The sequence below is a fragment of the Streptomyces sp. SID1328 genome (genome assembly GCF_009865595.1).
Taxonomy (GTDB): domain Bacteria; phylum Actinomycetota; class Actinomycetes; order Streptomycetales; family Streptomycetaceae; genus Streptomyces; species Streptomyces griseoluteus.
On the sequence record NZ_WWKH01000851.1, the window covers coordinates 1 to 49,454 of the forward strand.

Sequence of the window (49,454 nt, forward strand, 5' to 3'; positions counted from 1 at the left end):
GGCCCGCGACGGCGCCGCGCAGCGCCTCCGGGTCGGACAGGCCGGCCCGGACCACCTGCAGCCGCTCCCCGGTGACGGTGAGCCGGGCCGGGTCCCGGACGACGGCCGTCACCTCGTGCCCCGCGTCCAGGGCCTGCCGGACGATCTCGCCGCCCACACCGCCGGTGGCGCCGAACACGGTCAGCCTCATGCGCTCACCGGCTCGGTCAGCCACTTGTCCACGCCCGCCAGCAGACGCTCCTTCGTCTCAGGGGGCGCCGCCGACCCGCGTACCGACTGCCGGGCCAGTTCGGCGAGTTCGGCGTCGGTGAAGGCGTGGTGATGGCGGGCGATCTCGTACTGGGCGGCCAGCCGGGAGCCGAAGAGGAGGGGGTCGTCGGCGCCGAGGGCCAGCGGGACGCCGCTCTCGAACAGAGTGCGCAGGGGGACGTCCTCGGGCTTCTCGTAGACGCCGAGAGCCACGTTGGAGGCCGGGCAGACCTCGCAGGTGATGCCCCGGTCCGCGAGCCGCTTCAGCAGGCGCGGGTCCTCTGCGGCGCGCACCCCGTGCCCGATCCGGGTGGCGTGCAGGTCGTCCAGGCAGTCGCGCACCGAGGCCGGGCCGGTCAGCTCACCGCCGTGCGGCGCCGACAGCAGACCGCCCTCGCGGGCGATGTGGAAGGCCCGGTCGAAGTCGCGCGCCATGCCGCGCCGCTCGTCGTTGGAGAGGCCGAAGCCGACGACGCCCCGGTCCGCGTACCGCACCGCGAGACGGGCCAGCGTGCGGGCGTCCAGCGGGTGCTTCATCCGGTTCGCGGCCACCAGCACCCGCATCCCGAGCCCGGTGTCGCGGGAGGCGCTGTCCACCGCGTCCAGGATGATCTCCAGCGCCGGGATCAGTCCGCCCAGCCGGGGGGCGTACGAGGTCGGGTCCACCTGGATCTCCAGCCAGCCCGAGCCGTCCCGGACATCCTCCTCGGCGGCCTCCCGGACCAGCCGCTGGATGTCCTCGGGCTCACGCACGCACGAGCGCGCCGCGTCGTACAGCCGCTGGAAGCGGAACCAGCCGCGCTCGTCGGTGGCCCGCAGTTTCGGCGGCTCGCCGCTGGTCAGGGCATCGATCAGGGTCTCGGGCAGCCGGACGCCGTATTTGTCGGCCAGCTCCAGGACGGTGCCGGGGCGCATCGAGCCGGTGAAGTGCAGATGCAGATGGGCCTTGGGAAGCTCCGAGAGATCACGTACACGCTCCATCCAGAGATCCTGCCGCACCGGGAGGCCACACCGGTAGCCGGTTCCCCTTTAGTGGTCTTGCTCGCACACAGAAGCGGGGCGCGGCCTGCTCACCGTGAACAGGCCGCGCCCCGCCGAAAAGGACCTCAGTCCCGCGCCTCCGCCAGCAGCTTCTGCATCCGGCTGACACCCTCGATCAGGTCCTCGTCACCCAGCGCGTACGACAGCCGCAGGTACCCCGGCGTGCCGAACGCCTCACCGGGGACGACCGCGACCTCGGCCTCCTCCAGGATCAGCGCGGCCAGCTCGACCGTGGTCGCGGGGCGCTTGCCCCGGATCTCCTTGCCCAGGAGGTCCTTCACCGACGGGTAGACGTAGAAGGCACCCTCCGGCTCCGGGCACAGCACGCCGTCGATCTCGTTCAGCATCCGCACGATGGTCCGGCGGCGCCGGTCGAACGCCTCGCGCATCTCCGCCACGGCCTTCAGGTCGCCGGAGACGGCGGCCAGCGCGGCGGCCTGCGCGACGTTGGAGACGTTGGAGGTGGCGTGCGACTGGAGGTTGGTCGCGGCCTTGACCACGTCCTTCGGACCGATGACCCAGCCCACCCGCCAGCCGGTCATGGCGTACGTCTTGGCGACACCGTTGACCACGATGCACTTGTCCCGCAGCTCGGGCAGGATCGCGGGCAGCGAGGTGAAGGTGGCGTCGCCGTAGACCAGGTGCTCGTAGATCTCGTCGGTCAGCACCCACAGGCCGTGCTCGACGGCCCAGCGGCCGATGGCCTCCGCCTCGGCCTCGCTGTAGACCGCGCCGGTCGGGTTGGACGGCGAGACGAAGAGGACGACCTTCGTCTTCTCCGTGCGGGCGGCCTCCAGCTGTTCGACGGTGACGCGGTAGCCGGTCGTCTCGTCCGCCACGACCTCCACCGGGACACCGCCCGCGAGCCGGATCGACTCCGGGTAGGTGGTCCAGTACGGCGCCGGGACGATGACCTCGTCGCCCGGGTCGAGGATCGCGGCGAACGCCTCGTAGATGGCCTGCTTGCCGCCGTTGGTCACCAGGATCTGCGAGGCGTCGACCTCGTAGCCGGAGTCCCGCAGGGTCTTCGCGGCGATGGCCGCCTTCAGCTCGGGCAGGCCGCCGGCCGGGGTGTAGCGGTGGAACTTCGGGTTCCGGCAGGCCTCTACGGCCGCCTCGACGATGTAGTCCGGGGTCGGGAAGTCGGGTTCACCGGCGCCGAAGCCGATCACCGGACGCCCGGCGGCCTTGAGGGCCTTGGCCTTGGCGTCCACGGCGAGGGTGGCGGACTCGGAGATCGCGCCGACTCGGGCGGAGACCCGGCGCTCGGTGGGAGGGGTTGCAGCGCTCATACGCCCATCGTTCCAGACCGGAAACACGGCGGGCACACGGGTTTCACAGACTGAACAGCACCGGGCGGCCGGCGGAACAAGGGTCCGAATCCGGGCCGCCGCCTGGACGATCTTCCACTCCGGGCGCCCGGCCGGGCACTTTCTGTTCGACGCGGGGGCGTGGAGCACGTACACTCTCACCTCGTTGGCCTCCAGCAGCCACCGCGTGACCGCTCCACACTGGGCGGTCGGGCGGATGCGGTAGGTTGGGGGACACCAAAGGGTCGTAGCTCAATTGGTAGAGCACCGGTCTCCAAAACCGGCGGTTGGGGGTTCAAGTCCCTCCGGCCCTGCTACACACACCGCCAGGATGTGTGCGCATGTACGTACAGCAATGCACCGCCGTGCGGCTCTGAATTCACCGGGCGCGGCACGGCCACGATTCCGGGATCAGGTGAGGACGCATGACGGACGCCGTGGGCTCCATCGACACGCCTGATGCCCAGGACGAGCTGTCGGATGCCAAGAAGCCCCGCAAGGGCGGCAAGCGTGCCAAGAAGGGCCCGCTGAAGCGTCTTGCCACCTTCTACCGCCAGATCATCGCGGAACTCCGCAAGGTCGTCTGGCCGACCCGCAATCAGCTGACGTCGTACACGACCGTCGTGATCGTCTTCGTCGTCATCATGATTGGCTTGGTCACCGTGATTGACTATGGCCTCAACCACGCGGCCAAGTACGTCTTCGGCTGAGCCAAGAGCGAAGGGCGCCGTGGTACCGGCGCCTTTTTTCGCATGTTCCACCCCTATGTATCCAGGAAGAAGCAGCCATCGTGTCTGACCCGAACCTGAACGACGCCACCGAGCCTCGCCGAGAAACCGCCGAGGCGGTGGACGCCGAGCTCGACACCGTCGAGGGCGCGGACGAGCAGGACGAGTTCGAGGCTGCCGAGGCCGCTGCGGGCGAGCCCGCCGAAGCGGTCACCGAGGTCGAAGAGGACGTCGTCGAGACCGACGAGGCGGGCGAGGCCGGCGAAGCCGTCGAGGCCCAGGACGCCGCCGAGGTCGTCGAGGAGGAGCCGGCCGCGCCGGTCGACCCCGTCGCCGCGCTCCGCGAGGAGCTGCGCACGCTGCCCGGCGAGTGGTACGTCATCCACACCTACGCGGGTTACGAGAACCGTGTGAAGACGAACCTGGAGCAGCGCGCCGTCTCGCTGAACGTCGAGGACTACATCTTCCAGGCCGAGGTGCCGCAGGAAGAGGTCGTCCAGATCAAGAACGGCGACCGCAAGACGATCAAGCAGAACAAGCTGCCGGGTTACGTCCTGGTCCGCATGGACCTGACGAACGAGTCCTGGGGCGTCGTCCGCAACACCCCCGGCGTCACCGGCTTCGTCGGCAACGCCTACGACCCCTACCCGCTGACCCTGGACGAGATCGTCAAGATGCTCGCCCCGGAGGCCGAGGAGAAGGCCGCCCGCGAGGCCGCCGAGGCCGAGGGCAAGCCCGCCCCGCAGCGCAAGGTCGAGGTCCAGGTGCTGGACTTCGAGGTCGGCGACTCGGTCACCGTCACCGACGGCCCCTTCGCCACCCTCCAGGCCACGATCAACGAGATCAACGCCGACTCGAAGAAGGTCAAGGGCCTCGTCGAGATCTTCGGCCGCGAGACCCCGGTCGAGCTGAGCTTCGACCAGATCCAGAAGAACTAGTTTTTCTGGTCACACGCTTCCGTGCAGGTCAGACGGGCTCTCGCAGCCGGTCTGACCTGCACGGTTTTTAGCCGCACATCTATACCCGCTATCGTTGTGCGGTATGCCTGCGTCCGGGTTGGTCCCCTTACGCGGGCAGGACCCGAATCGAAAGGACCCGGAGAGCTATGCCTCCCAAGAAGAAGAAGGTCACGGGGCTCATCAAGCTCCAGATCAACGCCGGTGCGGCGAACCCGGCCCCGCCGGTCGGCCCCGCGCTCGGTCAGCACGGCGTCAACATCATGGAGTTCTGCAAGGCCTACAACGCCGCGACCGAGTCGCAGCGTGGCTGGGTCATCCCGGTGGAGATCACGGTCTACGAGGACCGTTCCTTCACCTTCGTGACCAAGACTCCGCCGGCCGCGAAGATGATCCTCAAGGCCGCTGGTGTCGAGAAGGGCTCCGGCGAGCCGCACAAGACCAAGGTCGCGAAGATCACCGACGCGCAGGTCCGCGAGATCGCCACCACGAAGATGCCCGACCTCAACGCCAATGACCTGGACGCCGCCGCGAAGATCATCGCCGGTACCGCGCGCTCCATGGGCATCACGGTCGAGGGCTGAGCCCCACCTTCGTAGTTCCCCGCGGCTGCCGAACGGGCGGTCGCACGTGGCAGGGCCTGCTCGGCCCGTACACCACGACTCCTTTTTCAGAACACACAGGAGCAAGTTGTGAGCAAGCGCAGCAAGGCTCTCCGCGCTGCGGACGCCAAGGTCGACCGGGAGAAGCTGTACGCCCCGCTCGAGGCCGTCCGTCTCGCCAAGGAGACCTCCACGACCAAGTTCGACGGCACCGTCGAGGTCGCCTTCCGCCTGGGTGTCGACCCGCGCAAGGCCGACCAGATGGTCCGTGGCACCGTGAACCTCCCGCACGGCACTGGTAAGACCGCTCGGGTCCTGGTCTTCGCGACCGGTGACCGTGCCGAGGCCGCGCGTGCCGCCGGCGCCGACATCGTCGGTGCCGACGAGCTGATCGACGAGGTGGCGAAGGGCCGTCTGGACTTCGACGCCGTCGTCGCCACCCCGGACCTCATGGGCAAGGTCGGCCGCCTCGGCCGCGTCCTCGGCCCGCGTGGTCTGATGCCGAACCCGAAGACCGGCACCGTGACCCCGGACGTGGCCAAGGCCGTGACCGAGATCAAGGGCGGCAAGATCGAGTTCCGCGTCGACAAGCACTCGAACCTGCACTTCATCATCGGCAAGACGTCGTTCGACGACGACAAGCTGGTGGAGAACTACGGCGCCGCGCTGGAGGAGATCCTCCGTCTGAAGCCGTCCGCCGCCAAGGGTCGCTACATCAAGAAGGCCGCCATCAGCACCACGATGGGCCCCGGCATCCTGGTGGACCAGAACCGCACCCGCAACCTCCTCGTCGAGGAGGACCCGGCCGCCGTCTGAGCCTTCGCTCACCGGTAGCCGCGTCTGCGACGCGTGAGGCAGGCCGAGGACCCCGCACCCCCTCCGGGTGCGGGGTCCTCCCCTTTTCCGCCTCCCCTCCCGGCCGGGAGCACCCTGGGTTACGGTGCCGACAGGCGCGTACAGAGGTGGGGGACCGGATGAGGAGCACGAACGTCCGCCGGGCGGGGTTCGCGGCGATGGCGCTGGCCCTGTCCACCCCGGCCGCGTGCGGCGACGCCCACGACGCCGGCCAGGCCCGCTCGATGGCCGCCCTGCGCTCCGCCGAGCACTCCACCGACCGCGCCGAGTCGGTCCGGGTGCGCTCCACGCTCAGCTACGGCAAGACCCTCTCCCTGTCCTCGGACGGCGCCCTGCGCTGGCACGACGGGGTCACCGGCCACCTCACCATCCGTTACACCGGCGGTGCCCTGGCTGCCGCGATGCGCAGGGCCGGCACCCCGTCCCTCAGGGCCCGCTACCTCCCGGACGCCTACTACGCGCGCATGAGCGACGCCTTCGCCAAGCGGGCCGGCGGCAGGCACTGGATCAAGTACGGGTACGCCGATCTGGCGCGCGGCGGCGACGGCTTCGGGATGTATCTGAAGGACCAGATGCGCAACACCACCCCCAACCAGTCGGTGAAGATGCTGCTGGCCTCCGGGGACGTGCGCCGGGTCGGCACCGAGCGGGTCCGGGGCGCCCTGGCGACGCACTACCGGGGCCGGGTCCGGGTGGCCGACCTGGCGGGCCGGGACAGCGGGCTCAGCGCGCGCGAGCTGGCCGGGCTGAAGCGGCAGCTCGACCAGGCCGGGGTCCGCACGGAAACCGTCGACCTGTGGATCGACCACCGGAACCTGCTGGTCAAGAAGGTGGAGCGGGCCGACACCGCCCAGGGCAGCCTGGTCAGCACCGCCTACTACCGGGACTACGGCGTCCGTATCGCCGCCGAGGCGCCTCCCGCCTCCGACACCCGTGACTTCACGGAGCTGGCCCGCTCCAAGGGGGCCGCCGAAAGCCGCTGAGCACCGGATTTGCCCGTCGGTGCCCGAGTCACGTACTCTCCTCGAGAAGCCAAAGACCGCTGGTCGTTACCGCACGCTCACCTGAGGGTGTGGTGGCCGAAGGACCTACTGCAAAGTGGGCGACCCGCGCAGGTGTCAGTGGAAGAACTCCCGGAGCAGACGCGCTCACGCGTAGGCGCCCGGTCGAGTCCGCCCCGAGCGCCTGCGCCGGGGCGTTTCGTTTTCCCAGTCTCCTCCTTCGGGTCCGCGCGGTCAGAATCACCCGGAAGGAGGCCGAGGCTCTATGGCGAGGCCCGACAAGGCTGCCGCAGTGTCCGAGTTGACGGAAGCGTTCCGCAACTCCACCGCTGCCGTGCTTACCGAGTACCGCGGTCTCACCGTGGCGCAGGTCAAGACCCTGCGCCGGTCGCTCGGTGAGAACGCCAAGTACGCCGTGGTGAAGAACACGCTGACCAAGATTGCGGCCAACGAGGCCGGGATCACCACGCTGGACGACCTGTTCAACGGTCCGACGGCTGTCGCCTTCGTCACCGGTGACCCGGTGGAGTCGGCGAAGGGTCTCCGTGACTTCGCCAAGGACAACCCGAATCTCGTCATCAAGGGCGGTGTCCTTGACGGCAAGGCGCTGTCCGCCGACGAGATCAAGAAGCTTGCGGACCTCGAGTCCCGCGAGGTTCTGCTCAGCAAGCTGGCCGGTGCCTTCAAGGGCAAGCAGTCCCAGGCTGCTCAGCTCTTCCAGGCGCTGCCCTCGAAGCTCGTCCGCACCGTGGACGCGCTCCGTGCCAAGCAGGCCGAGCAGGGCGGTGCCGAGTAATTCGGCTCGCTTTCTGACCCTTGCCGCATGAGGCGGCCGGGGTCGCAGCGGGCCGACGTACGCCCGCCACATCCAGTACATACGGCACCCGCCGATCGAGTGGAAGGACCGCCATCATGGCGAAGCTCACCCAGGACGAGCTGCTTGCCCAGTTCGAGGAGATGACCCTCATCGAGCTCTCCGAGTTCGTGAAGGCCTTCGAGGAGAAGTTCGACGTCACCGCCGCCGCCGCGGTCGCCGTGGCCGGCCCGGCCGCCACCGGCGCCCCGGCCGAGGCTGCCGAGGAGCAGGACGAGTTCGACGTCGTCCTCACCGGCGCCGGCGACAAGAAGATCCAGGTCATCAAGGTCGTGCGCGAGCTGACCTCCCTGGGTCTGAAGGAGGCCAAGGACCTCGTCGACGGCGCTCCGAAGCCGGTCCTCGAGAAGGTCACCAAGGAGGCCGCGGAGAAGGCTGCCGAGTCCCTCAAGGGCGCCGGCGCCTCCGTCGAGGTCAAGTAACACCTCACGGGGTTCCGCGAACCTCACCCGCGTGACCGCGGCCTGAAGAGGCTGTAACGCGAACGCACCGAAGAGCGATCATCCATCCGGGTGGTCGCTCTTCGGCGTATCCGCGGGGGGACCACGGTTGCCTTGCACTCGTCGTGGCGAGGGGTATGGTGATCTTCGTTGTGTCTCCGGAAGGCCCCATTCCGGCTGGGGGGCCTTGACGAACCGCACGCAGCGCGCAATTCTCAGGACGCGTCGTCACAACGATCCGAATCCGAGGCATGGATCGACGGCGAAGAGGGCAGGATCATCCTGCGTCGAGGGCAACGGGCCGAGGGCGTCGAACACGAGGGCGTTGAGAAAAACGAGGGTCTCCGAAACCGGGACTGGACATCAGTGTGCCAAGTGGCTACACTGACCCTTTGCGCTGCCTGTTAGCTGTCCCCTGCCCGTCACCAGGGGTCTGCCCTCACTCGAGCACCGACGCCGAACTTCCCTGACCTGGGGTTTCCCGTCGTGAGCCTGAGAGAGGGACCGGTACGCGCGTAGTGAGTCCGAGCCCTCGGAAGGACCCCCTCTTGGCCGCCTCGCGCACTGCCTCGACCGCGAATACGAACAACGGCGCCAGCACCGCCCCGCTGCGCATCTCCTTTGCAAAGATCAAGGAGCCCCTCGAGGTTCCGAACCTTCTTGCGCTCCAGACCGAGAGCTTCGACTGGCTGCTCGGCAACGACGCCTGGAAGGCTCGCGTCGAGAAGGCTCTCGAGAACGGTCAGGACGTTCCCACCAAGTCCGGTCTGGAGGAGATCTTCGAGGAGATCTCCCCGATCGAGGACTTCTCCGGGTCGATGTCGCTGACGTTCCGCGACCACCGCTTCGAGCCGCCGAAGAACTCCATCGACGAGTGCAAGGACCGCGACTTCACGTACGCCGCGCCGCTCTTCGTCACCGCCGAGTTCACCAACAACGAGACCGGCGAGATCAAGTCCCAGACCGTCTTCATGGGTGACTTCCCGCTCATGACGAACAAGGGCACCTTCGTCATCAACGGCACCGAGCGTGTCGTGGTGTCGCAGCTCGTCCGCTCGCCGGGTGTCTACTTCGACTCCTCCATCGACAAGACGTCCGACAAGGACATCTTCTCCGCCAAGATCATCCCGTCCCGGGGTGCCTGGCTGGAGATGGAGATCGACAAGCGCGACATGGTCGGTGTCCGCATCGACCGCAAGCGCAAGCAGTCGGTCACCGTTCTGCTCAAGGCGCTCGGCTGGACGACCGAGCAGATCCTCGAGGAGTTCGGCGAGTACGAGTCCATGCGCGCCACCCTGGAGAAGGACCACACCCAGGGCCAGGACGACGCGCTGCTCGACATCTACCGCAAGCTGCGTCCGGGCGAGCCCCCCACCCGTGAGGCCGCGCAGACGCTGCTCGAGAACCTCTACTTCAACCCCAAGCGCTACGACCTCGCCAAGGTCGGCCGCTACAAGGTGAACAAGAAGCTCGGTGCCGACGCCCCGCTCAGCGCGGGTGTGCTCACCACCGAGGACGTCATCTCGACGATCAAGTACCTGGTCAAGCTGCACGCCGGTGAGACCGAGACGGTCGGCGACAGCGGTCAGTCGATCGTCGTCGAGACCGACGACATCGACCACTTCGGCAACCGCCGCCTCCGCAGCGTCGGTGAGCTGATCCAGAACCAGGTCCGTACGGGTCTCGCCCGTATGGAGCGGGTCGTGCGCGAGCGCATGACCACCCAGGACGTCGAGGCGATCACGCCGCAGACCCTGATCAACATCCGGCCGGTCGTCGCCTCCATCAAGGAGTTCTTCGGCACCAGCCAGCTGTCGCAGTTCATGGACCAGAACAACCCGCTGTCGGGTCTCACCCACAAGCGCCGTCTGTCGGCGCTCGGTCCGGGTGGTCTCTCCCGTGAGCGGGCCGGCTTCGAGGTCCGTGACGTGCACCCCTCGCACTACGGCCGCATGTGCCCGATCGAGACGCCCGAAGGCCCGAACATCGGTCTGATCGGCTCGCTCGCCTCCTACGGCCGGGTCAACGCGTTCGGTTTCGTCGAGACCCCGTACCGCAAGGTCGTCGAAGGCCAGGTCACCGACGAGGTGGACTACCTGACCGCCGACGAGGAGGACCGCTTCGTCATCGCGCAGGCCAACGCCACGCTCAATGACGACATGCGGTTCGAGGAGGCCCGCGTCCTGGTCCGCCGTCGTGGCGGAGAGGTCGACTACGTCCCCGGTGACGACGTCGACTACATGGACGTGTCGCCGCGCCAGATGGTGTCCGTCGCCACCGCGATGATCCCGTTCCTCGAGCACGACGACGCCAACCGTGCCCTCATGGGCGCGAACATGATGCGCCAGGCCGTGCCGCTCATCAAGAGCGAGGCCCCGCTCGTCGGCACCGGCATGGAGTACCGCTCCGCCGTCGACGCCGGCGACGTGGTCAAGGCCGAGAAGGCGGGTGTGGTCCAGGAGGTCTCCGCGGACTACGTCACCACCGCCAACGACGACGGCACGTACATCACGTACCGCCTGCACAAGTTCTCGCGCTCCAACCAGGGCACGTCGGTCAACCAGAAGGTCATCGTCAACGAGGGTGACCGGATCATCGAGGGCCAGGTCCTGGCCGACGGTCCGGCCACCGAGAACGGCGAGATGGCCCTGGGCAAGAACCTGCTCGTGGCGTTCATGCCGTGGGAGGGTCACAACTACGAGGACGCGATCATCCTGTCGCAGCGCCTCGTGCAGGACGACGTCCTCTCCTCGATCCACATCGAGGAGCACGAGGTCGACGCCCGTGACACCAAGCTCGGCCCCGAGGAGATCACCCGGGACATCCCGAACGTCTCCGAGGAGGTCCTGGCCGACCTCGACGAGCGCGGCATCATCCGCATCGGCGCCGAGGTCACCGCGGGCGACATCCTCGTCGGCAAGGTCACGCCCAAGGGTGAGACCGAGCTGACGCCGGAGGAGCGTCTGCTCCGCGCGATCTTCGGTGAGAAGGCCCGTGAGGTCCGCGACACCTCCCTGAAGGTGCCGCACGGCGAGACCGGCAAGATCATCGGTGTCCGCGTCTTCGACCGCGAAGAGGGCGACGAGCTGCCGCCGGGCGTGAACCAGCTGGTCCGCGTCTACGTCGCGCAGAAGCGCAAGATCACCGACGGTGACAAGCTCGCCGGCCGCCACGGCAACAAGGGTGTCATCTCCAAGATCCTGCCGATCGAGGACATGCCGTTCCTGGAGGACGGCACCCCGGTCGACATCATCCTCAACCCGCTGGGTGTCCCGTCCCGAATGAACCCGGGACAGGTCCTGGAGATCCACCTCGGCTGGCTCGCCAGCCGCGGCTGGGACGTCTCCGGGCTCGGCGAGGACTGGGCGCAGCGCCTTCAGGTCATCGGCGCCGACCAGGTCGACCCCGGCACCAACGTCGCCACCCCGGTGTTCGACGGCGCGCGCGAGGACGAGCTGGCGGGTCTGCTGCAGCACACCATCCCGAACCGCGACGGCGAGCGGATGGTGCAGCCGACCGGCAAGGCGAGGCTGTTCGACGGCCGCTCCGGTGAGCCGTTCCCGGACCCGATCTCCATCGGGTACATGTACATCCTCAAGCTGCACCACCTGGTCGACGACAAGCTGCACGCCCGCTCGACCGGTCCGTACTCGATGATCACCCAGCAGCCGCTGGGTGGTAAGGCCCAGTTCGGTGGCCAGCGCTTCGGTGAGATGGAGGTGTGGGCGCTGGAGGCTTACGGCGCCGCCTACGCCCTCCAGGAGCTGCTGACCATCAAGTCCGACGACGTGACCGGCCGCGTGAAGGTCTACGAGGCCATCGTCAAGGGCGAGAACATCCCCGAGCCCGGCATCCCCGAGTCCTTCAAGGTGCTCATCAAGGAGATGCAGTCGCTCTGCCTCAACGTGGAGGTGCTGTCCAGCGACGGCATGTCCATCGAGATGCGTGACACCGACGAGGACGTCTTCCGCGCTGCGGAGGAGCTCGGCATCGACCTGTCCCGGCGCGAGCCGAGCAGCGTCGAAGAGGTCTGACGGGAGTCCGGCGGGGTCCTCTCTCCGAGGACCCCGCCGACCCCCAGGCCCCCGTTTCAGACCACAGACTTACGACACTGAGAGGGATTGACGCATAGTGCTCGACGTCAACTTCTTCGACGAGCTCCGGATCGGCCTGGCCACCGCGGACGACATCCGCCAGTGGAGCCACGGCGAGGTCAAGAAGCCCGAGACCATCAACTACCGCACCCTCAAGCCCGAGAAGGACGGACTCTTCTGCGAGAAGATCTTCGGTCCGACCCGGGACTGGGAGTGCTACTGCGGCAAGTACAAGCGTGTCCGCTTCAAGGGCATCATCTGTGAGCGCTGTGGCGTCGAGGTCACGCGCGCCAAGGTGCGGCGTGAGCGGATGGGCCACATCGAGCTCGCCGCTCCCGTCACCCACATCTGGTACTTCAAGGGCGTTCCGTCGCGGCTGGGCTACCTGCTCGACCTCGCCCCGAAGGACCTCGAGAAGGTCATCTACTTCGCCGCGTACATGATCACGTACGTCGACGAGGAGCGCCGTCAGCGCGACCTGCCGTCGCTGGAGGCCCACGTCTCCGTCGAGCGTCAGCAGATCGAGAACCGCCGCGACTCCGACCTGGAGGCCCGCGCCAAGAAGCTCGAGACCGACCTGGCCGAGCTGGAGGCCGAGGGCGCCAAGGCGGACGTGCGCCGCAAGGTGCGCGAGGGTGCCGAGCGCGAGATGAAGCAGCTCCGTGACCGCGCGCAGCGCGAGATCGACCGCCTCGACGAGGTGTGGAACCGCTTCAAGAACCTCAAGGTCCAGGACCTCGAGGGCGACGAGCTGCTCTACCGCGAGCTGCGTGACCGCTTCGGCACGTACTTCGACGGTTCGATGGGTGCCGCGGCGCTGCAGAAGCGCCTGGAGTCCTTCGACCTGGAGGAGGAGGCCGAGCGCCTCCGCGAGATCATCCGTACCGGCAAGGGCCAGAAGAAGACCCGTGCGCTCAAGCGTCTCAAGGTCGTCTCCGCGTTCCTGCAGACCTCCAACAGCCCCAAGGGCATGGTCCTGGACTGCGTCCCGGTCATCCCGCCGGACCTGCGTCCGATGGTGCAGCTGGACGGTGGCCGCTTCGCGACCTCCGACCTGAACGACCTGTACCGCCGTGTCATCAACCGCAACAACCGCCTGAAGCGGCTTCTCGACCTCGGCGCGCCCGAGATCATCGTGAACAACGAGAAGCGCATGCTCCAGGAGGCCGTGGACGCCCTCTTCGACAACGGTCGTCGTGGTCGCCCGGTCACCGGTCCCGGCAACCGCCCGCTGAAGTCCCTGAGCGACATGCTCAAGGGCAAGCAGGGTCGTTTCCGTCAGAACCTGCTCGGCAAGCGAGTCGACTACTCGGCGCGTTCCGTCATCGTCGTCGGCCCGCAGCTCAAGCTGCACCAGTGCGGTCTGCCCAAGGCGATGGCGCTGGAGCTGTTCAAGCCGTTCGTGATGAAGCGCCTGGTCGACCTGAACCACGCGCAGAACATCAAGAGCGCCAAGCGCATGGTGGAGCGCGGCCGCACGGTCGTGTACGACGTCCTCGAAGAGGTCATCGCCGAGCACCCGGTTCTGCTGAACCGTGCTCCCACCCTGCACCGCCTCGGCATCCAGGCCTTCGAGCCGCAGCTGGTCGAGGGCAAGGCCATCCAGATCCACCCGCTCGTCTGCACCGCCTTCAACGCGGACTTCGACGGTGACCAGATGGCCGTGCACCTGCCGCTCTCCGCGGAGGCGCAGGCCGAGGCCCGCATCCTGATGCTGTCCTCGAACAACATCCTCAAGCCCGCCGACGGCCGTCCGGTGACGATGCCGACCCAGGACATGGTCCTCGGTCTGTTCTTCCTCACCACCGACGGCGAACTCCGTGACACCAAGGGCGAGGGCCGCGCGTTCGGCTCCACGGCCGAGGCGACCATGGCGTTCGACGCCGGCGAGCTGGCCCTGCAGTCGCCGATCGACATCCGCTTCCCGGTGGGCACCATCCCGCCGCGTGGCTGGACGCCGCCGGCGCGCGAGGAGGGCGAGCCCGAGTGGCAGCAGGGAGACTCGTTCCGCCTGCGCACCACGCTGGGCCGCGCGCTCTTCAACGAGCTGCTGCCCGAGGACTACCCGTTCGTCGACTACTCGGTGGGCAAGAAGCAGCTCTCCGAGATCGTCAACGACCTGGCCGAGCGCTACCCCAAGGTCATCGTGGCGGCGACGCTCGACAACCTGAAGGCGGCGGGCTTCTACTGGGCGACCCGTTCCGGTGTCACCGTGGCCATCTCCGACGTCGTCGTTCCCGAGGCGAAGAAGGAGATCGTCAAGGGCTACGAGGCGCAGGACGAGAAGGTCCAGAAGCAGTACGAGCGCGGTCTGATCACCAAGGAAGAGCGCACGCAGGAGCTCATCGCGATCTGGACCAAGGCGACCAACGAGGTCGCCGAGGCGATGAACGCGAACTTCCCCAAGACGAACCCCATCTTCATGATGGTTGACTCGGGTGCCCGAGGAAACATGATGCAGATGCGGCAGATCGCCGGTATGCGTGGTCTGGTGTCGAACGCCAAGAACGAGACCATCCCGCGTCCGATCAAGGCGTCCTTCCGTGAGGGCCTGTCCGTGCTGGAGTACTTCATCTCCACGCACGGTGCCCGTAAGGGTCTGGCGGACACCGCCCTGCGTACCGCCGACTCGGGTTACCTCACCCGTCGTCTGGTGGACGTCTCGCAGGACGTCATCATCCGCGAGGAGGACTGCGGCACCGAGCGCGGCCTCAAGCTGTCGATCGCCGAGCGTGGCGCCGACGGTGTGCTGCGCAAGGCGGACAACGTCGAGACGTCCGTGTACGCGCGCTGCCTCGCCGAGGACATCGTCGTCGACGGCAAGGTGCTGGCCCCGGCCGGCACCGACCTGGGCGACGTGCTCATCGACGAGCTGGTCAAGCACGGCGTCGAGGAGGTCAAGACCCGCTCGGTCCTGACCTGCGAGTCCGCCGTCGGCACCTGCGCGATGTGCTACGGCCGTTCGCTGGCCACCGGCAAGCTGGTCGACATCGGTGAGGCGGTCGGCATCATCGCCGCCCAGTCCATCGGTGAGCCCGGTACCCAGCTGACGATGCGTACCTTCCACACCGGTGGTGTGGCCGGTGACGACATCACCCAGGGTCTGCCCCGTGTGGTCGAGCTCTTCGAGGCCCGTACCCCGAAGGGTGTCGCCCCGATCTCCGAGGCCTCCGGCCGCGTGCGGATCGAGGAGACCGAGAAGACCAAGAAGATCGTCGTCACCCCGGACGACGGCAGCGACGAGACGGCGTTCCCGATCTCCAAGCGTGCCAAGGTCCTGGTCCGCGAGGGCGAGCACGTCGAGGTGGGCCAGCAGCTCACCGTGGGTGCCACCAACCCGCACGACGTGCTGCGCATCCTGGGCCAGCGTGCCGTCCAGGTCCACCTGGTCGGCGAGGTCCAGAAGGTCTACAACTCGCAGGGTGTGTCGATCCACGACAAGCACATCGAGATCATCATCCGGCAGATGCTCCGCCGCGTGACGATCATCGAGTCCGGCGACGCCGAGCTGCTGCCCGGCGAGCTGGTCGAGCGCTCGAAGTTCGAGACCGAGAACCGTCGTGTGGTCCAGGAGAACGGACACCCGGCCTCCGGCCGTCCGCAGCTCATGGGTATCACCAAGGCGTCGCTGGCGACCGAGTCGTGGCTGTCCGCGGCCTCCTTCCAGGAGACGACCAGGGTCCTGACGGACGCGGCGATCAACGCCAAGTCCGACTCCCTGATCGGCCTCAAGGAGAACGTCATCATCGGTAAGCTCATCCCGGCCGGTACGGGTCTGTCCCGCTACCGCAACATCCGGGTCGAGCCGACCGAGGAGGCCAAGGCCGCGATGTACTCGGCCGTCGGCTACGACGACATCGACTACTCGCCGTTCGGCGCGGGCTCCGGCCAGGCCGTTCCGCTGGAGGACTACGACTACGGTCCGTACAACCAGTAGGCGAGCAGCCGTAAGGCGCTTGAACTGAAGGGCGGCATCCCCACCGGGGATGCCGCCCTTCGGCGTTTTTCCCCCGTCCGGCGGACATTTGGGCGCATGATGGAAGACCCCCGGCCGGGGGTTGGGGAGGTGCTCCGTGTCGCATCCGTCGTCGCAACCGTCGTGGCAGCCGCCGCGCCCGCAGAACTGGCCCGCGGCGCCCCGCCCCGGTGCCTTCCCCGGTCACTTCCAGCCGCAGCCGCCCGCGTACTGGCCGGCGCCGCCCCAAGCGCCGGTCGGGGGAGCGGCGTTCATGCTGGCCTCGCACGCCGACCGGGAGCGGACGGTGGACGTGCTGTGCGCCGGGTTCGCCGAAGGGCGGCTGGAGAAGGACGAGTTCGACCGCCGGGTCAGCCGGGTCCACGCGGCCCGTACGGTGGGAGAGCTGGCCCTGGTGGTGGCCGACCTGCCGCAGGGCCCGGTGCCGCATCCGGGGCCCGTGGCGGCCGTACCGCAGGTGTTCCTGGCCACACCGCGGCCGGCGCAGAACGGCAGGGCCGTCGGGTCCGCGGTGTGCGGGCTGCTGTGCCTGCTGACCGCGGGGCTCACCGGAATCCCGGCCGTGGTGCTCGGGCACACCGCGCGCGCGGAGATCCGGCGCACCGGTGAGGACGGTGACGGACTGGCTCTGACCGGCCTCGTTCTGGGCTGGCTGTCCGTCGGCGGCTGGGCGCTGTTCTGGCTGCTGCTGATCGCGGTGGAGGTGCTGGACTGACGGCGGGGCGATGACAGAGGTGTGGCGCGGTGTGTGCGCTACGTGAAATCGAAGATCGTTGACGGCGTTGGGACTTGACATGCCCTGTCCGTCACGGGGGGCCGCCTCGCATTTGTTTTGACCGAAGTCCGTGCGATAGGTACGCTCAGACCTTGTGCCTGGGGTGTGCCCTGGCTCCCGTGTGTGCCACTCACCGCACGGCGAGCCGTAAGCGGCCACCGAAATCCGCGCTCTTCCCTTTGCGGCGGGAGTCCGCGGGTTCGACACACCCGACCGCGTGGGTCGGAGTCGTTCCAGGTTAGCTTCACCATTCGGCACACAGAAACCGGAGAAGTAGTGCCTACGATCCAGCAGCTGGTCCGTAAGGGCCGGCAGGACAAGGTCGAGAAGAACAAGACGCCCGCACTCGAGGGTTCGCCCCAGCGTCGTGGCGTCTGCACGCGTGTGTTCACGACCACCCCGAAGAAGCCGAACTCGGCCCTGCGTAAGGTCGCGCGTGTGCGTCTGACCAGCGGCATCGAGGTCACGGCCTACATTCCGGGTGAGGGACACAACCTGCAGGAGCACTCCATCGTGCTCGTGCGCGGCGGCCGTGTGAAGGACCTGCCGGGTGTTCGCTACAAGATCATCCGCGGCTCGCTCGACACCCAGGGTGTCAAGAACCGCAAGCAGGCCCGCAGCCGCTACGGCGCCAAGAAGGAGAAGTAAGAATGCCTCGTAAGGGCCCCGCCCCGAAGCGCCCGGTCATCATCGACCCGGTCTACGGTTCTCCTCTGGTGACCTCCCTCATCAACAAGGTGCTGCTGAACGGCAAGCGCTCCACCGCCGAGCGCATCGTCTACGGCGCCATGGAGGGTCTGCGTGAGAAGACGGGCAACGACCCGATCATCACGCTGAAGCGCGCGCTGGAGAACATCAAGCCGACCCTCGAGGTCAAGTCCCGCCGCGTCGGTGGTGCGACGTACCAGGTGCCGATCGAGGTCAAGCCCGGTCGCGCCAACACGCTCGCGCTGCGCTGGCTCGTCGGTTACTCCCGCGCCCGTCGCGAGAAGACGATGACCGAGCGTCTGCTCAACGAGCTTCTCGACGCTTCGAACGGCCTCGGTGCGGCCGTCAAGAAGCGCGAGGACACGCACAAGATGGCCGAGTCCAACAAGGCCTTCGCGCACTACCGCTGGTAGTCGCTACCCACATCGAGACCGAGAGAAGACTGAAGCCTTATGGCTACCACTTCACTTGACCTGGCCAAGGTCCGCAACATCGGGATCATGGCCCACATCGACGCGGGCAAGACGACCACCACCGAGCGGATCCTGTTCTACACCGGTGTGTCGTACAAGATCGGTGAGGTTCACGACGGCGCCGCCACGATGGACTGGATGGAGCAGGAGCAGGAGCGTGGCATCACGATCACGTCCGCTGCGACCACCTGCCACTGGCCTCTCGAGGGCAGTGACTACACCATCAACATCATCGACACGCCGGGTCACGTCGACTTCACCGTCGAGGTGGAGCGTTCGCTCCGCGTGCTCGACGGCGCCGTGACGGTGTTCGACGGTGTCGCCGGTGTGGAGCCGCAGTCCGAGACGGTGTGGCGTCAGGCCGACCGTTACGGCGTGCCGCGCATCTGCTTCGTCAACAAGCTGGACCGTACCGGCGCCGAGTTCCACCGCTGTGTGGACATGATCTCGGACCGCCTGGGCGCCCAGCCGCTCGTCATGCAGCTCCCGATCGGTGCCGAGGCGGACTTCAAGGGCGTCATCGACCTGGTCCGCATGAAGGCGCTCGTGTGGTCCGCCGAGGCCGCCAAGGGCGAGATGTACGACACCGTCGACATCCCGGCCACGCACACCGAGGCCGCCGAGGAATGGCGCGCCAAGCTGGTCGAGGCCGTCGCGGAGAACGACGAAGAGATCATGGAGCTGTACCTGGAGGGCGAGGAGCCCACCGAGGAGCAGCTGTACGCCGCGATCCGTCGTATCACCATCGCGTCCGGCAAGTCCGAGGGCACCACGGTCACCCCGGTGTTCTGCGGTACCGCGTTCAAGAACAAGGGCGTCCAGCCCCTGCTCGACGCGGTCGTGCGCTACCTGCCGACCCCGCTCGACGTCGAGGCCATCGAGGGCCACGACGTCAAGGACCCCGAGGTCGTCGTCAAGCGCAAGCCGTCCGAGGACGAGCCGCTGTCCGCGCTCGCGTTCAAGATCATGAGCGACCCGCACCTGGGCAAGCTCACCTTCGTCCGGGTCTACTCGGGCCGCCTGGAGTCCGGCACCTCGGTGCTGAACTCCGTCAAGGGCAAGAAGGAGCGCATCGGCAAGATCTACCGCATGCACGCGAACAAGCGTGAGGAGATCGAGTCGGTGGGCGCCGGCGACATCGTCGCCGTCATGGGCCTGAAGCAGACCACCACCGGTGAGACGCTGTCCGACGACAAGAACCCGGTGATCCTGGAGTCCATGGACTTCCCGGCGCCGGTGATCCAGGTCGCCATCGAGCCCAAGTCCAAGGGTGACCAGGAGAAGCTGGGTGTCGCCATCCAGCGTCTCGCGGAGGAGGACCCCTCCTTCCAGGTCCACTCGGACGAGGAGACCGGCCAGACCATCATCGGCGGTATGGGCGAGCTGCACCTCGAGGTGCTGGTCGACCGCATGCGCCGTGAGTTCAAGGTCGAGGCCAACGTCGGCAAGCCGCAGGTCGCGTACCGCGAGACGATCCGCAAGGGCGTCGAGCGTCACGACTACACCCACAAGAAGCAGACCGGTGGTACCGGTCAGTTCGCGAAGGTGCAGATCGCGATCGAGCCCATCGAGGGCGGCGACGCGTCGTACGAGTTCGTGAACAAGGTCACCGGTGGCCGCATCCCGAAGGAGTACATCCCTTCGGTGGACGCCGGTGCGCAGGAGGCCATGCAGTTCGGCATCCTGGCCGGCTACGAGATGACGGGCGTCCGCGTCATTCTTCTCGACGGTGGCTACCACGAGGTCGACTCCTCCGAGCTCGCCTTCAAGATCGCCGGTTCGCAGGCCTTCAAGGAGGCCGCGCGCAAGGCTTCGCCCGTGCTCCTCGAGCCGATGATGGCCGTCGAGGTCACCACGCCCGAGGACTACATGGGTGAGGTCATCGGCGACATCAACTCCCGCCGTGGCCAGATCCAGGCCATGGAGGAGCGGGCCGGTGCCCGCGTCGTGAAGGGCCTCGTGCCCCTCTCGGAGATGTTCGGCTACGTCGGAGACCTCCGCAGCAAGACCTCGGGTCGCGCAAGCTACTCGATGCAGTTCGACTCCTACGCCGAGGTTCCCCGGAACGTCGCCGAGGAGATCATCGCGAAGGCCAAGGGCGAGTAACGCACCCCGTTTACACGCTTTAGGCTTGACACCGACCGCCGGGGTCGGACCACTCGGAAAGATCCCGGCGGGCGGCATCCCAGCAAAGATCACCTGGCGCCGATGAGTAAGGCGTACCAGAACCACTCCACAGGAGGACCCAGTGGCGAAGGCGAAGTTCGAGCGGACTAAGCCGCACGTCAACATCGGCACCATCGGTCACATCGACCACGGTAAGACGACCCTCACGGCCGCCATTACCAAGGTGCTGCACGACGCGTACCCGGACCTGAACGAGGCCTCGGCCTTCGACCAGATCGACAAGGCTCCTGAGGAGCGCCAGCGCGGTATCACCATCTCGATCGCGCACGTCGAGTACCAGACCGAGACGCGTCACTACGCCCACGTCGACTGCCCCGGTCACGCGGACTACATCAAGAACATGATCACCGGTGCCGCGCAGATGGACGGCGCGATCCTCGTGGTCGCCGCCACCGACGGCCCGATGCCGCAGACCAAGGAGCACGTGCTCCTGGCCCGCCAGGTCGGCGTTCCGTACATCGTCGTCGCCCTGAACAAGGCCGACATGGTGGACGACGAGGAGATCCTGGAGCTCGTCGAGCTCGAGGTCCGTGAGCTCCTCTCCGAGTACGAGTTCCCGGGCGACGACCTGCCGGTCGTCAAGGTCTCGGCGCTCAAGGCGCTCGAGGGCGACAAGGAGTGGGGCAACACCGTCCTCGAGCTCATGAAGGCCGTGGACGAGAACATCCCGCAGCCCGAGCGTGACGTCGACAAGCCGTTCCTGATGCCGATCGAGGACGTCTTCACGATCACCGGTCGTGGCACCGTCGTCACCGGTCGTATCGAGCGCGGTGTCCTCAAGGTCAACGAGACCGTCGACATCGTGGGCATCAAGCCGGAGAAGACCACCACCACGGTCACCGGCATCGAGATGTTCCGCAAGCTGCTCGACGAGGGCCAGGCCGGTGAGAACGTCGGTCTGCTGCTCCGCGGCATCAAGCGCGAGGACGTCGAGCGCGGCCAGGTCATCATCAAGCCCGGTTCGGTCACCCCGCACACCGAGTTCGAGGCCCAGGCCTACATCCTGTCCAAGGACGAGGGTGGCCGCCACACGCCGTTCTTCAACAACTACCGCCCGCAGTTCTACTTCCGTACCACGGACGTGACCGGCGTCGTGACCCTCCCCGAGGGCACCGAGATGGTCATGCCGGGCGACAACACTGAGATGACCGTTTCGCTCATCCAGCCCGTCGCCATGGAAGAGGGCCTGAAGTTCGCCATCCGTGAGGGTGGCCGCACGGTGGGCGCCGGCCAGGTCACCAAGATCGTCAAGTAAGTACCTCTTGCTTGAGGGTCGTTGACTGACCCAGAGAGGCCCGCACGACTCCGGTCGCGCGGGCCTCTCTGCTGTTCCGCGAGCGGGGCGTACAGCGACGCCCAGGCGCCCCGCAGGGCGTTGCGGCGGGGGAGTGGGCGAGGGCCCAGGGGGTGGGCCCCAACTGCCCGTGAACGGACGGCCGTGGACAGCGCCGGTGTACCCGGCCGCTGTTTCCGTTGGTTCGTCCTGGATTGTGGCCGGTTCGCCTTCGCCCGGCGGGAGTTGAGAGAGAGACCGAGGGCGCGGGGAGTTTGACCTGCGTCACTATCGGGGTAATCTACTCGGCTCGATTGGCCAGCGGGGTAGGCCATATGGCAGACTGTCGGAGTTGCTCGGCCGAGTGTTGATGCTGCGCGCCTCCCGCCGGGAGGACCGGAAGCGAGTCCCACAGTACTCGTCAACCCCCTGGGGTTGGACGTACGGGAATCTTCCGGGAAGCGTGGGCGCAACGCCGACCAGGCGCCCGGTGGGCCTTCCGCCCCCGGCCCGCGGTTCCGGCAGGGCCGTGTGCATTCCCTGGAGGGATGTCCCAGTGATGGGCATTTGCGTCAGCGGCAGTGCGACACGCCCGACCGCGTGGGTCGGAGAGAAGGCAGTGTGAAACTGCCGGGTTCCAGAGCGTGAGAGAAGACAGGACTACTGAGTAGCCATGGCGGGACAGAAGATCCGCATCCGGCTCAAGGCCTACGACCACGAGGTCATCGACTCCTCGGCGAAGAAGATCGTCGAGACGGTGACGCGCACTGGTGCGTCGGTCGCGGGCCCGGTGCCGCTGCCCACTGAGAAGAACGTGTACTGCGTCATCAAGTCGCCGCACAAGTACAAGGACTCGCGCGAGCACTTCGAGATGCGCACGCACAAGCGCCTGATCGACATCCTCGACCCGACGCCCAAGACCGTTGACTCCCTGATGCGACTCGACCTCCCGGCCGGTGTCGACATCGAGATCAAGCTCTAAGGGTCGGTGATCTGAGAATGGCTAAGCAGATCAAGGGCATCCTGGGCGAGAAGCTCGGCATGACGCAGGTGTGGGACGAGAACAACCGTGTTGTTCCGGTCACCGTCGTCAAGGCCGGCCCCAACGTCGTCACCCAGGTCCGTACGAACGACGTCGACGGCTACGAGTCGGTCCAGATCGCCTTCGGCGAGATCGACCCGCGCAAGGTGAACAAGCCCCTCAAGGGCCACTTCGCCAAGGCCGACGTCACCCCGCGCCGTCACCTGGTGGAGCTCCGCACCTCCGACGCCAGCGACTACACGCTGGGCCAGGAGATCACTGCCGAGGTCTTCGAGTCGGGCGTCAAGGTCGACGTCACCGCGAAGAGCAAGGGCAAGGGCTTCGCCGGTGTCATGAAGCGCCACAACTTCAAGGGTGGCAAGGCGTCCCACGGTGCCCACCGTGTGCACCGCATGCCCGGTTCCATCGGTGGCTGTGCCACCCCCGGTCGTGTCTTCAAGGGCATGCGCATGGCGGGTCGCATGGGCAACGAGCGGGTCACCACCCAGAACCTGACCGTTCACGCCGTTGACGCGGAGAAGGGCCTGCTCCTCATCAAGGGCGCGGTTCCTGGTCCGAACGGCGGCCTCGTCCTGGTCCGCACCGCGGCCAAGGGGGCCTGAGGACTATGAGCACCATTGACATTCTGTCGCCCTCCGGCGACAACGCCGGGACCGTAGAGCTCCCGGCCGAGATCTTCGACGTCGAGAAGATCAGCGTTCCGCTGCTTCACCAGGTCGTCGTCGCGCAGCTTGCCGCCGCCCGTCAGGGCACGCACAAGGTCAAGCGTCGTGGCGAGGTCCGCGGTGGCGGTAGGAAGCCCTACCGTCAGAAGGGCACCGGCCGCGCGCGCCAGGGTTCGACCCGTGCGCCGCAGTTCGCCGGCGGTGGCGTCGTCCACGGCCCCACGCCGCGTGACTACTCGCAGCGGACCCCGAAGAAGATGAAGGCCGCGGCCCTGCGCCACGCCCTCACCGACCGGGCCCGCAACGCTCGTATCCACGTCATCACCGGCGTGGTCGAGGGCGACACCCCCTCCACCAAGGCCGCGAAGAGCTTCCTCGGCAAGGTCAGCGAGCGCAAGAACGTGCTCCTGGTCATCGAGCGCTCCGACGAGGCCGCGCTGCTTTCCGCGCGCAACCTGCCCCAGGTCCACATCCTGGAGCCGGGCCAGCTGAACACGTACGACGTTCTCGTCTCGGACGACGTGGTCTTCACCCAGGCCGCTTTCGAGTCCTTCGTGTCCGGCCCGAAGGCCAATGACACCGAAGGGAGCGAAGCCTGATGGCTACGCGCCACCCGAGCATCGCCTCGAAGGCCGCCAAGGCCGCCAAGGCCGCGCGCGTCGCCAAGGCGAAGCGTCACGCCACCGAGGGCAAGAACACCGTCGAGACCCCGCTGAGCAAGTCCTTCACGGACCCCCGTGACGTGCTGCTCAAGCCGGTCGTCTCGGAGAAGAGCTACGCGCTCCTCGACGAGGGCAAGTACACGTTCATCGTCGCCCCCAACGCCAACAAGACCCAGATCAAGCAGGCCGTCCAGGCGGTCTTCGACGTCAAGGTCACCGGGGTCAACACGATCAACCGCCAGGGCAAGCGCAAGCGCACGAAGACCGGTTTCGGTCAGCGTGCCGGCAGCAAGCGGGCGATCGTGACCCTCGCCGAGGGCGACCGTATCGACATCTTCGGCGGTCCGACCGCCTGACGGCGGTCTGGATCGTCCGATATCGGACGAGGACTGAGAAATGGGAATCCGCAAGTACAAGCCGACTACGCCGGGCCGTCGTGGCGCCAGCGTCGCCGACTTCGTCGAGGTCACGCGGTCCACGCCGGAGAAGTCGCTGGTCCGCCCCCTGCACAGCAAGGGCGGCCGTAACAACGCCGGTCGTGTGACCGTTCGCCACCAGGGTGGCGGACACAAGCGCGCCTACCGAGTGATCGACTTCCGTCGTCACGACAAGGACGGCGTGCCGGCGAAGGTCGCGCACATCGAGTACGACCCCAACCGCACCGCGCGCATCGCGCTGCTGCACTACGCGGACGGCGAGAAGCGCTACATCCTCGCCCCGCGCAACCTGCAGCAGGGCGACCGCGTCGAGAACGGTCCGGGCGCCGACATCAAGCCGGGCAACAACCTGGCGCTCCGCAACATCCCGGTCGGTACCACGATCCACGCGATCGAGCTCCGTCCCGGTGGCGGTGCCAAGTTCGCCCGCTCCGCCGGTGCGTCCGTGCAGCTCCTTGCGAAGGAGGGCTCCATGGCCCACCTGCGCATGCCGTCCGGCGAGATCCGTCTCGTCGACGTGCGCTGCCGCGCCACCGTCGGTGAGGTCGGCAACGCCGAGCAGAGCAACATCAACTGGGGTAAGGCCGGCCGTAAGCGGTGGCTGGGCGTTCGCCCGACCGTCCGTGGTGTGGTCATGAACCCGGTCGACCACCCGCACGGTGGTGGTGAGGGCCGGACCTCCGGTGGTCGCCACCCTGTGTCCCCGTGGGGCAAGAAGGAAGGCCGTACTCGTTCGCCCAAGAAGGCGTCGAACAAGTACATCGTCCGCCGCCGCAAGACGAACAAGAAGCGCTAAGGACGGGTTGAGATGCCTCGTAGCTTGAAGAAGGGACCCTTCGTCGACGACCACCTGATCAAGAAGGTGGACGTCCAGAACGAAGCCGGTTCCAAGAACGTCATCAAGACCTGGTCCCGTCGCTCGATGATCGTCCCGGCGATGCTGGGCCACACGATCGCGGTGCACAACGGCAAGACCCACATCCCGGTGTTCGTCACCGAGTCGATGGTCGGCCACAAGCTCGGCGAGTTCTCGCCGACCCGCACCTTCCGCGGCCACGTCAAGGACGACCGGAAGTCGAAGCGCCGCTAGTAGCGGATCGCATTCAGACACGTAAGTAACTGAGAGGGACAACCATGGAAGCCAGGGCCCAGGCGCGGTACATCCGCGTTACGCCCATGAAGGCCCGCCGCGTGGTGGACCTTATCCGTGGCATGGATGCCACGGAGGCTCAGGCTGTTCTGCGATTCGCTCCGCAGGCAGCCTCCGTGCCGGTCGGCAAGGTGCTCGACAGCGCCATCGCCAACGCCGCGCACAACTACGACCACACCGACGCCGACAGCCTCTTCATTTCCGAGGCCTACGTCGACGAGGGCCCGACCCTGAAGCGGTTCCGGCCGCGCGCCCAGGGCCGTGCCTACCGGATCCGCAAGCGGACCAGCCACATCACCGTGGTCGTCAGCAGCAAGGAAGGAACCCGGTAATGGGCCAGAAGGTAAACCCGCACGGGTTCCGGCTCGGTGTCACGACCGACTTCAAGTCGCGTTGGTACGCCGACAAGCTGTACAAGGACTACGTCAAGGAAGACGTGGCCATCCGTCGCATGCTGACGCAGGGCATGGAGCGCGCGGGCATCTCCAAGGTGGAGATCGAGCGCACCCGTGACCGTGTCCGCGTCGACATCCACACCGCGCGTCCGGGCATCGTCATCGGCCGCCGCGGTGCGGAGGCCGACAAGATCCGCGGTCAGCTCGAGAAGCTGACGGGCAAGCAGGTCCAGCTGAACATCCTCGAGGTCAAGAACCCCGAGACGGATGCCCAGCTGGTGGCCCAGGCCGTCGCCGAGCAGCTTTCCTCGCGTGTCTCCTTCCGCCGTGCCATGCGTAAGAGCATGCAGTCGGCGATGAAGGCGGGCGCCAAGGGCATCAAGATCCAGTGCGGTGGCCGCCTCGGTGGCGCCGAGATGTCCCGCTCGGAGTTCTACCGCGAGGGCCGTGTGCCCCTGCACACGCTCCGCGCGAACGTGGACTACGGCTTCTTCGAGGCCAAGACGACCTTCGGCCGCATCGGCGTGAAGGTCTGGATCTACAAGGGCGACGTCAAGAACATCGCCGAGGTCCGCGCCGAGAACGCTGCGGCCCGTGCGGGTAACCGCCCGGCCCGTGGCGGCGCCGACCGCCCGGCCCGTGGTGGCCGTGGTGGCGAGCGTGGCGGGCGCGGTCGCAAGCCGCAGCAGGCTGCCGGCGCCGAGGCCCCCAAGGCCGAGGCTCCCGCTGCCGCCGCTCCGGCTGAGAGCACCGGAACGGAGGCCTGACCGTCATGCTGATCCCCCGTAGGGTCAAGCACCGCAAGCAGCACCACCCGAAGCGCAGTGGTATGGCCAAGGGTGGCACGCAGGTCGCGTTCGGCGAGTACGGCATCCAGGCGCTGACCCCGGCGTATGTGACGAACCGTCAGATCGAAGCGGCTCGTATCGCCATGACCCGCCACATCAAGCGTGGCGGCAAGGTCTGGATCAACATCTACCCGGACCGTCCCCTCACCAAGAAGCCTGCCGAGACCCGCATGGGTTCCGGTAAGGGTTCGCCGGAGTGGTGGATCGCCAACGTCAAGCCCGGACGCGTCATGTTCGAGCTGTCGTACCCCAACGAGAAGATTGCGCGTGAGGCCCTCACTCGTGCGGCTCACAAGCTGCCGATGAAGTGCCGGATCGTCAAGCGCGAGGCAGGTGAAGCGTGATGTCGGCCGGTACCAAGGCGTCCGAGCTGCGCGAGCTGGGCAACGAGGAGCTTCTTGCGAAGCTCCGCGAGGCCAAGGAAGAGCTGTTCAATCTCCGCTTCCAGGCGGCGACTGGTCAGCTCGAGAACCACGGCCGTCTGAAGGCGGTCCGCAAGGACATCGCGCGGATCTACACCCTGATGCGCGAGCGTGAGCTGGGCATCGAGACGGTGGAGAACGCATGAGCGAGAAGAACGTGACTGAGAACGCAGAGGCCCGCGGCTTCCGCAAGACCCGTGAGGGTCTCGTCGTCAGCGACAAGATGGACAAGACCGTCGTCGTCGCCGTCGAGGACCGCGTGAAGCACGCGCTGTACGGCAAGGTCATCCGCCGTACGAACAAGCTCAAGGCCCACGACGAGCAGAACGCCGCCGGCGTCGGCGACCGTGTCCTCCTCGCGGAGACCCGGCCGCTGTCCTCGACGAAGCGCTGGCGCATCGTCGAGATCCTCGAGAAGGCCAAGTAATCCCTGCGGGGCTTTGCCCCGCAGACAGATTCGCCGTCCCGGCGAGGGGCTCCGTGACTCGACTCACGGGCCCCCTCGCCGGGAAACCGGCGGAGCTGCGTGAATCACCGGCGCTTCGCGCGTGTGTGGCTCACGTGGCCCGCTGGGCGGCCATGTAATTCCTGCGGGAGTTCACCCGCAGGAGAGTTCCGCCAGGCTCTCCGGGCTCAACCCCCGGAGGGAACCGGCAGACAAACAGGAGATAGACGTGATCCAGCAGGAGTCGCGGCTGCGTGTCGCCGACAACACTGGTGCGAAGGAGATCCTTTGCATCCGTGTGCTCGGTGGCTCCGGTCGCCGCTACGCGGGCATCGGTGACGTCATCGTCGCCACCGTCAAGGACGCGATCCCCGGCGGCAACGTGAAGAAGGGTGACGTCATCAAGGCGGTCATCGTTCGCACCGTCAAGGAGCGCCGCCGTCCGGACGGCTCGTACATCCGCTTCGACGAGAACGCCGCTGTCATTCTCAAGAACGACGGCGACCCTCGCGGCACCCGTATCTTCGGCCCCGTCGGCCGTGAGCTGCGCGAGAAGAAGTTCATGAAGATCATCTCGCTCGCGCCGGAGGTGCTGTAAGCATGAAGATCAAGAAGGGCGACCTGGTCCAGGTCATCACCGGTAAGGACAAGGGCAAGCAGGGCAAGGTCATTGCCGCTTACCCGCGCGACGAGCGTGTCCTGGTCGAGGGTGTCAACCGGGTCAAGAAGCACACCAAGGCCGGCCCCACCGCCAGCGGTTCGCAGGCGGGCGGCATCGTCACGACCGAGGCGCCCATCCACGTCTCCAACGTCCAGCTGGTCGTTGAGAAGGATGGCAACAAGGTCGTCACGCGTGTCGGCTACCGCTTCGACGACGAAGGCAACAAGATCCGCGTTGCCAAGCGGACGGGTGAGGACATCTGATGGCTACCACCACCACTCCGCGTCTGAAGACGAAGTACCGCGAGGAGATCGCGGGCAAGCTGCGTGACGAGTTCAAGTACGAGAACGTCATGCAGATCCCCGGCCTCGTCAAGATCGTGGTCAACATGGGTGTGGGCGACGCCGCCCGCGACTCCAAGCTGATCGAGGGCGCCATCCGCGACCTCACCACGATCACCGGTCAGAAGCCGGCCGTCACCAAGGCCCGCAAGTCCATCGCGCAGTTCAAGCTGCGCGAGGGTCAGCCGATCGGTGCCCACGTCACGCTCCGTGGCGACCGCATGTGGGAGTTCCTGGACCGCACCCTGTCGCTGGCGCTTCCGCGCATCCGCGACTTCCGCGGCCTGTCCCCCAAGCAGTTCGACGGCCGTGGCAACTACACCTTCGGTCTCACGGAGCAGGTCATGTTCCACGAGATCGACCAGGACAAGATCGACCGCGTCCGGGGTATGGACATCACCGTGGTCACCACGGCGACCAACGACGCTGAGGGCCGCGCGCTCCTTCGTCACCTCGGCTTCCCGTTCAAGGAGGCGTGAGCGAGATGGCGAAGAAGGCTCTTATCGCTAAGGCTGCTCGCAAGCCCAAGTTCGGTGTGCGTGGCTACACGCGCTGCCAGCGCTGCGGCCGTCCGCACTCCGTGTACCGCAAGTTCGGCCTCTGCCGCGTGTGCCTTCGTGAGATGGCTCACCGTGGCGAGCTGCCGGGCGTGACCAAGAGCTCCTGGTAATCCCCCTTAACAGGGATTGCTGGAACTCTCGGTAAGCAACTGGGTCGACAGGGGCCCGCCCCCACATGCCGTAGGCTTGCGGGGTCGGGCGTCTGTCGCGCCCGTACGACTTACTACGCCGTAGGTCCACCGCGCCGCACCCGTCCCGTCCCGGATCGGGGAGAGGGATGGCGCACCAGGAAACCCCGGCGAGAGAGGCCGAAGGCCAATTCATGACCATGACTGATCCGATCGCAGACATGCTTACGCGTCTGCGGAACGCGAACTCGGCATACCACGACTCCGTGACGATGCCGTCCTCGAAGATCAAGTCTCACATCGCAGAGATCCTCCAGCAGGAGGGCTTCATCACGGGCTGGAAGGTCGAGGACGCCGAGGTCGGCAAGAACCTCGTCCTGGAGCTGAAGTTCGGCCCCAACCGTGAGCGCTCCATCGCGGGGATCAAGCGCATCTCCAAGCCCGGTCTCCGGGTTTACGCGAAGTCCACCAACCTGCCGAAGGTGCTCGGCGGCCTGGGCGTGGCGATCATCTCCACGTCGCACGGTCTCCTCACCGACAAGCAGGCCGGCAAGAAGGGCGTGGGTGGGGAAGTCCTCGCCTACGTCTGGTAACGGAAGGGAACGGAGGAAACAGCTATGTCGCGTATTGGCAAGCTCCCCATCACGGTTCCCGCCGGCGTGGACGTCACCATCGACGGCCGTACGGTCGCGGTCAAGGGCCCCAAGGGCTCGCTGACCCACACCGTCGTCGCGCCGATCGACATCGTCAGGGATGAGGACGGCACCCTCGCGGTGACCCGTCCCAACGACGAGCGTCAGAACAAGGCCCTGCACGGCCTGTCCCGCACGCTGGTGGCGAACATGATCACCGGCGTGACCCAGGGTTACGTGAAGAAGCTCGAGATCAGCGGTGTCGGTTACCGCGTCACGGCCAAGGGCTCGAACCTCGAGTTCGCGCTCGGCTACAGCCACCCGATCGTCGTCGAGGCGCCCGAGGGCATCACCTTCAAGGTGGAGAGCCCGACCCGCTTCCAGGTCGAGGGCATCGACAAGCAGAAGGTCGGCGAGGTTGCGGCCAACATCCGCAAGCTGCGCAAGCCCGACCCGTACAAGGCCAAGGGTGTCAAGTACGAGGGCGAAGTCATCCGCCGCAAGGTCGGAAAGGCGGGTAAGTAAGCCATGGCATACGGACAGAAGATCCTCAAGGGCGACGCCTACAAGCGCGCCGCGATCAAGCGCCGCCACATCCGGATTCGCAAGAACATCTCCGGTACGGCGGAGCGTCCGCGTCTGGTCGTGACCCGCTCCAACCGTCACATCGTGGCGCAGGTGATCGACGACCTCAAGGGCCACACCCTGGCCTCCGCGTCCACGCTGGACGCGTCGGTCCGGAGCGGCGAGGGCGACAAGTCCGCGCAGGCCAAGCAGGTCGGCGCCCTGGTCGCCGAGCGTGCCAAGGCCGCCGGCGTCGAGGCTGTCGTGTTCGACCGTGGTGGCAACCAGTACGCCGGGCGCATCGCCGCCCTGGCGGACGCCGCCCGCGAAGCCGGCCTGAAGTTCTGAGCCGGTTCCGTAGCTAGCGGAAACAGAGAGAGGTAATTCCAATGGCTGGACCCCAGCGCCGCGGTGGCGGTGCCGGTGGCGGCGAGCGGCGGGACCGGAAGGGCCGTGACGGCGGCGCAGCCGCCGCCGAGAAGACCGCTTACGTTGAGCGCGTTGTCGCGATCAACCGTGTCGCCAAGGTTGTGAAGGGTGGTCGTCGCTTCAGCTTCACCGCGCTGGTCGTGGTGGGCGACGGTGACGGCACCGTAGGTGTCGGTTACGGCAAGGCCAAGGAGGTGCCGGCCGCCATCGCCAAGGGTGTTGAGGAGGCCAAGAAGCACTTCTTCAAGGTCCCCCGTATCCAGGGCACCATCCCGCACCCCATCCAGGGTGAGAAGGCTGCCGGCGTCGTGCTGCTCAAGCCCGCGTCCCCGGGTACCGGTGTTATCGCCGGTGGTCCGGTGCGCGCCGTGCTCGAGTGCGCCGGTATCCACGACATCCTGTCGAAGTCCCTGGGCTCCGACAACGCGATCAACATCGTGCACGCCACCGTGGCGGCCCTCAAGGGCCTGCAGCGTCCCGAGGAGGTCGCGGCCCGCCGCGGCCTGCCGCTCGAGGACGTCGCCCCCGCGGCTCTGCTGCGTGCGCGTGCCGGGGCTGGTGCGTAATGGCTCAGCTCAAGATCACGCAGGTCAAGTCCTACATCGGCAGCAAGCAGAACCACCGTGACACCCTGCGTTCCCTTGGTCTCAAGGGGATCAACACGCAGGTCGTCAAGGAGGACCGCCCCGAGTTCCGCGGCATGGTGCACACCGTCCGCCACCTCGTGACGGTCGAGGAGGTCGACTGATCATGGCGGAGCAGAACCCGCTCAAGATCCACAACCTCCGTCCGGCCCCCGGCGCCAAGACCGCCAAGACCCGTGTCGGTCGTGGTGAGGCGTCGAAGGGTAAGACGGCCGGTCGTGGTACCAAGGGCACGAAGGCCCGTTACCAGGTTCCGGAGCGCTTCGAGGGTGGCCAGATGCCCCTCCACATGCGTCTCCCGAAGCTGAAGGGCTTCAAGAACCCGTTCAAGACCGAGTTCCAGGTCGTGAACCTCGAGAAGCTGGCGGCGCTCTACCCCGAGGGTGGCGAGGTCACCGTCGAGGGTCTGGTGGCCAAGGGTGCCGTTCGCAAGAACAGCCTCGTCAAGGTCCTGGGCCAGGGCGAGATCTCCGTGGCGCTGCAGGTGACGGTCGACGCCGTCTCCGGTTCCGCCAAGGAGAAGATCACCGCTGCCGGCGGTACGGTCACCGAGCTGGTCTGAGGCCCTCAAGGGTCCCTCAGGGTCACTCGATGACATGGACGATCCCGACCGGGGATACCCCACAGTGGGGTATCCCCGGTTGGTCGTTCCTAGGGGGGCGGTGTCGCCGGTAAGGTGGCCAGCGCTGTTCCCTTCCACTTATTCGTCGAACCTCTAGACCGTCACCCTTGACGCAGTTGCGCGGGGGTCGCAGGAGGCACCGTGCTCACCGCGTTCGCCCGGGCGTTCAGGACGCCCGACCTGCGCAAGAAGCTGCTCTTCACGCTGGGCATCATCGTGGTCTACCGGGTCGGTACCCACGTCCCGATCCCCGGCGTCAATTACAAGGCCGTCCAGACCTGCGTGACCGAGGCCTCCGGCAACCAGGGCCTGTTCGGTCTGGTCAACATGTTCAGTGGTGGAGCGCTGCTCCAGATCACGATCTTCGCCCTCGGCATCATGCCGTACATCACGGCGAGCATCATCCTTCAGCTCCTCACCGTCGTGATCCCGCGTCTGGAGGCCCTCAAGAAGGAGGGTCAGTCCGGCACCGCGAAGATCACGCAGTACACCCGCTACCTGACCGTGGCGCTCGCCATCCTGCAGGGCACCGGCCTGGTGGCCACCGCCCGCAGCGGCGCGCTCTTCAGCGGCTGCACGGTCGCCGGGAACATCGTCCCGGACCAGGCGATCTTCACCACGATCACCATGGTGATCTGCATGACCGCCGGTACGGCGCTGGTGATGTGGCTCGGTGAGCTGATCACCGACCGCGGCATCGGCAACGGCATGTCGATCCTGATGTTCATCTCGATCGCCGCGACCTTCCCGTCCGCGCTGTGGGCCATCAAGAAGCAGGGCACGCTGGCCGGCGGCTGGATCGAGTTCGGCACCGTCATCCTGGTCGGCCTGGTCATGGTCGCGCTCGTGGTCTTCGTGGAGCAGGCCCAGCGCCGCATCCCGGTGCAGTACGCGAAGCGCATGATCGGCCGCCGGTCCTACGGGGGTACGTCGACGTACATCCCGCTGAAGGTCAACCAGGCTGGTGTGATCCCGGTCATCTTCGCCTCGTCGCTGCTCTACATCCCGGCACTGATCGCGCAGTTCGCCGGCGGCGACTCGGGCTGGAAGCGCTGGATCACGGCGAACCTGACCAAGGGCGACCACCCGATCTACATCTCGCTGTACTTCCTTCTCATCGTGTTCTTCGCGTTCTTCTACGTGGCGATCTCCTTCAACCCCGAGGAAGTCGCCGACAACATGAAGAAGTATGGTGGCTTCATTCCGGGTATCCGGGCCGGCCGGCCGACCGCTGAGTACCTGAGTTACGTGCTCAACCGGATCACCTGGCCGGGCTCGCTGTATCTGGGTCTGATCGCTCTCGTACCGACGATGGCGTTGGTTGGCTTCGGAGCAAGTCAGAACTTCCCCTTCGGCGGGACCAGCATCCTGATCATCGTGGGTGTCGGACTCGAGACGGTGAAGCAGATCGAGAGCCAGCTCCAGCAGCGCAATTACGAAGGGTTCCTCCGCTGATGCGTATCGTCCTCGTCGGGCCGCCGGGTGCCGGTAAGGGAACGCAAGCCGTCCGTCTCGCCGAGAAGCTGGGCGTACCGCACATCTCCACGGGCGACCTGTTCCGCGCCAACATCTCTCGGCAGACGGAGCTGGGCAAGCTGGCCAAGTCCTACATGGACGCGGGCAACCTCGTCCCGGACGAGGTCACCATCGCCATGGCCAAGGACCGCATGGAGCAGCCGGACGCCAAGAACGGCTTCCTGCTCGACGGCTTCCCGCGCAACGTCTCCCAGGCCCAGGCGCTGGACGAGCTGCTGCAGAGCGAGGGCATCAAGCTGGACGCCGTCCTGGACCTGGAGGTCCCGGAGGAAGAGGTCGTCAAGCGGATCGCCGGCCGGCGCATCTGCCGCAACGACTCCTCGCACGTCTTCCACGTGACGTACAGCGGACCGAAGAAGGAAGGCGTCTGCGACGTCTGCGACGGCGAGCTGTACCAGCGCGACGACGACTCCGAGGACACCGTCCGCAAGCGGCTCGAGGTCTACCACTCGCAGACCGAGCCGATCATCGACTACTACAAGGCGCAGGGGCTCGTCGTGACGATCTCCGCCCTGGGCCCGGTCGACGAGATCACCAAGCGGGCGCTGGAGGCTCTCAAGCGCGAGAAGGCCGGCAGCGAGTAAGACCCCCGGTCCCTCCGGCCGCGGTGCCCGCCCTGGGCGCCGCGGCCGTAGTGTTGTGCAGGTAACCCAGTCGGTGACGAGTGACGGAGAGCGCAGGCCCCCCATGGTGCAGATCAAGACCCCCGAGCAGATCGCGAAGATGCGGGCGGCGGGCCTGGTCGTCGCCGCGATCCACGCGGCCACCCGCGAGGCGGCGGTGCCCGGCGCTTCCACCAAGGACCTGGACGACGTGGCGCGCAAGGTGCTGGACGAGCACGGCGCGAAGTCGAACTTCCTCGGGTACGGCGGGTTCCCCGCGACCATCTGCACGTCGGTCAACGATGTGGTGGTTCACGGCATCCCCTCCGAGAACGTCGTCCTGAACGACGGCGACATCATCTCCATCGACTGCGGCGCGATCGTGGACGGCTGGCACGGTGACGCGGCCTACACCGCTTTCGTCGGCTCGGGGCATGCCCCGGAGCTGATCGAACTGTCGCGGGTGACCGAGGAATCGATGTGGGCGGGGATCGCCGCGATGAAGCAGGGCAACCGGCTGGTCGACATCTCCCGCGCGATCGAGACCTACATCCGCCGGCAGCCGAAGCCGGGCGGCGGCAAGTACGGCATCGTCGAGGACTACGGCGGCCACGGCATCGGCACCGAGATGCACATGGACCCGCACCTGCTGAACTACGTCGAGCGGCGCCGCGGCAAGGGCCCCAAGCTGGTCCCCGGCTTCTGCCTCGCCATCGAGCCCATGGTCTCCCTCGGCACCCCCCGCACGAAGGTCCTCGAGGACGACTGGACCGTCATCACCACCGACGGCACCTGGTCCTCCCACTGGGAACACTCGGTGGCCCTCACCGAACAGGGCCCCCTGGTCCTGACCGCCCCGGACGGCGGCAAGGCGAAGCTCGCCGAGTACGGCGTCACGGCCGCTCCTGATCCGCTCGCATAACGATCAGTGGTATGGGGCAGAATCCTTCGATTCGTTTTTCCGGGTGGCCTGACGTAGACTGACTCGTCGGCTCTCGTGCACCCGCATGTCCGCATGCGCCCGCAAGGGAAAAGCGTGGGAGTCGATCAAGGTAGTCGATTCGAAGGGCGAAGCGTGGCCAAGAAGCAAGGTGCCATCGAGATCGAGGGCACTGTCGTCGAGTCTCTTCCGAACGCCATGTTCAAGGTCGAGCTCCAGAACGGCCACCAGGTCCTGGCACACATCAGCGGCAAGATGCGCATGCACTACATCCGCATCCTCCCTGACGACCGGGTCGTGGTGGAGCTGTCTCCGTACGACCTGACGCGTGGCCGGATCGTCTACCGGTACAAGTAGATCTTGCCCGCATCCCGGCTCGCGCCGGGGTGATGGCACTGACCCGGAGAACCTCACCCCATGAAGGTCAAGCCGAGCGTCAAGAAGATCTGCGACAAGTGCAGGGTGATCCGCCGTCACGGCCGGGTCATGGTCATCTGCGACAACCCGCGCCACAAGCAGCGCCAGGGCTGACGCACGGCCGAACCCTCTGCTCATCGCAGAGTTTCGCGCGACGCAAGCTGAATTGTTCATACGCAGAGCCCGAGCCAACCAGCTCGACACCCTCGGTCGGAGGCCGAGGACCCGGTTCGTACCTCGTACGGCGGCCGGGACCCGGTTCTGTGGAAGACCTCCGAAGAATCACCAGGAGCCATTGAATGGCACGCGTTTCCGGTGTTGACATCCCGCGCGAAAAGCGCGTGGAGGTCGCCCTCACCTACGTGTTCGGCATCGGCCGGACCCTCTCCCAGGAGACGCTGGCTGCGACCGGCGTCGACCCGAACACCCGCGTCCGCGACCTGAGCGAAGAGCAGCTCGTCGCGATCCGCGAGTACGTGGACAGCAACATCAAGACCGAGGGTGACCTCCGTCGCGAGATCCAGGCCGACATCCGCCGCAAGGTCGAGATCGGTTGCTACCAGGGTCTCCGTCACCGTCGCGGCCTGCCCGTCCGCGGTCAGCGCACCAGCACCAACGCCCGCACCCGCAAGGGCCCGCGTCGCGCCATCGCCGGCAAGAAGAAGCCGGGCAAGAAGTAGTCCTCAGCGGACAACGCTTCATCAGCGGTCTTCGCTGTAGGACCGACCACCTCCCCGTAGGAGTTTGTAGATGCCCCCCAAGGGACGTCAGGGCGCTGCCAAGAAGGTGCGCCGCAAGGAAAAGAAGAACGTCGCTCACGGCCACGCGCACATCAAGAGCACGTTCAACAACACGATCGTCTCGATCACGGACCCGTCCGGCAACGTGATCTCCTGGGCCTCCGCCGGCCACGTCGGCTTCAAGGGTTCCCGGAAGTCGACGCCGTTCGCCGCGCAGATGGCCGCCGAGTCGGCTGCCCGCCGCGCCCAGGAGCACGGCATGCGCAAGGTCGACGTGTTCGTCAAGGGTCCGGGTTCCGGTCGTGAGACCGCGATCCGCTCCCTGCAGGCCACGGGCCTCGAGGTCGGCTCCATCCAGGACGTCACCCCGACCCCGCACAACGGCTGCCGCCCGCCGAAGCGCCGCCGCGTCTGACGCACAGCGCTCCGCTGCTGGTTTAGCGGTTCCGGGCGGTACGGCTCCTCACGGGGCCGTGCCGCCCGTACCCTTGCAGTACCAAGTCGGGCGTCAAATAGCGGGCGCCCCTGACTGAAGGATTCACACATGCTGATCGCTCAGCGTCCCTCGTTGACCGAAGAGGTCGTCGACGAGTTCCGCTCCCGGTTCGTGATCGAGCCGCTGGAGCCGGGCTTCGGTTACACCCTCGGCAACTCCCTCCGCCGTACCCTCCTCTCCTCGATCCCCGGTGCCGCTGTCACCAGCATCCGGATCGACGGCGTCCTGCACGAGTTCACCACCGTGCCGGGCGTCAAGGAGGACGTCACCGACCTGATCCTCAACATCAAGCAGCTGGTCGTCTCCTCGGAGCACGACGAGCCGGTCGTGATGTACCTGCGCAAGCAGGGTCCGGGTCTGGTCACCGCCGCCGACATCGCGCCCCCGGCCGGTGTCGAGGTGCACAACCCCGACCTCGTCCTCGCCACGCTCAACGGCAAGGGCAAGCTGGAGATGGAGCTGACCGTCGAGCGCGGTCGCGGCTACGTCTCCGCCGTGCAGAACAAGCAGGTGGGCCAGGAGATCGGCCGTATCCCGGTCGACTCCATCTACTCGCCGGTTCTCAAGGTCACGTACAAGGTCGAGGCCACGCGTGTCGAGCAGCGCACCGACTTCGACAAGCTGATCGTCGACGTCGAGACCAAGCAGGCGATGCGTCCCCGTGACGCCATGGCCTCCGCCGGTAAGACCCTGGTCGAGCTGTTCGGTCTCGCGCGCGAGCTGAACATCGACGCCGAGGGCATCGACATGGGTCCGTCCCCGACGGACGCCGCGCTGGCGGCCGACCTCGCGCTGCCGATCGAGGAGCTCGAGCTCACCGTCCGGTCGTACAACTGCCTCAAGCGTGAGGGCATCCACTCCGTGGGTGAGCTCGTCGCCCGCTCCGAGGCCGACCTGCTGGACATCCGTAACTTCGGTGCGAAGTCCATCGACGAGGTCAAGGCCAAGCTCGCGGGCATGGGCCTGGCGCTCAAGGACTCGCCCCCCGGGTTCGACCCGACCGCCGCCGCCGACGCGTTCGGCGCGGACGACGACGCGGACGCGGGTTTCGTGGAGACCGAGCAGTACTAAGCGCTCCGCGGGGAGGCCGTGCTGCGTCTGCGGGCCGGTTGGTCGCGCAGTTCCCCGCGCCCCTTCCGGGCGGGCCCTTCGGGGCCTGCTCGGATCTCCGAAGAGCAACCGCTCGCTCGGATACTGACTCCGGTACCTGACACGGCCGGGGCAGACACTTAGGAGAAACATCATGCCGAAGCCCTCCAAGGGTGCCCGTCTGGGCGGCAGCGCCGCGCACGAGAAGCTGCTGCTCGCGAACCTCGCGAAGAGCCTCTTCGAGCACGGCCGCATCACCACCACCGAGGCGAAGGCGCGCCGTCTGCGCCCGTACGCCGAGCGTCTGGTCACCAAGGCGAAGAAGGGCGACCTTCACAACCGCCGTCAGGTGCTCCAGGTGATCACGGACAAGAGCGTCGTCCACACGCTCTTCGCCGAGATCGGCCCGCGCTACGAGAACCGCCCCGGTGGTTACACCCGCATCACCAAGATCGGTAACCGCCGTGGCGACAACGCGCCCATGGCTGTCATCGAGCTGGTCGAGGCGCTGACGGTCGCGCAGCAGGCCACCGGTGAGGCCGAGGCCGCCACCAAGCGTGCGGTCAAGGAGTCCGAGGAGGCGAAGGTCGAGCAGACCGAGGCCACCGAGGCTCCCGCCGAGGAGTCCAAGGACGCCTGAGGCTGACGCCTGAGAAGCGGGTCCGTCCCTGTGGGGGCGGGCCCGCTTTCACGTTTTCCACCAGCACGGCGCCCTTGAGAGGATTCCCGCGTGAGTGACGAAGCACAGCCCGGCCATGTCCGTATCCGCCTCGACCTGTCCTACGACGGCACCGACTTCCACGGGTGGGCCAAGCAGGCAGGCGGCCGGCGGACCGTACAGGGCGAGATCGAGGACGCCCTGCGCACGGTGACCCGGTCGATGGAGACGTACGAGCTGACGGTGGCCGGGCGGACGGACGCCGGGGTGCACGCGCGCGGCCAGGTCGCCCATGTCGACCTGCCGGAGCCGGTGTGGGCCGAGCACCGGGAGAAGCTGCTGAAGCGGCTCGCCGGCCGGCTGTCCAAGGACGTACGGGTCTGGTCCCTGACCGAGGCCCCGCCCGGCTTCAACGCCCGGTTCTCCGCCGTCTGGCGGCGCTACGCGTACCGCGTCACCGACAACCCCGGCGGGGTCGACCCGCTGCTGCGGAACCATGTCCTCTGGCACGACTGGCCGCTGGACGTGGACGCGATGAACGAGGCGGCCCGCGCCCTGCTGGGCGAGCACGACTTCGCGGCGTACTGCAAGAGGCGCGAGGGCGCGACCACCATCCGCACCCTGCAGGAGCTGAGCCTGGTGCGCGGGGCGGACGGGGTGATCACGGCCACCGTGCGCGCGGACGCCTTCTGCCACAACATGGTGCGCTCGCTTATCGGCGCCCTGCTGTTCACCGGCGACGGGCACCGGGGGCCCGAGTGGCCGGGAAAGGTGCTGGCGGCCGGGGTGCGGGACTCCGCGGTGCACGTGGTGCGGCCGCACGGGCTGACGCTGGAGGAGGTCGGCTACCCCGCCGACGAGCTGCTGGCCGCCCGGAACAAGGAGGCGCGCAACCGGCGCTCGCTGCCGTCGGCGGGCTGCTGCTGAGGCGAGCGGGGGGCGGGGGAGTACGGGCGGCCGCTACTGGTTGGCGGCCGCCGACGCCTGGGCCTCGCCGCGCCGCCGGATCTGGCGGAAGGAGAACTGGGCCAGGTCGTTGCCGGCCGCGAACACCTTGGTGTCCTTGGTCGTCACGTCCTTGCCGTTGGTGAACCCGGCGATGGTGAAGTAGGCGTACCGGCCGAGGGTGTTGGTGGTGGATCGGCAGATCGCGGAGTCGCAGAACGCCTTGACGCCCTTGCCGGGCAGCGCGGCGACGATGCTCTTCTTGTCGGCGCGGTCCTTGAAGCGCTGGGCGTCGGTGTCGTTGTCGAAGACGGCGACGCCCACGGTGACGGCCACGCCGTCCTTCACGTAGCTGACCCGCATCAGCCGGGTGCACTTCCCCGCGGCGAGGGCCTGGGCCAGGGTGCCGCCGGCGCCGGACGCGCAGTCCTTGCTGTCGCTGGTGGCGCCCTTCTTGTACACCGTCTCGCCCATGGTGAGCTGGGTGCCGGGGAACAGGGTCTCCGGGCTCAGCGGGGCGGTGTCCTTGTTGGCGCTGGCTATGAAGTCCTTCGGGTCCAGCGGCGGGGGCGCGCTGGTCGGGGCGAAGGAGGGTGCCGTGGTCGCCGTGCCGCCCGGCAGGGACGCGGTCGCGGGCAGGCTGGAGGGGCCGCCCGCCTGGCTGTCCCCGCCCGCGTTCGACACGGCCATGGCGACGGCGGTGCCTATCGCGCCCGTGGCGAGCACGCCGCCCGCGATGAGCAGCACCTTGCGACGCTTCTTACGGTTCTCCGAGGCGTCCGCGAGCGCGGCCCAGTCCGGGGTTCCGTCGTCGTCGCCGCTCTTCCACGGCTGCTGGGATTGAGGTGTCCAAGGGTCCCACTGAGACTGGGGACCCCCCTGCCCGTAACTCATGGGGCGCATCTTAGAGGGGGCCGCGAGGTCCCGGCGCGCCCGAGGGGAGCGGGTACGGAGACGATACGGGGACCTTCGGCGCACGGGGGAACATTGCGGCCGGCAGGATTTCCGGCAAGCTCGTTTTGACCCGTCCGGGGGCGGCCCGGTAACCTGGCTCCTCGTTGTGTATTGGCTTGCTCATTCTCACGGGACGGGCCCTTACACCGGTCCACCGGGCCGATGACCAGCGATCAGCACGCGGTTGCGTCACCGCAGTGCGATCGAGGCTGTCGTGATCGTTTCGGTGACCTGTTCAGGACCATTCACTCGAAGCGAAGGCTACGAACCGTGCGTACGTACAGCCCCAAGCCCGGCGATGTGACGCGCCAGTGGTACGTCATCGACGCTCAGGACATCGTCCTGGGTCGTCTCGCCACCACCGCCGCGACCCTTCTCCGGGGCAAGCACAAGCCGATCTACGCGCCGCATGTCGACACCGGTGACTTCGTCATCGTCGTCAACGCCGACAAGGTGCACCTGTCCGGCAACAAGCGGACCCAGAAGATGGCTTACCGCCACTCCGGCTACCCGGGTGGTCTGCGCTCCGTCCGTTACGACGAGCTGCTGGACAAGAACCCCGAGAAGGCCGTCGAGAAGGCCGTCAAGGGCATGCTCCCCAAGAACTCCCTTGGCCGTCAGATGCTCTCGAAGCTGAAGGTCTACAAGGGTGACCAGCACCCGCACGCTGCCCAGCAGCCGGTGCCGTTCGAGATCACCCAGGTCGCGCAGTAATTCCGGCCACCCTTTAAGACTGAAGAGAATCTGAGGAGAATCGTGGCCGAGACCACCCCCGAGCAGCCGCTCGAAGAGACTGAGCTCGTCGACATCGAGAGCTACACCACCGAGACCGAGCTCCCCGTCGAGGGCGAGTACACGTCGGAGTCCCTCGCGTCCCGCTTCGGCGAGCCCCAGCCGGCCGCCGGCCTGGGCCGCCGCAAGAACGCCATCGCCCGCGTCCGGATCGTTCCGGGCACCGGCAAGTGGAAGATCAACGGTCGCACCCTCGAGGACTACTTCCCGAACAAGGTGCACCAGCAGGAAGTCAACGAGCCCTTCAAGGTGCTCGAGCTCGAAGGCCGTTACGACGTTGTCGCCCGCATCGCGGGTGGCGGTGTCTCCGGTCAGGCCGGTGCGCTCCGTCTCGGTGTCGCCCGTGCGCTGAACGAGGCGGACGTCGACAACAACCGCGGCGCCCTGAAGAAGGCCGGGTTCCTCAAGCGCGACGACCGTGCGGTCGAGCGCAAGAAGGCCGGTCTCAAGAAGGCCCGCAAGGCTCCGCAGTACAGCAAGCGCTAAACAGCGGCGCTTCGCGCGTACTCCGAACGCCCCGGCGGCACGCCCTGTGTGCCGCCGGGGCGTTCGCTTATCTCCGCCAAGGGCGTATAACGACACAAGACGCTCAAAGTCTTGTGTGATCGGATGCTCGGGCGCATGCCATGATTCCTGGCAGCAGTGACGCTTCCTCGGGAGGACAAGTGGGACGACTCTTCGGTACCGACGGCGTGCGTGGCGTCGCCAACGCGGACCTGACGGCCGAGATGGCGCTCGGCCTGTCCGTCGCGGCGGCGCACGTGCTCGCCGAGGCGGGCACGTTCGAGGGCCATCGGCCGACCGCCGTGGTGGGCCGTGACCCGCGCGCGTCCGGGGAGTTCCTGGAGGCCGCCGTCGTCGCGGGCCTCGCCAGCGCGGGCGTGGACGTGCTCCGCGTCGGCGTGCTGCCCACGCCCGCCGTCGCCCACCTGACCGGCGCGCTCGGCGCCGACCTCGGTGTGATGCTGTCCGCCAGCCACAACGCGATGCCGGACAACGGCATCAAGTTCTTCGCCCGCGGCGGCCACAAGCTCGCGGACGAGCTGGAGGGCCGTATCGAGGCCGTCTACGAGTCGCACCGCCACGGCGAGCCCTGGGAGCGCCCCACCGGCGCCGGGGTCGGCCGGGTCCGCGACTACGAGGCGGGCTTCGAGACCTATGTCACCCACCTGCTGTCGGTGCTGCCCAACCGGCTCGACGGGCTGAAGATCGTCCTGGACGAGGCGCACGGCGCGGCCGCCGGTGTCTCCCCGGAGGCGTTCTCCCGCGCCGGTGCGACCCTCGTCACCATCGGTGCCGAGCCGAACGGCCTCAACATCAACGACGGCTGCGGCTCGACCCACCTGGACCTGCTGAAGGCCGCCGTGCTGGAGCACGGCGCGGACCTCGGCATCGCGCACGACGGTGACGCCGACCGCTGCCTGGCCGTGGACCACACCGGCGAGGAGGTCGACGGCGACCAGATCCTCGCGGTGCTGGCGCTGGCGATGCGGGAGCGTTCCGCGCTGTCCGCCGACACCGTCGTGGCCACCGTCATGTCCAACCTGGGCTTCAAGCTCGCCATGGAGCGGGCCGGCATCCGCCTGGTGCAGACGGCCGTCGGCGACCGGTACGTGCTGGAGGAGATGAAGGAGCACGGCTACGCCCTCGGCGGCGAGCAGTCCGGGCACGTCATCATCCTGGACCACGCCACCACCGGTGACGGCACGCTGACCGGCCTGCTGCTGGCGGCTCGGGTCGCCGAGACCGGCCGGGCGCTGCGCGAGCTGGCGTCGGTGATGGACCGGCTGCCGCAGGTGCTGGTCAACGTCCCGGACGTGGACCGCTCCCGGGTGGGGACCTCGGCCGACCTCGCGGCCGCCGTGGGTGAGGCCGAGCGCGAACTCGGCCAGACCGGGCGGGTGTTGCTGCGCCCCTCGGGCACGGAGCCGCTGGTGCGGGTGATGGTGGAGGCCGCCGACATCGACCAGGCCCGCACGATCGCCGGACGGCTGGCGGACGCGGTCAAGTCGGCGCTGGGCTAAGCCGCTTCGGGCGTCCCGCGCTTCGTGTCCTTCCCCGTCTTCGGGCGCTTCCCGCCCATCCTGGCCCAGAACACCTTCTGGGCCAGGAGGGTCAGCGTGCCCGCCACCACGATGCCGAACAGGTTCAGCAGCAGTTGCTCGCTGGAGCCGACGGTCTGCGTGGTGTCGCCGTAGGCGAGGGCCACGGCGGCGTTGGCGGCGGCCGGGACGGTGGTGACCGAGATCGCCACGCCGACCAGGGCGCCGGACTTGGCCGAGGTCAGGGAGAGCGTCCCCGCCGCGCCCGCGAGCAGCGCCACCACGAACGAGAAGGCGTCCGGCGCGTACACGAACCCGGTGTTGGGCCGGTCGCCCTCCAGCTTGCCCTCGCTGAACAGTCCGGCGGCGTCCATCAGCACGCTGAAGCCGACGGTGAGCGCCATCGCCACGGCGAAGCCCACCACCAGCGCGATCAGCGAGCGTGCCGCGAGCCGCGGCTTCCAGCGCACCAGGGCCGTACTGATCCCCGCCAGCGGCCCGAACTCCGGGCCCACCGCCATCGCGCCCACGATCAGCACCGCGTTGTCCAGCACGACACCGCAGGCGGCGATCATCGTGGCGATGGCGAGGAAGGCGACGTAGGTCACCGAGAGGGTGGACTCCTCATGGGTCTCCTCGACCAGGTGCTGCCACAGCACGGCGTCCGCGGCCTCGCCGGGCGCCTCCTCCTCGGCGCGGTCGGCGCGCGTCGACAGCGACAGGTCCACGTTGTCCGCGGCGATCGAGCCGGTGCGGTCGATGCCGAGTTCCTGGAGCCGGGAGAGCAGGCCGTCGGCCGCCTCCCGCGCGACGTCGCACATCACCACGTCCCCGGCCGGGTCGCGGGCGGCGCCGGGCAGGACGACGAGGTGGACGGCGCCGACCGTGGACTCGATCAGGCGCACCACCTCGTCCGTGCGGTCGGACGGGACGATCAGACGCAGATGCAGCATGCGCCCATCCAACCCCGTCCCCGCTACAGCTTGCGCAGGCGCAGGCGCTGCACGGTGTGGTCGGGGCCCTTGCGGAGCTGGAGGGTGGCCCGGCCGCGGGTGGGGGCGATGTTCTCGGTCAGGTTGGGCTTGTTGATGGTCCGCCACAGCGTGCGCGCGTAGTCCACCGCCTCCTCCTCCGAGACCTGGGTGTATTTGCGGAAGTACGAGGAGGGGTCCTGGAACGCCGTCTGGCGCAGCTTCTTGAACCGCTCCAGGTACCAGCGCTCGATGTCCTCGCCGCCGGCGTCGACGTACACGCTGAAGTCGAAGTAGTCGGCGAGACCGACGCGGGTGCGGCCGTCGCTGCCGGGCAGGGCGGGCTGGAGGACGTTGAGGCCCTCGACGATGAGGATGTCCGGGCGGCGCACGGTGAGGCGCTCGCCGGGGACGATGTCGTAGATGAGGTGGGAGTAGACCGGTGCGGTGACCTCGTCCTTGCCGGCCTTGATGTCGGCGACGAAGCGGGTCAGGGCGCGGCGGTCGTAGGACTCGGGGAAGCCCTTTCTGGACATCAGCCCGCGGGCCTGCAGCTCCTTGGTCGGCAGCAGGAAACCGTCCGTCGTGACCAGCTCCACGCGGGGGTGCTCGGGCCAGCGGGAGAGCAGGGCCTGGAGCAGGCGGGCCACGGTGGACTTGCCGACGGCGACCGAGCCCGCCACGCCTATGACGAAGGGGGTGCCGGACTGGGAGCCCTTCTCGCCCAGGAAGGTGTTCAGGGCGCCTCTGAGGCCGTCGGTGGCGCCGACGTAGAGGTTGAGCAGCCGGGAGAGCGGGAGGTAGATGTCCCGCACCTCGTCGAGGTCGATGACATCGCCGAGGCCGCGCAGCTTCTCCACCTCCTCGGCGGTGAGCGGCTGCGGCGTCTTGTCGCGCAGCGCGCTCCATTCGGCGCGGGTGAGATCGACGTAGGGAGTCGCCTCCGGCCTGTGCCGGTGGGCGCTCCGGGGCATCGCGGAGACCGGTGAGATCACATTCCATTGTTAACGCTGTTTGAACGGGCGTGGAGGTGGGGTCGGTCACGTCCGGGCGATGAAAGGTGTGAGCGTCGTGTGTGGCAGGGTCGAAAGTTGTCCGGAGACGTGGGGACAACCGTTCTTACTGCTCAGTGGTCGTGTGAACGTGAGTTCGTACGATGCGGACACGAAGACTGGCGCTGAAATGGTGGATGGATGACCCTGAGGGAAGACGCGGTGGTGGCGGGCAAGGCCGAAGAGGAGCCCGCCGGGGAGTTGGCCACCGCACATGTCCGGGTGACACAGGCGCCCTCGGAGCCGAAGGAGGCCGCCCCGAGCATGCGGGGCAAGGGGCAGCGGCTGGCCGCGCTGGACGGGCTGCGGTTCCTGGCCGCCGTCGCGGTGGTGGTCTTCCACTTCACCGGGCAGACGCCGGACACGATGGAGCACATCTGGGGGCGCCCGTACCAGGCGATCTTCCCGGACTCGCACCGCTATCTCGCCTTCGGCCGGCTCGGGGTCGACCTGTTCTTCCTGATCAGCGGCTTCGTGATCTGCATGAGCGCCTGGGGCCGGTCGCCGCGGGACTTCTTCATCTCCCGCGTGACCCGGCTGTACCCGATGTACTGGATAGGCGTGCTGGTGTCGGCGGCCGTCATCTACCTCTTCGACACCCCGATGGGTCACCCGAACCCGCGGGTCGTCTTCGCCAACCTCACCATGCTCCAGAAGCCGCTCGGCGTGGACAACCTGGACTCGGTGTACTGGACGCTCTGGCCGGAGCTGTGCTTCTACCTGACGTTCTCGATCGTGGTGTGGAAGGGCCTGACCTACACCCGCGTCGCCGTGTTCGCCGGTATCTGGACGGTCGCCGCGGTGCTGGCCCCGGCCGCGCATCTGCCGCTGCTGACCGTGCTGGTCAACCCGGTCTCCGCGCCGTTCTTCATCGCGGGCATGGCGTTCTACCTGATGTACCGGTTCCGGGCGACCCCGCTGCTGTGGGGGATCGTGCTGATGGCGTGGCTGCTGGCGATGCACTTCATCCTCACCCCGCACGGCGGCCGGCTGGACTGGGACACCTGGCACCCGTGGCGCGGCTGGCTGGTGCTGACGATCACCGGCTTCTTCGCGCTGATCGCCGCCATCGCGCTCGGCTGGACCAGCCGCATCCAGTGGCGGTGGCTGAGCGTGGCGGGAACGATGACCTTCCCGCTGTACCTGCTGCACGACGTGATCGGCCTGACCGTCGCCCACCACTTCGGTGACCGGATGGACCCCCGCCTGCTGGTGGTGTCCACGGTGGCCGCGCTGGTCCTGCTCGCCTATCTGGTGCACCGGCTCGTGGAGCGCCCGATCGCGAAGTACATGCGCCGCTGGCTCAACAGCGCCTCCTTCGGCCTGGAGGCCCCCGCGGTACGCCGCGGCTGAGCCCGGAAGGGGGCATCGCGTGGACGACGTTCACGCGGTGCCCCCTTTTTTTGTCCCTTCGGGCTTCGTACCCGAGTGAAAATTTCCGAATCCGGGCACGCGGAAGCGGTTTTGGACCGCTGACGGACCGTAGGCTGCGGCACATGTGCGGAATCGTGGGATACGTAGGGGCGCAGTCGGCGCTCGATGTCGTGATGGCCGGGCTGAAGCGGCTGGAGTACCGGGGCTACGACTCGGCCGGTGTCGCGGTGCTCGCGGACGGCGGCCTGGCCACGGCGAAACGGGCCGGGAAGCTGGTCAACCTGGAGAAGGAGCTGGGCGAACACCCGCTCCCGGCCGGCACCACCGGCATCGGGCACACCCGCTGGGCCACCCACGGCGGCCCGACGGACGCCAACGCCCATCCGCACCTGGACAACGCGGGCCGGGTCGCGGTCGTGCACAACGGCATCATCGAGAACTTCGCCGTACTGCGCGCGGAACTCACCGAGCGCGGCCACGACTTGGCCTCCGAGACGGACACCGAGGTGGTCGCGCACCTGCTGGCGGAGGAGTTCTCCGTGAGCGCCGACCTCGCGGAGGCGATGCGGCTGGTGTGCCGCCGCCTGGAGGGCGCGTTCACCCTTGTCGCGGTGCACGCCGACGAGCCGGACGTGGTCGTGGGCGCCCGCCGCAACTCCCCGCTGGTGGTGGGCGTCGGCGAGGGCGAGACGTTCCTCGCCTCCGACGTGGCCGCGTTCATCGCGCACACCCGCGAGGCCATCGAGCTGGGCCAGGACCAGGTCGTCGAGCTGCGCCGCGACGGCGTCACGGTGACCGGCTTCGACGGCAGCCCGGCCGAGGTCCGCGCCTACCACGTCGACTGGGACGCCTCGGCCGCCGAGAAGGGCGGCTACGACTACTTCATGCTCAAGGAGATCGCCGAGCAACCCAAGGCCGTGGCCGACACCCTCCTCGGCCGCATCGACCGCTCCGGCTCGCTCACCCTGGACGAGGTCCGGATCGGCGCGGCCGAGCTGCGCGAGGTCGACAAGGTCGTCATCGTCGCCTGCGGCACCGCCTTCCACGCCGGGCTGATCGCCAAGTACGCCATCGAGCACTGGACCCGCATCCCCTGTGAGGTCGAGCTGGCCAGCGAGTTCCGCTACCGGGACCCGATCCTGGACGGGCGTTCGCTGGTCATCGCCATCTCCCAGTCCGGCGAGACCATGGACACCCTGATGGCGCTCCGGCACGCCCGCGAGCAGGGCTCCAAGGTGCTGGCCATCTGCAACACCAACGGCTCGACCATCCCGCGCGAGTCCGACGCCGTGCTCTACACGCACGCCGGCCCCGAGGTCGCCGTCGCCTCCACCAAGGCGTTCCTGACCCAGCTCGTCGCCTGCTACCTCGTCGCCCTCTACCTGGGCCAGGTGCGCGGCACCAAGTGGGGCGACGAGATCCGGGACGTCATCCGCGACCTCTCCCAGATCTCCGGCGCGGTCGACCGGGTCCTGGAGACCATGGAGCCGGTACGGGAACTCGCGCGCTCGCTGGCGGAGAAGGACACGGTGCTCTTCCTCGGCCGCCACGTGGGCTACCCCGTCGCCCTGGAGGGCGCCCTCAAGCTCAAGGAACTCGCCTACATGCACGCCGAGGGCTTCGCGGCGGGCGAGCTGAAACACGGCCCGATCGCGCTGATCGAAGAGGACGTGCCGGTCGTCGTCGTCGTGCCCTCCCCGCGCGGCCGTTCCGTGCTGCACGACAAGATCGTCTCCAACATCCAGGAGATCCGCGCCCGCGGCGCCCGCACCATCGTGATCGCCGAGGAGGGCGACGAGGCGGTCGTCCCGTACGCCGACCACCTCATCCGCATCCCGGCCACGCCCACCCTGCTCCAGCCGCTGGTCTCCGCGGTGCCGCTGCAGGTGTTCGCCTGCGAACTGGCCACCGCGCGCGGCAACGAGGTGGACCAGCCGAGGAACCTGGCGAAGTCGGTGACGGTCGAGTAGGGGAGCGGCCGTAGGCTCCCGGCATGAGCATCATCGGGGTCGGGATCGACGTGGCCGAGATCGACCGTTTCCGGGCGGCGCTGGAGCGTACGCCCAATCTGGCCGCCCGGCTGTTCGCCGCGGGGGAGCTGACGCTGCCGGGCGGGGAGCGGCGCGGGATCGCCTCGCTCGCCGCCCGCTTCGCGGCCAAGGAGGCCCTCGCCAAGGCGCTGGGCGCCCCCGCCGGGCTGCTGTGGACCGACGCCGAGGTGTACGTCGAGGCCAGCGGGCAGCCCCGGCTGCGGGTCAAGGGCACCGTCGCGGCCCGCGCGGCCGAACTGGGGGTGCGGTCCTGGCACGTCTCGCTCAGCCACGACGCGGGCGTGGCCTCCGCCGTGGTGATCGCCGAGGGGTGAACCATCCGGGTGCGAGGGCCCGCGATTCGGGGGCAGACTCGGACCCATGCGTACTGCGTACAGCGTGGAGACGGTACGGGCCGCCGAGCGCGCCCTGATGGCCCGGCTGCCCGAGGGCACCCTGATGCAGCGGGCGGCCGCCGGACTGGCCGCCGCCTGCGCCGAGTTCCTCGGGCGGGTGTACGGCAGCCGGGTGGTGCTGCTCGTCGGCAGCGGTGACAACGGCGGCGACGCGCTGTACGCCGGGGCCCGGCTGCGGCGGCGCGGCGCCGGGGTCACCGCCGTCCTCCTC

Annotated in this window: 58 protein-coding genes and 1 tRNA gene; 53 read left to right on the forward strand and 6 right to left on the reverse strand. The window is 67.7% G+C overall.

The window, feature by feature from the left end; all coding sequences use genetic code 11:
- The 3 genes from GT030_RS27025 to GT030_RS27035 all read right to left on the reverse strand — a co-directional run.
- A partial coding sequence (locus GT030_RS27025) for an NAD(P)H-binding protein (RefSeq protein ID WP_161202441.1) occupies positions 1 to 190 on the reverse strand: 190 nt, incomplete at its 3' end.
- Entirely contained in the window at positions 187 to 1,230 is a 1,044-nt protein-coding gene (locus tag GT030_RS27030) for an adenosine deaminase (RefSeq protein WP_161202440.1), read from the reverse strand. The genes GT030_RS27025 and GT030_RS27030, both read right to left, overlap by 4 nt.
- Positions 1,231 to 1,355: 125 nt before the next feature.
- Positions 1,356 to 2,582 carry a pyridoxal phosphate-dependent aminotransferase gene (locus GT030_RS27035; protein WP_086689987.1) on the reverse strand — a complete coding sequence of 409 codons (1,227 nt, stop codon included), beginning with the start codon at positions 2,580 to 2,582 and terminating at the stop codon, positions 1,356 to 1,358.
- Between the two features lie 259 nt (positions 2,583 to 2,841).
- Between GT030_RS27035 and GT030_RS27040 the strand changes: the two genes are divergently transcribed.
- The 46 genes from GT030_RS27040 to truA all read left to right on the forward strand — a co-directional run bounded on the left by GT030_RS27040 (position 2,842) and on the right by truA (position 39,594).
- A tRNA-Trp gene (locus GT030_RS27040) sits at positions 2,842 to 2,914 on the forward strand.
- Between the two features lie 111 nt (positions 2,915 to 3,025).
- A complete protein-coding gene (gene secE, locus GT030_RS27045) occupies positions 3,026 to 3,310 on the forward strand; it encodes a preprotein translocase subunit SecE (RefSeq protein ID WP_030811625.1) in 285 nt (94 codons plus the stop codon).
- Between the two features lie 80 nt (positions 3,311 to 3,390).
- The gene (nusG, locus tag GT030_RS27050; protein WP_161202439.1) at positions 3,391 to 4,266 is read left to right on the forward strand and encodes a transcription termination/antitermination protein NusG; all 876 of its coding nucleotides are present in this window, start codon (positions 3,391 to 3,393) and stop codon (positions 4,264 to 4,266) included.
- Between the two features lie 167 nt (positions 4,267 to 4,433).
- On the forward strand, positions 4,434 to 4,868 hold the full coding sequence (gene rplK, locus GT030_RS27055) for a 50S ribosomal protein L11 (protein ID WP_030811629.1): 435 nt from the start codon (positions 4,434 to 4,436) through the stop codon (positions 4,866 to 4,868).
- A 108-nt stretch (positions 4,869 to 4,976) separates the two neighbouring features.
- Positions 4,977 to 5,702 carry a 50S ribosomal protein L1 gene (gene rplA / locus GT030_RS27060; RefSeq protein WP_030811632.1) on the forward strand — a complete coding sequence of 242 codons (726 nt, stop codon included), beginning with the start codon at positions 4,977 to 4,979 and terminating at the stop codon, positions 5,700 to 5,702.
- A 158-nt stretch (positions 5,703 to 5,860) separates the two neighbouring features.
- A complete protein-coding gene (locus GT030_RS27065) occupies positions 5,861 to 6,724 on the forward strand; it encodes a hypothetical protein (protein ID WP_161202438.1) in 864 nt (287 codons plus the stop codon).
- A 283-nt stretch (positions 6,725 to 7,007) separates the two neighbouring features.
- Positions 7,008 to 7,538, forward strand: a complete 531-nt coding sequence (gene rplJ, locus GT030_RS27070; protein WP_086689993.1) for a 50S ribosomal protein L10 — start codon at positions 7,008 to 7,010, stop codon at positions 7,536 to 7,538.
- Positions 7,539 to 7,654: 116 nt separating this feature from the next.
- Entirely contained in the window at positions 7,655 to 8,038 is a 384-nt protein-coding gene (gene rplL / locus GT030_RS27075) for a 50S ribosomal protein L7/L12 (protein ID WP_161202437.1), read from the forward strand.
- Between the two features lie 566 nt (positions 8,039 to 8,604).
- Positions 8,605 to 12,090: a DNA-directed RNA polymerase subunit beta gene (gene rpoB / locus GT030_RS27080; protein ID WP_161202436.1), complete on the forward strand. Its 3,486-nt coding sequence runs from the start codon at positions 8,605 to 8,607 to the stop codon at positions 12,088 to 12,090.
- 97 nt (positions 12,091 to 12,187) lie between these two features.
- Positions 12,188 to 16,087: a DNA-directed RNA polymerase subunit beta' gene (locus tag GT030_RS27085; protein WP_086689999.1), complete on the forward strand. Its 3,900-nt coding sequence runs from the start codon at positions 12,188 to 12,190 to the stop codon at positions 16,085 to 16,087.
- Positions 16,088 to 16,379: 292 nt separating this feature from the next.
- The gene (locus GT030_RS27090) at positions 16,380 to 16,841 is read left to right on the forward strand and encodes a DUF1707 and DUF4190 domain-containing protein (protein WP_161203348.1); all 462 of its coding nucleotides are present in this window, start codon (positions 16,380 to 16,382) and stop codon (positions 16,839 to 16,841) included.
- A 336-nt stretch (positions 16,842 to 17,177) separates the two neighbouring features.
- Positions 17,178 to 17,549 (forward strand): 30S ribosomal protein S12, encoded by a 372-nt coding sequence (rpsL, locus tag GT030_RS27095; RefSeq protein WP_003948652.1) that lies wholly within the window; start codon positions 17,178 to 17,180, stop codon positions 17,547 to 17,549.
- A gap of 2 nt (positions 17,550 to 17,551) precedes the next feature.
- Positions 17,552 to 18,022: a 30S ribosomal protein S7 gene (gene rpsG, locus GT030_RS27100; RefSeq protein ID WP_003992340.1), complete on the forward strand. Its 471-nt coding sequence runs from the start codon at positions 17,552 to 17,554 to the stop codon at positions 18,020 to 18,022.
- A gap of 39 nt (positions 18,023 to 18,061) precedes the next feature.
- Complete coding sequence (fusA, locus tag GT030_RS27105; RefSeq protein WP_030811652.1) at positions 18,062 to 20,188, forward strand: elongation factor G; 2,127 nt, start codon at positions 18,062 to 18,064, stop codon at positions 20,186 to 20,188.
- A gap of 142 nt (positions 20,189 to 20,330) precedes the next feature.
- Complete coding sequence (tuf, locus tag GT030_RS27110) at positions 20,331 to 21,524, forward strand: elongation factor Tu (RefSeq protein WP_030811655.1); 1,194 nt, start codon at positions 20,331 to 20,333, stop codon at positions 21,522 to 21,524.
- Between the two features lie 691 nt (positions 21,525 to 22,215).
- The gene (gene rpsJ / locus GT030_RS27115; protein ID WP_003948644.1) at positions 22,216 to 22,524 is read left to right on the forward strand and encodes a 30S ribosomal protein S10; all 309 of its coding nucleotides are present in this window, start codon (positions 22,216 to 22,218) and stop codon (positions 22,522 to 22,524) included.
- 17 nt (positions 22,525 to 22,541) lie between these two features.
- Entirely contained in the window at positions 22,542 to 23,186 is a 645-nt protein-coding gene (gene rplC / locus GT030_RS27120) for a 50S ribosomal protein L3 (RefSeq protein ID WP_030811658.1), read from the forward strand.
- A gap of 5 nt (positions 23,187 to 23,191) precedes the next feature.
- Positions 23,192 to 23,848, forward strand: coding sequence for a 50S ribosomal protein L4 (rplD, locus tag GT030_RS27125; RefSeq protein ID WP_030811662.1), 657 nt, complete (start codon positions 23,192 to 23,194; stop codon positions 23,846 to 23,848).
- Positions 23,848 to 24,267, forward strand: coding sequence for a 50S ribosomal protein L23 (gene rplW, locus GT030_RS27130; protein ID WP_030811665.1), 420 nt, complete (start codon positions 23,848 to 23,850; stop codon positions 24,265 to 24,267). The genes rplD and rplW overlap by 1 nt, the downstream gene beginning before the upstream one ends.
- A 40-nt stretch (positions 24,268 to 24,307) precedes the next feature.
- Positions 24,308 to 25,144: a 50S ribosomal protein L2 gene (gene rplB, locus GT030_RS27135; RefSeq protein ID WP_030811669.1), complete on the forward strand. Its 837-nt coding sequence runs from the start codon at positions 24,308 to 24,310 to the stop codon at positions 25,142 to 25,144.
- Positions 25,145 to 25,156: 12 nt separating this feature from the next.
- Complete coding sequence (gene rpsS, locus GT030_RS27140; RefSeq protein WP_030619138.1) at positions 25,157 to 25,438, forward strand: 30S ribosomal protein S19; 282 nt, start codon at positions 25,157 to 25,159, stop codon at positions 25,436 to 25,438.
- A gap of 44 nt (positions 25,439 to 25,482) precedes the next feature.
- On the forward strand, positions 25,483 to 25,830 hold the full coding sequence (gene rplV, locus GT030_RS27145; protein WP_003974262.1) for a 50S ribosomal protein L22: 348 nt from the start codon (positions 25,483 to 25,485) through the stop codon (positions 25,828 to 25,830).
- Positions 25,830 to 26,660, forward strand: a complete 831-nt coding sequence (rpsC, locus tag GT030_RS27150) for a 30S ribosomal protein S3 (RefSeq protein ID WP_030811675.1) — start codon at positions 25,830 to 25,832, stop codon at positions 26,658 to 26,660. Before rplV ends, rpsC begins: the two co-directional genes overlap by 1 nt.
- Before the next feature lie 5 nt (positions 26,661 to 26,665).
- Positions 26,666 to 27,085 (forward strand): 50S ribosomal protein L16, encoded by a 420-nt coding sequence (rplP, locus tag GT030_RS27155; protein WP_030811678.1) that lies wholly within the window; start codon positions 26,666 to 26,668, stop codon positions 27,083 to 27,085.
- Positions 27,085 to 27,309 carry a 50S ribosomal protein L29 gene (gene rpmC / locus GT030_RS27160; protein WP_007494763.1) on the forward strand — a complete coding sequence of 75 codons (225 nt, stop codon included), beginning with the start codon at positions 27,085 to 27,087 and terminating at the stop codon, positions 27,307 to 27,309. The genes rplP and rpmC overlap by 1 nt, the downstream gene beginning before the upstream one ends.
- The gene (gene rpsQ / locus GT030_RS27165) at positions 27,306 to 27,590 is read left to right on the forward strand and encodes a 30S ribosomal protein S17 (RefSeq protein ID WP_030811683.1); all 285 of its coding nucleotides are present in this window, start codon (positions 27,306 to 27,308) and stop codon (positions 27,588 to 27,590) included. Before rpmC ends, rpsQ begins: the two co-directional genes overlap by 4 nt.
- A gap of 247 nt (positions 27,591 to 27,837) precedes the next feature.
- A complete protein-coding gene (rplN, locus tag GT030_RS27170; protein WP_003992364.1) occupies positions 27,838 to 28,206 on the forward strand; it encodes a 50S ribosomal protein L14 in 369 nt (122 codons plus the stop codon).
- A gap of 2 nt (positions 28,207 to 28,208) precedes the next feature.
- Positions 28,209 to 28,532: a 50S ribosomal protein L24 gene (rplX, locus tag GT030_RS27175; RefSeq protein ID WP_018543913.1), complete on the forward strand. Its 324-nt coding sequence runs from the start codon at positions 28,209 to 28,211 to the stop codon at positions 28,530 to 28,532.
- Complete coding sequence (rplE, locus tag GT030_RS27180) at positions 28,532 to 29,089, forward strand: 50S ribosomal protein L5 (RefSeq protein WP_007494758.1); 558 nt, start codon at positions 28,532 to 28,534, stop codon at positions 29,087 to 29,089. Before rplX ends, rplE begins: the two co-directional genes overlap by 1 nt.
- Before the next feature lie 5 nt (positions 29,090 to 29,094).
- Positions 29,095 to 29,280 carry a type Z 30S ribosomal protein S14 gene (locus GT030_RS27185; RefSeq protein ID WP_003948630.1) on the forward strand — a complete coding sequence of 62 codons (186 nt, stop codon included), beginning with the start codon at positions 29,095 to 29,097 and terminating at the stop codon, positions 29,278 to 29,280.
- Between the two features lie 212 nt (positions 29,281 to 29,492).
- Positions 29,493 to 29,891, forward strand: coding sequence for a 30S ribosomal protein S8 (gene rpsH / locus GT030_RS27190; protein ID WP_030811690.1), 399 nt, complete (start codon positions 29,493 to 29,495; stop codon positions 29,889 to 29,891).
- Between the two features lie 24 nt (positions 29,892 to 29,915).
- Positions 29,916 to 30,455, forward strand: a complete 540-nt coding sequence (rplF, locus tag GT030_RS27195; RefSeq protein ID WP_030811694.1) for a 50S ribosomal protein L6 — start codon at positions 29,916 to 29,918, stop codon at positions 30,453 to 30,455.
- A 3-nt stretch (positions 30,456 to 30,458) separates the two neighbouring features.
- On the forward strand, positions 30,459 to 30,842 hold the full coding sequence (rplR, locus tag GT030_RS27200) for a 50S ribosomal protein L18 (RefSeq protein ID WP_030811697.1): 384 nt from the start codon (positions 30,459 to 30,461) through the stop codon (positions 30,840 to 30,842).
- Positions 30,843 to 30,883: 41 nt separating this feature from the next.
- The gene (rpsE, locus tag GT030_RS27205; RefSeq protein WP_007494753.1) at positions 30,884 to 31,489 is read left to right on the forward strand and encodes a 30S ribosomal protein S5; all 606 of its coding nucleotides are present in this window, start codon (positions 30,884 to 30,886) and stop codon (positions 31,487 to 31,489) included.
- Positions 31,489 to 31,671 carry a 50S ribosomal protein L30 gene (gene rpmD / locus GT030_RS27210; protein ID WP_003974250.1) on the forward strand — a complete coding sequence of 61 codons (183 nt, stop codon included), beginning with the start codon at positions 31,489 to 31,491 and terminating at the stop codon, positions 31,669 to 31,671. The genes rpsE and rpmD overlap by 1 nt, the downstream gene beginning before the upstream one ends.
- Positions 31,672 to 31,673: 2 nt before the next feature.
- The gene (gene rplO, locus GT030_RS27215) at positions 31,674 to 32,129 is read left to right on the forward strand and encodes a 50S ribosomal protein L15 (RefSeq protein ID WP_031180865.1); all 456 of its coding nucleotides are present in this window, start codon (positions 31,674 to 31,676) and stop codon (positions 32,127 to 32,129) included.
- A gap of 201 nt (positions 32,130 to 32,330) precedes the next feature.
- Positions 32,331 to 33,644 carry a preprotein translocase subunit SecY gene (gene secY / locus GT030_RS27220; protein ID WP_161203349.1) on the forward strand — a complete coding sequence of 438 codons (1,314 nt, stop codon included), beginning with the start codon at positions 32,331 to 32,333 and terminating at the stop codon, positions 33,642 to 33,644.
- Entirely contained in the window at positions 33,644 to 34,309 is a 666-nt protein-coding gene (locus tag GT030_RS27225) for an adenylate kinase (RefSeq protein WP_161203350.1), read from the forward strand. The genes secY and GT030_RS27225 overlap by 1 nt, the downstream gene beginning before the upstream one ends.
- A gap of 103 nt (positions 34,310 to 34,412) precedes the next feature.
- The gene (gene map, locus GT030_RS27230) at positions 34,413 to 35,249 is read left to right on the forward strand and encodes a type I methionyl aminopeptidase (RefSeq protein ID WP_161203351.1); all 837 of its coding nucleotides are present in this window, start codon (positions 34,413 to 34,415) and stop codon (positions 35,247 to 35,249) included.
- A gap of 153 nt (positions 35,250 to 35,402) precedes the next feature.
- Positions 35,403 to 35,624, forward strand: coding sequence for a translation initiation factor IF-1 (infA, locus tag GT030_RS27235; RefSeq protein WP_003948620.1), 222 nt, complete (start codon positions 35,403 to 35,405; stop codon positions 35,622 to 35,624).
- Between the two features lie 60 nt (positions 35,625 to 35,684).
- On the forward strand, positions 35,685 to 35,798 hold the full coding sequence (gene rpmJ / locus GT030_RS27240) for a 50S ribosomal protein L36 (RefSeq protein ID WP_003974245.1): 114 nt from the start codon (positions 35,685 to 35,687) through the stop codon (positions 35,796 to 35,798).
- A gap of 185 nt (positions 35,799 to 35,983) precedes the next feature.
- Positions 35,984 to 36,364 carry a 30S ribosomal protein S13 gene (rpsM, locus tag GT030_RS27245; RefSeq protein ID WP_018543922.1) on the forward strand — a complete coding sequence of 127 codons (381 nt, stop codon included), beginning with the start codon at positions 35,984 to 35,986 and terminating at the stop codon, positions 36,362 to 36,364.
- Positions 36,365 to 36,434: 70 nt separating this feature from the next.
- Positions 36,435 to 36,839: a 30S ribosomal protein S11 gene (gene rpsK / locus GT030_RS27250; protein ID WP_003956432.1), complete on the forward strand. Its 405-nt coding sequence runs from the start codon at positions 36,435 to 36,437 to the stop codon at positions 36,837 to 36,839.
- Positions 36,840 to 36,968: 129 nt separating this feature from the next.
- A complete protein-coding gene (locus tag GT030_RS27255; protein WP_003966937.1) occupies positions 36,969 to 37,991 on the forward strand; it encodes a DNA-directed RNA polymerase subunit alpha in 1,023 nt (340 codons plus the stop codon).
- A 172-nt stretch (positions 37,992 to 38,163) separates the two neighbouring features.
- Positions 38,164 to 38,649, forward strand: a complete 486-nt coding sequence (gene rplQ, locus GT030_RS27260) for a 50S ribosomal protein L17 (RefSeq protein ID WP_030811710.1) — start codon at positions 38,164 to 38,166, stop codon at positions 38,647 to 38,649.
- Positions 38,650 to 38,739: 90 nt separating this feature from the next.
- Complete coding sequence (gene truA, locus GT030_RS27265; RefSeq protein WP_161203352.1) at positions 38,740 to 39,594, forward strand: tRNA pseudouridine(38-40) synthase TruA; 855 nt, start codon at positions 38,740 to 38,742, stop codon at positions 39,592 to 39,594.
- 33 nt (positions 39,595 to 39,627) lie between these two features.
- Here truA and GT030_RS27270 read toward each other — a convergent pair whose 3' ends face one another.
- Positions 39,628 to 40,506 (reverse strand): hypothetical protein, encoded by an 879-nt coding sequence (locus GT030_RS27270; RefSeq protein WP_161203353.1) that lies wholly within the window; start codon positions 40,504 to 40,506, stop codon positions 39,628 to 39,630.
- 330 nt (positions 40,507 to 40,836) lie between these two features.
- Between GT030_RS27270 and rplM the strand changes: the two genes are divergently transcribed.
- The 3 genes from rplM to glmM all read left to right on the forward strand — a co-directional run bounded on the left by rplM (position 40,837) and on the right by glmM (position 43,382).
- Positions 40,837 to 41,280, forward strand: a complete 444-nt coding sequence (gene rplM / locus GT030_RS27275) for a 50S ribosomal protein L13 (protein WP_030811719.1) — start codon at positions 40,837 to 40,839, stop codon at positions 41,278 to 41,280.
- A gap of 42 nt (positions 41,281 to 41,322) precedes the next feature.
- Positions 41,323 to 41,844 carry a 30S ribosomal protein S9 gene (gene rpsI / locus GT030_RS27280; RefSeq protein WP_086692746.1) on the forward strand — a complete coding sequence of 174 codons (522 nt, stop codon included), beginning with the start codon at positions 41,323 to 41,325 and terminating at the stop codon, positions 41,842 to 41,844.
- A gap of 179 nt (positions 41,845 to 42,023) precedes the next feature.
- Positions 42,024 to 43,382: a phosphoglucosamine mutase gene (glmM, locus tag GT030_RS27285; RefSeq protein ID WP_161203354.1), complete on the forward strand. Its 1,359-nt coding sequence runs from the start codon at positions 42,024 to 42,026 to the stop codon at positions 43,380 to 43,382.
- Here the strand turns inward: glmM and GT030_RS27290 are convergent.
- Both GT030_RS27290 and coaA read right to left on the reverse strand, forming a co-directional pair.
- The gene (locus GT030_RS27290; protein WP_161203355.1) at positions 43,379 to 44,353 is read right to left on the reverse strand and encodes a DUF389 domain-containing protein; all 975 of its coding nucleotides are present in this window, start codon (positions 44,351 to 44,353) and stop codon (positions 43,379 to 43,381) included. The two genes, glmM and GT030_RS27290, sit on opposite strands and share 4 nt — an antisense overlap.
- A gap of 23 nt (positions 44,354 to 44,376) precedes the next feature.
- The gene (gene coaA / locus GT030_RS27295) at positions 44,377 to 45,345 is read right to left on the reverse strand and encodes a type I pantothenate kinase (RefSeq protein WP_161203359.1); all 969 of its coding nucleotides are present in this window, start codon (positions 45,343 to 45,345) and stop codon (positions 44,377 to 44,379) included.
- A 219-nt stretch (positions 45,346 to 45,564) separates the two neighbouring features.
- Between coaA and GT030_RS27300 the strand changes: the two genes are divergently transcribed.
- From GT030_RS27300 to GT030_RS27315, 4 genes are all read left to right on the forward strand, one after another.
- Complete coding sequence (locus tag GT030_RS27300) at positions 45,565 to 46,776, forward strand: acyltransferase (protein ID WP_161203356.1); 1,212 nt, start codon at positions 45,565 to 45,567, stop codon at positions 46,774 to 46,776.
- A gap of 143 nt (positions 46,777 to 46,919) precedes the next feature.
- Positions 46,920 to 48,767: a glutamine--fructose-6-phosphate transaminase (isomerizing) gene (gene glmS, locus GT030_RS27305; protein WP_161203357.1), complete on the forward strand. Its 1,848-nt coding sequence runs from the start codon at positions 46,920 to 46,922 to the stop codon at positions 48,765 to 48,767.
- 23 nt (positions 48,768 to 48,790) lie between these two features.
- A complete protein-coding gene (locus GT030_RS27310; RefSeq protein WP_161203358.1) occupies positions 48,791 to 49,162 on the forward strand; it encodes a holo-ACP synthase in 372 nt (123 codons plus the stop codon).
- A 46-nt stretch (positions 49,163 to 49,208) separates the two neighbouring features.
- On the forward strand, positions 49,209 to 49,454 hold a 246-nt coding region (locus GT030_RS27315), incomplete at its 3' end, for an NAD(P)H-hydrate epimerase (protein WP_272920725.1).

What these genes read in the sequence shown, in the direction of transcription:
- GT030_RS27300 (WP_161203356.1), top strand. Translation starts at nt 45,565, where the DNA reads ATGACCCTGAGGGAAGACGCGGTGGTGGCGGGCAAGGCCGAAGAGGAG.
- GT030_RS27185 (WP_003948630.1), top strand. Translation starts at nt 29,095, where the DNA reads ATGGCGAAGAAGGCTCTTATCGCTAAGGCTGCTCGCAAGCCCAAGTTC.
- rplK (WP_030811629.1), top strand. Translation starts at nt 4,434, where the DNA reads ATGCCTCCCAAGAAGAAGAAGGTCACGGGGCTCATCAAGCTCCAGATC.
- rplE (WP_007494758.1), top strand. Translation starts at nt 28,532, where the DNA reads ATGGCTACCACCACCACTCCGCGTCTGAAGACGAAGTACCGCGAGGAG.
- rpsQ (WP_030811683.1), top strand. Translation starts at nt 27,306, where the DNA reads ATGAGCGAGAAGAACGTGACTGAGAACGCAGAGGCCCGCGGCTTCCGC.
- rplB (WP_030811669.1), top strand. Translation starts at nt 24,308, where the DNA reads ATGGGAATCCGCAAGTACAAGCCGACTACGCCGGGCCGTCGTGGCGCC.
- rpsK (WP_003956432.1), top strand. Translation starts at nt 36,435, where the DNA reads ATGCCCCCCAAGGGACGTCAGGGCGCTGCCAAGAAGGTGCGCCGCAAG.
- rplW (WP_030811665.1), top strand. Translation starts at nt 23,848, where the DNA reads ATGGCTACGCGCCACCCGAGCATCGCCTCGAAGGCCGCCAAGGCCGCC.
- GT030_RS27065 (WP_161202438.1), top strand. Translation starts at nt 5,861, where the DNA reads ATGAGGAGCACGAACGTCCGCCGGGCGGGGTTCGCGGCGATGGCGCTG.
- rpmD (WP_003974250.1), top strand. Translation starts at nt 31,489, where the DNA reads ATGGCTCAGCTCAAGATCACGCAGGTCAAGTCCTACATCGGCAGCAAG.
- GT030_RS27035 (WP_086689987.1), bottom strand. Translation starts at nt 2,582, where the DNA reads ATGAGCGCTGCAACCCCTCCCACCGAGCGCCGGGTCTCCGCCCGAGTC.
- rpsH (WP_030811690.1), top strand. Translation starts at nt 29,493, where the DNA reads ATGACCATGACTGATCCGATCGCAGACATGCTTACGCGTCTGCGGAAC.
- GT030_RS27290 (WP_161203355.1), bottom strand. Translation starts at nt 44,353, where the DNA reads ATGCTGCATCTGCGTCTGATCGTCCCGTCCGACCGCACGGACGAGGTG.
- rplP (WP_030811678.1), top strand. Translation starts at nt 26,666, where the DNA reads ATGCTGATCCCCCGTAGGGTCAAGCACCGCAAGCAGCACCACCCGAAG.
- rplO (WP_031180865.1), top strand. Translation starts at nt 31,674, where the DNA reads ATGGCGGAGCAGAACCCGCTCAAGATCCACAACCTCCGTCCGGCCCCC.
- GT030_RS27255 (WP_003966937.1), top strand. Translation starts at nt 36,969, where the DNA reads ATGCTGATCGCTCAGCGTCCCTCGTTGACCGAAGAGGTCGTCGACGAG.
- GT030_RS27030 (WP_161202440.1), bottom strand. Translation starts at nt 1,230, where the DNA reads ATGGAGCGTGTACGTGATCTCTCGGAGCTTCCCAAGGCCCATCTGCAT.
- rplL (WP_161202437.1), top strand. Translation starts at nt 7,655, where the DNA reads ATGGCGAAGCTCACCCAGGACGAGCTGCTTGCCCAGTTCGAGGAGATG.
- rplD (WP_030811662.1), top strand. Translation starts at nt 23,192, where the DNA reads ATGAGCACCATTGACATTCTGTCGCCCTCCGGCGACAACGCCGGGACC.
- rplR (WP_030811697.1), top strand. Translation starts at nt 30,459, where the DNA reads ATGGCATACGGACAGAAGATCCTCAAGGGCGACGCCTACAAGCGCGCC.
- rplC (WP_030811658.1), top strand. Translation starts at nt 22,542, where the DNA reads ATGGCTAAGCAGATCAAGGGCATCCTGGGCGAGAAGCTCGGCATGACG.
- rplJ (WP_086689993.1), top strand. Translation starts at nt 7,008, where the DNA reads ATGGCGAGGCCCGACAAGGCTGCCGCAGTGTCCGAGTTGACGGAAGCG.
- map (WP_161203351.1), top strand. Translation starts at nt 34,413, where the DNA reads ATGGTGCAGATCAAGACCCCCGAGCAGATCGCGAAGATGCGGGCGGCG.
- rplQ (WP_030811710.1), top strand. Translation starts at nt 38,164, where the DNA reads ATGCCGAAGCCCTCCAAGGGTGCCCGTCTGGGCGGCAGCGCCGCGCAC.
- rplX (WP_018543913.1), top strand. Translation starts at nt 28,209, where the DNA reads ATGAAGATCAAGAAGGGCGACCTGGTCCAGGTCATCACCGGTAAGGAC.
- GT030_RS27270 (WP_161203353.1), bottom strand. Translation starts at nt 40,506, where the DNA reads ATGAGTTACGGGCAGGGGGGTCCCCAGTCTCAGTGGGACCCTTGGACA.
- rpsC (WP_030811675.1), top strand. Translation starts at nt 25,830, where the DNA reads ATGGGCCAGAAGGTAAACCCGCACGGGTTCCGGCTCGGTGTCACGACC.
- rpsJ (WP_003948644.1), top strand. Translation starts at nt 22,216, where the DNA reads ATGGCGGGACAGAAGATCCGCATCCGGCTCAAGGCCTACGACCACGAG.
- rpsM (WP_018543922.1), top strand. Translation starts at nt 35,984, where the DNA reads ATGGCACGCGTTTCCGGTGTTGACATCCCGCGCGAAAAGCGCGTGGAG.
- rpmJ (WP_003974245.1), top strand. Translation starts at nt 35,685, where the DNA reads ATGAAGGTCAAGCCGAGCGTCAAGAAGATCTGCGACAAGTGCAGGGTG.
- rpsS (WP_030619138.1), top strand. Translation starts at nt 25,157, where the DNA reads ATGCCTCGTAGCTTGAAGAAGGGACCCTTCGTCGACGACCACCTGATC.
- fusA (WP_030811652.1), top strand. Translation starts at nt 18,062, where the DNA reads ATGGCTACCACTTCACTTGACCTGGCCAAGGTCCGCAACATCGGGATC.
- secE (WP_030811625.1), top strand. Translation starts at nt 3,026, where the DNA reads ATGACGGACGCCGTGGGCTCCATCGACACGCCTGATGCCCAGGACGAG.
- rpsG (WP_003992340.1), top strand. Translation starts at nt 17,552, where the DNA reads ATGCCTCGTAAGGGCCCCGCCCCGAAGCGCCCGGTCATCATCGACCCG.
- rpsE (WP_007494753.1), top strand. Translation starts at nt 30,884, where the DNA reads ATGGCTGGACCCCAGCGCCGCGGTGGCGGTGCCGGTGGCGGCGAGCGG.
- GT030_RS27310 (WP_161203358.1), top strand. Translation starts at nt 48,791, where the DNA reads ATGAGCATCATCGGGGTCGGGATCGACGTGGCCGAGATCGACCGTTTC.
- rpmC (WP_007494763.1), top strand. Translation starts at nt 27,085, where the DNA reads ATGTCGGCCGGTACCAAGGCGTCCGAGCTGCGCGAGCTGGGCAACGAG.
- coaA (WP_161203359.1), bottom strand. Translation starts at nt 45,345, where the DNA reads ATGCCCCGGAGCGCCCACCGGCACAGGCCGGAGGCGACTCCCTACGTC.
- rplF (WP_030811694.1), top strand. Translation starts at nt 29,916, where the DNA reads ATGTCGCGTATTGGCAAGCTCCCCATCACGGTTCCCGCCGGCGTGGAC.
- glmS (WP_161203357.1), top strand. Translation starts at nt 46,920, where the DNA reads ATGTGCGGAATCGTGGGATACGTAGGGGCGCAGTCGGCGCTCGATGTC.
- GT030_RS27090 (WP_161203348.1), top strand. Translation starts at nt 16,380, where the DNA reads ATGCTGGCCTCGCACGCCGACCGGGAGCGGACGGTGGACGTGCTGTGC.
- rplV (WP_003974262.1), top strand. Translation starts at nt 25,483, where the DNA reads ATGGAAGCCAGGGCCCAGGCGCGGTACATCCGCGTTACGCCCATGAAG.
- GT030_RS27225 (WP_161203350.1), top strand. Translation starts at nt 33,644, where the DNA reads ATGCGTATCGTCCTCGTCGGGCCGCCGGGTGCCGGTAAGGGAACGCAA.